Source organism: Acidisoma sp. L85 (assembly GCF_009765865.1).
Classification (GTDB): domain Bacteria; phylum Pseudomonadota; class Alphaproteobacteria; order Acetobacterales; family Acetobacteraceae; genus Acidisoma.
On record NZ_LMUQ01000076.1, the window covers coordinates 81,876 to 139,546 of the forward strand.

Here is a 57,671-nt window from a genome sequence, read left to right on the forward strand (position 1 = left end):
GCCCTGCACCAGATATGGCATGATGTAGACATCCGCCAAAACTGCGCGCAGATGCCCACTCAACCGAGATACCCGGATTTCATGATCGGATGACGGCGGCAAGGCGATGATAATGCCATGCAGCGTCGCCTCTCGGCTCAAGGCGATGAGGTCAGCAATCGAACCACGAACCTGTCTCTGGTCAGGCGCCCTTGGTCCATCATCAAAGACGCCAACCACTTCAAACGCCTTGCCAGACTCCTTCGTCAAACGCTCGGCAATGCGAAAGGCATGCGCGTCCCAGCCTACCACCGCGATCTTGCGCGTAAATCGCCGCTCAACCGCAGGGTGCCGCAGCACCAGAGTGCCAACACTGCGTGTCACAACGAGAGCAGCGGTGGCAGAGACGAACCACACCAGCGGCGTCTGCAGGAGGAGGGGCTTACTCCAGCCGAGAATCCAAAAGACTAATCCTTGCGCCAGAGCTGCCATAAATATAGGCGGCACAAAAGAACCGAGTTGCCGGAGGGTTAACGAAAACTCAGGAAGAGACGCAAGGCGACTTCGACTCGAGGTCAGAAAGAAGACCAATACGGCAACGAGATCGCCAACCGCCAACACCTCGTCTTGTCGGCCCGTTAACAAGCTGCGAGCAATCCACCCTGTGACTAATGTCGCAACCAGAACGACCGTGCCATCTAACCAACGGAGCACACTCCGCAGTGCGGGATGCGAAGAGAGAGGCACCGCTGGCTGTATAGACGCCGCGCGGGACGCATCTGTGGCCGCTCCAGAATCGCTTGGCGACGTCGTTTGATAATGCGCCTGATCTGAAGACTCATCTGGTGAGAGACCTTCCGGCTTCGGAAATTGAAGGATCGTCCCGCTCATACTGTTTCCTGTCGTATCAGGTACGATCTCGACCGGACCGGACGCACGTTTCACATCTACGTCCAGCGAATCGGACTGACGCAGTCCAGGATAAGAGATTATCTGAGATTGGCTACTGTAGTCAGAATACCTTCTTCAAACTGCGACGGTCAACTGCTTGATGCACCGCACCATGGTCAACTTTTCGAAGGCTACAGGCTTATTTATTTGAGATGGAGCGCTAGTGTCTGTCAGTGTTCTAACGCTTAGGTTGATTTGATTGTATGGCGTTCTCGCATCGCGAGTGCCGTCCCTAATACTTTAGATAGCTGACGAGGCTAAGTTGGTTACCTCTTTTGGCCGATGTATTACACTCTGGAGGAAATTTCTACTTCTCACTCAACTCGTCCGGGCATGGTTTTGTCACGCGAGGGCCGTTTGCCCAAGGACGCCTTGCCACTGTAACTCTAATTGCTCGGAGTTGTCGTTTCCGTCTTTGCTGCTTCGCACGAGGGAAACCCTTGTGACTAGTCTGAGCATACCATTGGCATAGAGGCATTCGGTCGCGATTTAGCCTAATCAATCACGTCTCGCGAAGGATACGATGTCGGCGAGTAAGGTGATTCGCCAAATGCCGAGAAGTGAATTTTGCCCCCCATGCAAAGCGTAGCAGTGGACCGAAGCTATTGGCCGCTGAAGGCCCTATGAAATAGAGTCCGCGTACTGATGACTCAAAATGAGGCGATAATATCGGTGTGTTATGCACATTCGCAATGTGGCTGCGCAATTCCGTATCCAAAAATACTAACCGATTGAGATCGACTTTGTAGCCCGTTCCAGCAATAACATGGTCGGCTACGACCTCCTCTGTCTCACCCGCAGCGTTTTCGAACACAAGATGGGCAACTTTTCCATTCGCCTTAGCATAACGGAGGCTCATATTGAGTCGAATATCCACTTTGCCTTCAACAAGCTGTCGACTAACCCAGCCTGCCGCCGGGCCAAGATGACCTTTTGTGACACGAAGCCTGAATCTTTCAGGCATACTATGAAACACGAGCGGCAGGTCTGAAGCCATTCGCGAGCGCCACCCAAGGCCTAGGCCCGACCTGGGTTTAAGAAGTCGCTTCGCAGCAAGGTTAACGCCGCGCCGACCATCTGGCGGATGGTGGAACCAGACCTTTGGTCTGCGGGTTAGAATCTGTGTATCGGCGCCTGCTTGATGTAGGAGGCCAGCCATATCGACAGCGGAGGAACCTGCACCGACGACCGCGACCCTTCGGCCAGAGTATTGCTCGACCGGTCGTTGTTGGGATGTATGAGAAAGTAGTTCGGGTGGAAGTCCCACTAGCTCGGCGGGAATATGTGCATAGTGGGTAATCCCGACAGCTGAGACCACCCGTCTTGCCCGAATGACTTCGCCGTCATCCAGGCGAAGCGTAAAACCACCATCTTCGACGGAGACGCGGGCCACAAGTCGTGTGTCAAGATCGGGAAGGAGCTGCCGCTGAAATTCGAGGCCATACGAATAAAATATATCAAGCGGGATCGGCACCCCGACATCAGCGTAGGAATGCCCATTGCGTTCACAAAACGCTCGCAAGGTTTGTTCGTGTTTTGGGTCGAATAGGTCCGATGCAAAGCCTTCAGACTTCAGATACATCCCGCGCGGCATATGGCTGCTCCACACGGCCATAGGATCACCAAAGATCCTAAAATCAACACCACGCGCTGCTAGGTAGGCTCCGAGTGACAGGCCGTAGGGACCCGCACCAATAATCACGACATCCGTAACTCGTCTCATTCTCTAGATTTTCCCAAGGCTACCGTCTTCGTCATCCGAAATCTAATCATCTTGCTTATTTTGACCGTCGTGTTAACGAAAGGCTAGTCACATTGCTGCGGCATCCGGTCCTCCTGACAACCCGTATGGCCTGCTCGACCAGATGACAAGGCAACCCCGCTCCTACACATGGCAAGACGTAGAATTCTCATCGCGACTACAACCTGGTGGCCATCTGCTGCACGTTTGGCGATGGCTTTTAGTGCAGCAGGTGCGGATGTCTTCGCTTTATGCCCTATTGGCAACCCTTTGTGCGTACTGCAAGACGTTAAAGCGACCTATACCTACTCGTCGGTGGCTCCGCTCCAAGCGTTGACCCGCGCGATCCGCCTAGTGGAGCCAGATCTTATCATACCGACGGACGACCGCACGGTTGCGAATATGCATGCACTGCACGCGGCCACATCCACCTTTCGCCCAGATGAACCTCAAATTCGCGATGTCATAGAGCTTTCTCTGGGTCATCCCGACGGCTTCGCGATAAGCGGAACGCGTCATCATCTGCTTGAGATAATGAGGCAGGAGCGCATCGAAGTCCCCCTTGGAGCGGCGCTTACATCCGTGGAAGATGTGCGGGCATGGTGTCGAACTTGTGAAGGGCCTTGGATTCTCAAAGCCGAAGGGAGCTGGGGAGGCTCCGGCGTCATGCTGGTGCATAGTGTTGCAGAAGCTGAGGCGGCCTTTGTCGAGATGTCGCATCCACTGGCTTTTCACAAAGCTCTACGGATATTACTAGTCGATCGAGATTCATTTCCGTTCGTACAGTTTCTGCGTCGTGAGCGACGGAATGTTATGGCTCAGGCGTATGTCGCTGGCGACCAGGCCACGATCATGGCAGCCTGTTGGGAAGGACGCATTCTGGGAGCTATCGGCGCCTCCGTTCTCTCCTCACAAGGTCGAGCCGGCGCCGCAACCATTCTCCGTTTAATCGATTCTCCGCGAATGCAGGCGGTAGCTGAGCTCGTGGCACATCGTCTTCGCTTGTCGGGGTTCTTCGGCTTAGATTTCATCATTGATCAATCTGACGGCCGGTTCTGCTTAATAGAATTAAATCCCAGAGCGACTCAATTAGGTCACATCCGTCGAGGAGGAAATGACCTGGCGTCGCTCTTGTTCGCTAAAATTTCTGGTGGTCCGACACCGTCTACAGCGACTCTCGATCACGGTCCAGTAGTCGCATTATTCCCGCAAGCGCTTCGCTTCAATTTCAGCGCAACTGAGAAGTATGCCGCTACCCTCGACGTTCCATGGAGTGAGCCAAAGCTAATTCGCGAGCTATTGCGGCTACCTTGGACAAAGCGCAGTCCATTAGCCCGCCTGGAAGCGCTGATGCGTAGAAATGACGCCTTTGGTGTCGCACCCGATCCGCATAAAGCTGCTGAGATCATCTCGGCAATTGAGAGTACGAACACAGGATTAGAGGTAGCTAATCCCAATTCAATGCTGAGAAGGCGCGGTCAAAGCATTACTTAGGCGTCGGGCGTGGCACAGGTTATTGTTCCGGTGTTGACCAACGTCAACCTGTGGCCACGATGCAGGTCGCACCCGAGGCTTATGAAAGCGATGCCGGGGATGGCGGAGGAGCTTGGTTTTGCCGGCGCTGCCGCTCAGCCACTAGGCTGGCAAGGTTCACGTTGGCAGACTTCAGGCTATCAGTTGGCATCACTGTTCAGGACCCGGTGACCGCGCCAATCCGCAGGCTGTAATTAGATGCTTCCAGCAGTCAAACCGCCAAATACGTGCTGCGAAAGTCGCCGATCGGAGACACGACCTTTGGTCAGCCCTGACGCGTTGCGCGGCGTGCCCCAGTCCTTATAGAACGTCCGTCTCTCCGTCTCTCCGCTGAGCCGGCGACGTGATGTGCCACGGTCTCACTGGCCTCTTGGATACGCTTACGCGCTGCCTCGCGGACACCACGAGTAGCTAGATCTCGCAATAGAGTCTCCAAGCCGATCCCTTGACTGTGCGCCTGGACTTCCAACTCGTCGCGTACGTCATCATCTAGACGAATGGAGATCGGGACGCCACAGCACGCCTCTCTTGAATGTCCGATCAAGCTTTCGATGCGGCCTTCGCCCGGAACACCGGTAGATTTATAAAGCCTCGCGGGCCAACCAAGTAAGGCATTAAGCCGTTACGAGCGGCGGCTGGCGATGTCCACAAACTCCGCCGGTCACGAGGCTCTTCGCTAGGTCAACAGCGTGGCCCTGCCGGTCCCAAGATCGTAAAAGGCCGCAGCGATACTTAACTTGCCCTCTTTAACCAGATCGGAGAGCACGGGCGAAGCGTCGCGCAGCAACCCGGCCTGGATCGTCGCATTGACCTTCTCGGCAACAGTCAGATCGCCATCGGCGCGATCAATCGCCGGCCGAATAAAGCGATAGAGCGTGCTGATCTGGCCGGGCACCGCTTTTCCTGCCATTGCGGCTTTCACAGCGCCACATCCGGAATGCGCCAGAACAAGGATGGTCCGTGTCCCTAACACGGCGGCACCATATTCAAGGCTAGCGATGATCTCGGCACTCGCGATATTGCCAGCGACGCGGGTGACAAAGACGTGGCCGATGCTCTGATCGAAGATCAACTCGACAGGTACGCGAGAGTCGGCGCAGGCAAGAACGGCGGCGAAGGGTTCCTGTTTGGCAACGGTGTTCTGCTGGAGGATGTCGAGATCTTCCTGGAACGAGGTAAGGTGCTTGGCGACAAATCGCTCGTTCCCATCCATCAGCATTTTCAGGGCAGCGGCGGGAGAGAGCTCGCTTTGTGCCCTCGCCGCAGAGGCGAAGGCAGTCGCTGCGAGCAGGCCCCCCGCCCCGAGCAAGGCGGCACGGCGGCCGATCTGTGTCGGGCCGACGCAGCATTGGCAGCTGGTTCCGGCGGCGTGTAGGGTCATGGTGATCCTCCCGAGCGAAGCCTAGCAGTGTGGCGGGGTTTCGTCATGCGCGATACGGCGGTCGCCTTGCCATGGTCTGAGGCTGGCGACAGGCTGGAATATCGGCAGCCAATATTTGCCGAGGGGACGAGATTTAGGCGATACGCGACAAGGCCACGCTGCAGCGGAACGTCCTTGAGGAGCGGAGACCCGATTTCCTGGTTATCGTGAAGCAGCAGTCTGCTGGCGATAAGCGTGTCAGCTCAGTTGCCGATATTTTCCTTGCGCTCGAAGGAGGGTGCCGCTTCCGAGTCACGCGTGCCGAAATCTTGCGCGTGCCGGATGTGCCACAACCGCTCATGCGCAGCGACGACCAGGTTCACGGATTTTCGAAAGTCGATTTCCCTCGATCGTGACGTGGCCGAGACCATCGTCTCGAGGATATGCAACAACTTCAGAGCGACTGGGAAATTATGCTGATCACAGGCTTGATGGAATGCCAGCAAAATCTTGTCGGAGAGCCGACGGTTGCCGCGGGGTATGGCTTCGTGACTGACGATCGGTGCAGGGTCGTACAAATCTTGCAATGTATTCCCTCCAAAGTAGGCAAAAGGCTCGGCGTTTTAGCGATCCCCTCGATCTAGCTTCGGGAATCAACGATTGGATTACGCTCAAAATCAGAGCCCATAATAATTATTAATTTTGTACCGACGGCGGAATTGCGCAAGCACTATTTACTTCGAACACACAAATCAACGCGTGTCAGCTGTCTAATAAAGCTTGGGGCAGGACAATAATCCAAAAGAAAATTATATTCCGAATTTTAGAGCGCTCCCGGAGTAAAATCTCTCTTTGAAGAGAAGCGGCAATTTTTATTCAAAAGTTGCCCAGGGCTATTGTGGAGCGTTCCAGAGCGGTTAGTCTACATCGCTCTTTTGATCGTGTGGTTTGTAGGCCCACTGAGGCCGGTGGCATGAGATGGCGGCTAGTGCGATCGTGACCCTTCAACCAACGCCGAGCATGAATCCGCCTTCGCAAAGACAGAGGAAAATAGAGCTCGCTAAATATTTTGGTTCGTAGGCATGGATGAGTGACACGCGAGCAGGTCATGTCGATACCGGTATTGCCTGCGATCGAGTCCGGCGGCCAAGAGGGAGCGTTCTGAAACATGATCGCCGCTCTGAAAGCGCGAGATGCCGAAAATTCCGTCTTGCGGAAGCGTATCATAGAGCTTGAAATCGAAAACCGCCGTTTGTGGGATGCCCTGCGGGCGACCGGAGAATTGCTACGGAACCTCGTCGCCGAAGATGATTGAGAGAGATTGTCCGCTGCGCTAGCTACCAACCAACCCAGCAACCTGCGCAGCTTTTGGCCATACCCGGCGTGCCACGCGATGCCCGGCGGCAAGGAGGGGGCGTTCCATCCAGAGATGGATGACAGCCGATCCTGTCAAGGTCGTGAGCAGGCTGCGGCGATTGCGGCATCGTTACCCACCAAGAGCCATAGCTTCAAAGACTGCGCGGCCGATAACGCCATGCACCAGATAGACCGCAAAGCTGCTCGCCGCCAGGAAACGCAGAACGGGCCCACTCCGCAGCCTTGGGTTGAAGTGGAAGAACAGCACGAAGACCATGCAGGCATAGGCGAAGCTGATCAGATAGGAGTGCTTGCGGGCAGGAAGGATTGGTGGATGGTCTCGATGCCATACAGGATGACGCCGAAACAGGCGGCCAACGACCCCGTCATGCCGCCCGGCCCCATTGAGGCGGAGAAGAGGAAGAAGTCGGCGCCATACCGCCGACAGAAGGCAGTCGTTGCCGCGGGCACGGCCAGATTGACCGCCAGGGCCAGCAGGGGCCAGCGTGCGGCCATGGGTCAAGGCGACCAGCAAGTAAAATTGCACCTCGATGACCAGCGTCCAGGCGACGCCGACGTAATTCACCTCAGGCGTGGAGAACCAGCTGACCAATGTCACGTTACGCAGCAGGCTCGCCCATCCGACGGTGTCCCACAGCGCCGGCCGTAATCCGATCGACAGCAGCACGAAGATCGCCAGCAGTGGGAAGATGCGGAAGAACCGCTTGACTAGGAATTCGGCCACGCCCTCACGCGCGGCGACATGGGTGATGACAAAGCCGCTGATGAGGAAGAACAGGCAGACCGCCAGCCAACCGCCGTGCTGGATGACGCCGAGCGGCGTCAACACATAGGCATCGACTGCCGCGACAAAACGCGGACGCGTGCCATGTTCGCTCCTCCACCCTGCTAAAATGTGATCCCAGACGACAGCCCAGGCCGCTATGGCCCTGAGATAGTCGAGAAAGATAAATCGCTGGCTAACGCTTTGGTTCAAGTCAGCACTAGCCCGAAGACGCGCACCCTCATCCTCCTCCCTTGCAGGAAGGGAAAAGTGAGGGCTGCGCGATTCGGGCCGGTGCCGAGTTAAATCAAGGGTCGGCCTTTCTCAAGCGCTCTCTAGACCCCGGTGTTAGTCTGGGCTAGGGCAGGCTTCAAGGCATACCTACCGCCCCATGAGGACAGTACCTAAGCCGCGATCGGAATATGAGCCCTTGCAACGCCCCGCCTCCTACTGTCTCGTGAACCAATACTGATGGCAAACGCGCAGGACCAATTACGGGATACCGCTTTTGACAGGAAGCCGTCAGAGGGTCTGGCGATCTTTACTATCTGCTCAAATAACTATGTTTCCATGGCGCGCATTTTTATTGCGACGGCCAAGAAATTTCATCCCGAAGCGACCGTATACCTCTGCCTCGCCGACACGCTTCTGCCGGAACCCGGCTTCTACCCGGAGGATTGCCGCGTTGTCCCGATCGATACGCTAGATATCTTCGACTTCTGCGCCTTCGCCTTCCGCTACGATGTCATGGAGCTCAATACGGCGGTCAAGCCGTTCATGTTCCAGCGCCTCTTCGCGCAGGGCCATGACACCGTTCTCTACTTTGATCCGGATATCGAGATCTTCTCCTGCCTTGACCAGATCCTGACTCCGCTGCGCAAGGGCGCGTCCTTCGTGCTGACGCCGCATCTCTGCGCACCTGCCGAAGGCGATGCCTATCCCGACGATATCGGGATCATGAAAGCCGGCATCTACAATCTCGGATTTCTCGGTGTGCGCACTTGCGACGAGGCGGAGACGATCATCGCTTGGTGGGCGCGGCGGCTGCAGTATCAATGCATTAACGACCAAGCCGGCGGAATTTTCGTCGACCAGAAATTCATCGACCTGGTGCCAGGCTTCGCCGAACATGCCCGCGTCTTGCGCGATCCGACCATCAATATCGCCTATTGGAATCTGGCGCAGCGCGATCTCGCCTTTGACGGCGAGATCTGGACCGTCGATGGCCGCCCGCTCGGCTTCTTCCATTTCAGCGGCTTCGATCCCGCCCGCATGGACCGCCTTTCGAAACATTCAGTGGCCTTTCGGGATGACGCGATCACGCTGCCGCTCGCCAGGCTGATGCGGCATTACGGCACGCAGCTGATCGCCAATGACCATGGCCGCATTCCTGCCGGCCTCTATGCCTATGGGCGCTTCGCCTCCGGTACGCGCATTCCACGCATCGCGCGCGAGATGTTCCGCAACCGCCATATCACCTGGGCCGCGGATCCCTTCGAGACCTACGAGGATTATCTGAATGCCCCGCTACCGGGACAATGGACCGGCTCGTCCTCCTTCATCGTCACCAATCTGATGGGCTATCTGCATAGCCTCAATCCCATGCTGCAACAGAAGTTCAATCTTTCGCAGCGCGATGGGGTAACCGGCTTTGTGAATTGGTTCATTCACCATGGTGAGCCGCATATCGAGCATAGCGGCCTCACCGAGCCGGTTGCCGCGCGCGCCGGGTTGCATTCCGATCTGACGCCACGCACGCCGCCGCCGCCGCGGTCCACGGCGGAGGCGGAGATCAATGTGATCGGTTATCTGCATTCCGCGCATGGCCTCGGCGAGGCGAGCCGGCAGATGCTGCGCTCCCTCAATTATGCTGCGCTGCGTGCGCGGGGGCTCGAGACTTCGCTCAACTCACTGTCGGATCGCACGGATACGAGCTGCGAAATGCTGATCGAGCCGCAAGCGCAAGGGCGGTTCCAGCTTTTCTGTATCAACTGTGATCAATTGCCGCAGGTGATCGATCACCTCACGCCGTTGTTACGGCCGGATGCCTATCGCATCCTGGCGCCGTTCTGGGAACTCTCAAATCTGCCAGATGCATGGCTGCCGGCGACCGAGATGGTCGATGAGATCTGGGCGCCGACGCGATTCATTCAGACGATGCTGGCTAAGTCCGTGCGAAAGCCAGTGCTGCGGATGCCCCTGATGCTAGATTTCCCAGTGCCGGCGGAGGTCGATCGCGGCCGGTTCAGCCTGCCGAAGGGCAGCTTCCTATTCTTCTTCGCCTTCGATTTCTTTTCCTTTATCGAACGCAAGAATCCCATGGCAATCATCGCTGCGTATAAGCGGGCGTTCCGGGAAAAGCGTTACGACCGGCCTGTCCAGCTTGTCCTGAAGACATTGCATGCCGACAAGCTTCCGGAATCGGGGCGGGCGTTACGCGCGGCGATCGAGAGTGATCCCGATATCATCTTGATTGAACAGAGCTTGAGCCGCGAGGAAACGCTTGCTTTGATAGCGGCTTGCGACGCTGTGGTGTCCTTGCATCGCAGCGAAGGTCTCGGGCTGTTGGTGGCTGAGGCGATGGTGCTCGGCAAGCCGGTGATTGCGACGGATTATTCGGCGACGACGGAGCTGGTGACGCCGCAGACCGGCTGGCCGGTCGATTACCGGCTCATCCCGGTGCAGGCCGGAACCTATCCTTTTCATGATGGCCAGGTCTGGGCCGATGCAGATATCGATCATGCCGCCTGGCAGATGCGCCGCGTCGTCGAGGATCGGCCAGAGGCCGAGCGGCGCTGCGCGGCCGCGCGCGCGCTTATCCATCGCGATTATGGCATGGCGCCGGTGTCGAACCGGCAGCTTGCCCGGCTAAGAAGCCTCGAAGGAAGGTAAGCGAAATGACACCCTCCCCGACCGAGGCCGCCCTTGTGCAGGCCACACCCGCCGGTGAACCCTTCACCTCCTACAGCGCCAATTTCGAGGATGTGATCCTGCATCGGCTTTTTCCCGACCGCCAGGATGGCTTCTATGTCGATATTGGCGCAGGGCATCCGAGGCTGGAAAACGACCTCTATGCCTTCTACGAGCGCGGCTGGCGCGGCATCAACGTCGAGCCGAATGAGGGTTTCTTCGCACTGCTGCGACAGCTGCGGTGCGACGACCAAAATCTCTGCATGTTGCTCTCGGACATCGCCGAAGACCCTCTCACCTACTACGAAGTCGCGGGTTCCGGCCTATCGACGTGCGACGAGGTTCAGGCTCGCGCGCATGCCGCGCATGGCCACGAATTGCGTGCCCGTATCCTGCCGGTTGGCACCCTCGCGGGGGTCCTGACCGATGCCCGGCCCCGCCATATCGATGTGCTGAAGATCGATGTCGAAGGTTTCGAGGAAAAGGTGCTGAGCGGCAACGATTGGGAGAGGTTTCGGCCCTCTGTTGTGCTGGTCGAGGCGACCTACCCGGAAAGCGCCGAGCGGCGCCCAACAAATATTCGCGGCTTCATGGAACAGCGCGGCTATCGTCACGTACATTTCGATGGCTTGAACGACTTCTATCTCGAGCGATCTTTTCCGTTGCCTGCAGGCCTGACTCTGCCGCCGAATGTCTTCGACCGTTTCGTCTCCCACCAGATCGCCGACTTGCGCGCCGAGGTGGGCTCGCTCCGCACGAGCTGCACGGCGGCCGAGGACTATAACCGGTCGCTGCTAGCAGAACTCAAAAAACAGGCAGCGGCTAATGCACTGCTTACCGGCGCCCATGAGAAGGCGTTCCAGGCAACGAGCGTGCTCTCCGCAGAGAACCGGCGTCTAGGGTTACGACTCGCTCAGCTCGAACCGGAGAACCGTCGCCTGCGCAATGCGACAGAGCAGATGCGTAGCGAAATACTGACCCTAAACCAACTCCTCGAACCGCTCCATGCCGCTACTGAAGAGCTTCATGACGCTACTAAAGAGATGGAGCGCCAACGCACGGAGCTGGACAAGCTTCGGGAGGAGATGCGCTTAGCCCACCTGGCGCTGTTGCAGCAGGAGAGCGAGACGCAACAGGTTCGCAACCGATTGCAGCACATCTATGCCTCGCGTTCTTGGTGGATGACAAAGCCCTGGCGCTTCATCGGCCGAGTGCTGAGGCGGTTTGAACAGTGAGGTAAACGGAAAGGATCGAATGGGACGGCTGGCAGCCCAGATACCGCAAATGCGCCGTTTTTGAAGAGGCATTCCGCTAACGTCACCGCGCCATAGTCGCAAAAGTCCGGGCTTTGATTAAAGGGGATCCCTCAAGCCTCAGCATGCCGCTTCAACTGGAGTTCCCAAAAGCAAACTTGATAGCGCGTGTTGCGGCCGAAGACTGTCTCTTCTAATGACAAGCACATGGTTTTATGGCCTAAACCCACATATCCGCATCTCCAGGTAACGATTGATTTAAGACAGGTGCTATTCTGACTCCTACATCCTCCATTCATAGCCCAAGATTGACATAATGGACTTAACACGCCTTCGGCGACTATTCGCCAGCGCTTCGGACTTGGTGTTGGCGATTCTGATCGTCATCACAAGCGCGGTGATCTTCGTACCCATCGCACCCCTATTCCCGCTCAACACGCTGGATAGCGGATGGGCCTTTGCTGTGAACGTCGCCGTCGCCAAGGGCTTGGTCTTCGGCCGCGACCTCATCTTCACATTTGGGCCTTATGCGTCGGTCTATACGACGCAATACCACCCCGCGACAGATGCGCAGATGCTGTGGAGCGGCGGCCTTCTGGCGATTTCCTTTGCTATGAGTCTAATATGTCTTACGCGGGGTGTTTATAGGCTAGCCGCACTTGGGCTGACGGTCTTTCTGGTTTTTACGCTCCGAGATACGCAGTTCTTTGCAATACCCTTCACGTCACTGCTTTTGATCTGTCGTGTCGCGGCACTCTCCGGCCACCCCATGCATATCACGCCAAGTGTTCGAGTTGGGCTGACGCTGGCGCTGCTGGTGGTCACTCTTAGTCTAATGCCGCTCGTGAAAGGGACCTTTGTCGTGTCTTCCGGCGCGGTCATGGCGCTGGGCTGTCTGTTGCTTATTGAACGTAGACACGGGCTGCTTGCGGCAGCCGCCGCTTTGCTTTTTGTCGTGTCGATGTCCATCTTGTGGACAATGGCGCGACAACCTCTGGTGGCTTTGCCTCGTTTCTTCCTTGATCAAGTACCGATCACCAGTGGCTATACGGCCGCCATGTCGGTTCCGGGTCAGGAGTGGCAAATCATCTTGTACGTCTTGTGCTGTCTGCTGCTCGGACTGCAGAATCTGCGGCTTCTCTACGCGCTCGGCACCGCTGGTCGCATTCTCTTGCTTGGCGTCGCCTTCTTGTTGTTCTTGGTCTTCAAGGAAGGCTTCGTACGCGACGATACGCATTCTCTTATCGCGGCTGGAATGCTGGGCGTAGCAGGCTGGACGATGTTGCTCAGCGGACAACGGGGATTCATCCCGTTCGTGGGTCTATTGGTCGGGGTGACGGGATGGGCTGTTATCGATCATTCGGAGACTGGCCTAACCGCCGCTACATTGGCATACCGCGTCGAGACGCCTTTTATCGTCGCGGCAGATGCCCTGACAACCCGCTGGCATTCTCCTGCTCAGTTGGAGCGACGTTATTCTGATAACGTGAAACAGATTCGAACCGCGCAGCCGCTTGCACACCTGGTTGGCACGACGGACATCTATTCCTTCGGCCAATCTGCTCTACTGGCTAATGATTTAAACTGGGCACCCAGACCAGTGCTGCAAAGTTACTCTGCCTATACTCCAAGCCTGGCTCGCAGAGATGCCGAGTATCTGGCCAGACCCAAGGCTCCCACGACCATCCTTTTTGCCGTGCAGCCGATCGACAATCGGCTGCCGTCTCTTGAGGATGGTGCCAGTTGGCCAGCGCTGCTGACCCGTTACAGCATCATTGGGTTCGACGGGGACCTTGCGGTCCTGAGAAAGCGCACGACCCCGACGACCATGAGTCCTTTGGCAAACACACCCGAACTCTTTGGGATCTTCCATCTCGGTGAGCCGATTATCTTGCCAAAGAACATCCCCGTGGTCTGGGCACGCGCCAACGTCAAGTTAACCTTGTGGGGCAGGGTCATGTCGTTGCTCTTCAAGCCGCCTCACCTCAATATTTCATACCTCTTCCCAGATGGGCACAAGCAGACCTTCCGCTATATCGCGGGAATGGGAGAGTCCGGTTTCGTGGCTGCGCCGGTCATTCAGAGCACAGCGGATTTCGTTGCCCTCGTCCTGCCTGAAGCCGCTGATCATTTTGCCGGGAGCCGACCCGTGTCCCTGTCTATCGCAGCGGACCATGGTACCGGATGGCTATGGCGGTCTTCCTTTACGGCGCAGTTCCTCGCGGCGCATATCCCCGCCCAGCCCGGCGTGACTGGTTTATTCTTTAGTCCCATGAAGACTACGCGGGCTCGAGTGGCGGACCTGCCGTCGACCTCCGACTGTTCTATTGATAGCATCAATCGGATGCCGGCCGCGCAACGTCCCATTACTGTGAGTGAGATCCTTCGCGTGGATGGCTGGGCGGTGATCTCTCCCAAGAATGGGACGGCGCCAGACTCGACTGTCATCACATTGACGGCGCCCGATGGAACAGTGGAGACCACTCAGGCCAGACAGATCCTGCGCGGGGATGTAAATCGCCATTACGCAAAACCCAATATGGGCCCCGTTGGGTTTGTAGCCTCGGCGGATGTGACTTCCTTGAAAGGCGACTATTTGCTGGGGCTGGAACAATCGCTTGGTAGCCAGACATGGGTATGCAGGACCCAAATTCCGCTTAACATTGCCGCCGTCTCGACCGGAGATTGATTGGATGTTTCGACATCTCGCGTCGACACAGGGTGTTACCCCAGGCATCCACGTTGCGGCAGTCATCTCGGCATGAGCGACACACCATGCCTAGTTGTCGATCTCGACCGCACCCTTCTTATGGGCGACTCGCTGCATGAGCAGCTCATCCAGGGGTTCTTCTCCAATCCGCTCCTTTTATTTATGTGCTTCTTTAGCCTGCTTCGCGGCCGTGCCGCCTTCAAGAAAGCGGTTGCCACGAACTTCGCGATTGATGCAAACACGGTTCCAATTCGTGAGCCGTTTTTGACATGGCTGCGCGAGAAGCGCGCGCATGGTTCGGAACTCCATCTTTGTACGGCGGCTCACCAGTCCATCGCCGGTTCGATCGCGGATCGGCTCGGTTTATTCGACTCTGTCATCGGGAGCATCGATATCAATCTCAAGGGCCAGTCCAAGGCTGACCATCTTGTTCGGATGTTTCCGGGCGGATTTGTTTATGCCGGCGACAGCCACGCGGATCTTGCGGTCTGGAAGCAATCGCAAGGCATTGTATTGGTCGGGACGACGGCTTCTGTCGAGCGAGCTGCTCGCGAGCTTGGCAAGCCGATCGAAGCGTCATTTCCAGCCGAGCGCTTTTGCATCCGTGATTGGCTTCGAGCGATCCGTATTCATCATTGGGCAAAGAACGCGCTCATCTTCATTCCCCTTTTGCTGGGCCACGATTGGAACAATCTTCGGGGAATTGTGACCACCCTGCTGGGTTTTCCCATATTGCTTCTCCTGGTTTCTTCAACCTATCTGATCAATGATCTCGCCGATCTGTCGAGTGATCGTGCGCATTGGTCGAAATGCCATAGACCGATTGCGAGCGGACGCATCTCTGTCTTCACTGCGTTTTGCGTCGGCATAGGGGGTATAATCACTGCGCTGTTACTGGGATTCTTCGTGGCCGTTCCCTTTGGCATCGCGCTCTCCAGCTACCTTGCGATCACGCTGGCCTATTCCTTCGGATTGAAGCAGGTACCCCTGCTGGACATATTCATCATCGCCTTTCTGTTCACCCTACGCGTCATCATGGGAACAGTCCTTGCCGGACAGCACTACTCAGAGTGGTTATTGGCGTTTTCAATGGTCTTCTTCTTCTCACTCGCGGCGGCAAAGAGACACACGGAATTACTTCGGACTTTAGCGAAGGGCGGCGTTGCGGCGCGCGGTTATCGCGCCGAGGATACGATTGTGACCGCGATATTCGGTATCGCGACAGGCGTAAGCTCAACCCTCATTTTAGCATTGTATTTTACCGAGGACAGTTTTCAGAGTGCAACCTACCATCGGCCGGCGGCCCTCTGGATCATGCCGCTTTTGGTCAGCATCCTGATCGGGCGCATATGGCTTCTTGCTCAGCGCGGCGAGATGCGAGACGATCCGGTAAGTTTTGTCTTGCGCGACCGCAGCATGCTGGGGCTCGGCTTGGTGGGCGCCGCGGCGTTTCTTCTCGCGCTATGAAACAGTGCGGGAACCGCACTTCCGCCCGACCGATGCGATCCAGTCCTGGGTCGTGTCTCGCCGCGTTTCGCATCACATACCGCGCCTCCCGCTTCGCGTGACGAGGCAGTAGATTTCGCTACAGGAAGAGTAGTCGCCGAAGAAATGGAGTTGGCCATAGGACTTGGCCGCTTCTATGATGATAGGGGCTCCAACCCGGATGGTGCCGCCGTGATGACGACGGCGCTCGTTCAGCTAGCTGCGTTTGCCGAACCCGCGTTGTTACGAGCGGAAACGGGAATATCCCTCGGAGCGTTGCTGCAATTTCTCATACCCCTTGGGTTCTTATTGCCGGTGGCCCTGGGCGCACGGCGCGTCACGCTTGGGCGCCCGGTCGCCAATGATGTACATCGCAAGATCCACTAAGGAGCGCGGAGTTCCGGCTACTGGGTTGCACGCTAGGCCTGGTGCGGCTAAGGACGGCCGCATGCCGCAGGATATGTTCAGGCGCAGATATCCGCACCTCTCCCCATTCGCGTCGTTCGTCGACCCTAAATCTTCCTCGGCTTTCTAGCGTAGATGCAGGCATGATGGCCAGACCAGAGAGTAAACGAGTCATCCTCCTGAGTGCGACCTCGGCCGTGGCGCCAGCGGCGGCACGGCTTTGTGCCGCCGCTGGCGCAAGCCGGCTCCTTGTCAGACGGTGGGGACAGGATGGAGGCCATTGCATCCGATCTGAAGCACGGGATGCTGCACATATTGAGTTTGCCGTCTGCGGCCTGCCTGCTCGCTCGGCGAGGTCGCCATAATGTTCGATAGTTTTGTGAGTCAACTCGGCAGGCTGGACCACGCGCTCAGTGCTTACGGCCTATTGGACGATTCGCATGTTGGGGCAGAGGGTGCCCACGCTGCCGAGTGCGTGATCCGGACGAACTTCACCTCCGCGGCCCTTGGATCCTTGAGGTGGCGAAGAGGCTGGAAGGGCAAACGTTAGGTGCGCTCGTCGAGCTTGACTCCATTACGGCTATGGGACGACAAAGGCGGCGCTCGCAACGCTTGTCGAAGGTGTGGGTCAACGGTTCGGCTCGCATGGATCATGCGCGGTCATCGTCAAACTCGAGCCGATCGACACACCCATGACGGCCGGGATGAAGAAGGGCGACGCGATATGGACGACCGTGGAAGCGGTCGCGGTGATCGTGCGACGCTCATCAACCGTAGCGGTTTGGTTGTCTACGCCCAGGAACGCCGGCAGATGATCGTGTTCATCATCCAGAATCTGCCGGCCGCGATCTTCAATTGGACAAAGCCGTAATGCGCCGGGTTGTTATTACGGGCGCCGCTGGTCTGGTAGGGCAGAACCTTGTCGCTCGATTGAACACTCAATCGAATCTCGCGATAATTGGCATCGACAAGCATCCCGCCAATACGGCCCTTCTGAGGAAAATGCATCCCGAGGTTGAAGTGATCGAGAGCGACCTAGCCCACTCCGGAAATTGGGCGGGGAAGTTTGCCGACGCCGACGCCGTCGTATTGAGCCAAGCGCAAATCGGCGGCTTACGCCGCGCAGAGTTTGTCGCTAACAACATCACCGCGACGGAACGCATTCTCGAAGCGGCCGCACTCCACAATGTGCCCTACATCATCCAATTGAGTTCCTCCGTCGTAAACTCCAAGGCGGACGATTTATACACTGAAAGCAAGCGAGCGCAGGAGCAACTGCTGGATGCCTGTTCGATCCCGCATGTCATTCTGCGCCCTACTTTGATGTTCGGTTGGTTCGATCGCAAGCATCTCGGTTGGCTGCGCCGCTTCATGGATCGGACGCCGATATTTCCGATTCCGGGCGACGGCCGTTATCTTCGTCAACCGCTTTATGCCGGTGACATGGTTTCGATCATCGAGGCCTGCCTCGAGCAGCGCCATACCGGAACCTACGACATTTCAGGACTCGAGCGCATTGAGTTCGGAGCTTTGATCCGTCTTATACAGGGGATCGTACAGCCGAGAGCTCACATCCTAAATATCCCGTACAGCCTCTTTTTCGCCTTGCTTTGGGCCTATGGGAGATTGGATCGCGATCCGCCTTTCACTATCGGCCAGCTTAGAGCTCTCGTCATTCCCGAAACCTTTCCTGTCATTGACTGGCCCGAAATCTTCTCCGTCAAACCCACGCCCTTGAGCGACGCTCTTCGAGAGACGTTCCTCGACCCGCGCTATTCCAAGATTACACTTTCATTTTGAGGGATGTGCATGGCTCGTGTCGTGATTTTAGGCGCTGGCATCATGGGATTAGCGGCGGCCCTTCGCGCGGCTCAACTTGGACATCACGTAGACGTTCTGGAGGTTGATAGCCGCGCCGGCGGGATGGCGGCCCATTTGGATTTCGCCGGTGTTTCCATCGAGCGATTTTACCACTTCGTATGCCGCTCCGACGCAATGACGTTTGCGATAATGGACGAGCTTGGAATTAGCGACCGGATGCGCTGGGTGCCGACCTCATTAGCGTATTATATTGACGGCCGCCTGCATGACTGGAGCACGCCGCTCTCTTTGCTGAAATTCCCGCATCTCGATCTCATCAGCAAGTTTCGCTATGGCCTCCAGATGTTTCTCGCTACGCGTCGAAGGAACTGGTCCGATCTAGATGCCTTGCCGGTCCGCACTTGGATCGAGCGCGGGTCCGGTCGTCGCGTCTATGAAACACTCTGGCGCCGTCTTTTGGAGCTCAAGTTTTTCGAATTCTCGGAAGACGTTTCGGCGGCATGGATCTGGACGCGATTGAAGCGCGTGGGCACGTCCCGCCGCTCCCTTTTTCAGGAAGAATTGGGCTATATCGAGGGCGGTTCAGAAACGCTGGTCACGGCACTATGCACGGCCGTCGAGCAGTTGGGAGGCCGTATTCACCTTTCGCGACCGGTGCAGCTGGTTGAGGCCAAGAACGGACGGGTCATAGCAGTCCATGCCGGCGACCGCATCTTTCCTGCCGATGCGGTGATCTCTACTGTTCCAGCGCCTCTATTGCCCGAGCTGGTGCCGGACCTGCCCGATGATACGAAGGCCGCCTACCGTGCCATCCGCAACATCGGTGTCGTCTGCGTGATGCTGCACCTAAGGCAAAGAGTCTCGCCATATTTTTGGGTTAACATCGTGGATCCCACAATTGAGATTCCTGGCTTCATTGAATTTACCAATCTACGGCCCGTGGGAGCCAATATCGTTTACGTTCCGTATTACATGCCAGTGACTCACGAGAAATGGCAATGGTCAAACGAGCGTTTCGTGCAGGAAGCTTTTGGCTACCTGAGACAGGTCAATTCCACGCTCAGAGAGACCGATTTGCTCGACTCTTCTATTGGCAGGCTGCGATATGCTCAGCCTGTTTGCGGTCCGCGGTTTCTGGAGACGCTTCCGAAGGTTCAGACGCCAATCGCCGGTTTGCAGGCTGCTGACACCTGTTATTATTATCCAGAGGATCGCGGAATTTCCGAGAGCGTCCGATTCGGACGCTTGATGGCGGAGGCGCTATGAGCGCAATCCAAGCATCTCGCTCACTGCCGCAGTTTGTCCGCTTCGTTATCGCGGGTGGCATTGCGGCATGCGTCAATATCGCAATCCGAATCCCGTTCGGTTGGATCATGCCCTATAGTGCTTCAATCGTCGCCGCCTATCTTGTGGGAATGACGACAGCCTTCCTGTTGGCCCGCCTGTTTGTGTTCGACGCCTCGCACCATTCCACGGCCAGCGAATATTTGCGTTTCACGCTGGTAAATCTTATATCACTCGCACAGGTTTGGCTGGTTAGCATCGGTCTGGACAGAGTGATATTCCCGTGGTTGGGAATGACGTGGCATTCCCCTACGGCGGCACATATCATCGGCGTGGCCAGCCCCGTCCTGACGAGCTATTATGGTCACAAGTGGTTTAGTTTCCGCGGCGCGTTGTCGATTTAGCTGACCGCAGAAACCGTCACACTTGGCAAGCGGTTCGAGGACCGGGCCGCTTGCCAGCTGCCCGCGTCAGGCTTTCTCGATAAGGGCGTAGCAACTGCCCAGGTCTTCCTCACGCGTGTTGCCTTCAAGGAGATTAAAGTGGCTATCTAAGACCTTCCAATTCTTTGAGGCGAGATGTCGTTCGAATGAGTTCCGGCTATACCTTGACCCCCAGGTCCATCCGGGAGCGGGAGTCTCAAAATAATCTGCATCGTTATTCGCAATCGAGACGACCGTCTGGACTATTAAAAATCGCCTAGCGAGCCTATAGGATTTTTCCAGGATCTCGTTGGGGTTACTGACATGATAAAGCCCCCCGACGTTGGCGACGATATCCACCTGTTCCAGCCGATCGATATCAGCAACGTCCATCTTCTTCAGGCTAACATCCAAACCCAATCTATCCGCGATTGCGGTCAGAACGCCGGATTGGCTATCACGGTCGGTATCGACACCGTAGCTGCTTGTGGCTCCAAGATGGATCGCGCTCATGGCGAAGAATCCATCGGCGCAGAACAGTTCAGCGAATGAGACCTGATCAGAAATGGTCTTTTTACATTTGGCAATGGCAAATTGGATGTAGGCAAGGATGATGGGCTGTTTACTCAGCTGATTGCGCGCATACATTCCAGGGATTTGCGTGTTCTCCACACCAAATAGTGCATAGGAGTGATAGACCGGCGGCAAATCATCCAATACTTTGAGTCTTACTGGTTTGCTGTCCGACATACGGATCTCCGGCTTCGAGTTATTGAGGTTGCCGCGTGAGGTAGCGGAGGAGGTGGGGTCACGCCACTCCACGGCATCTTCCCCGCGCAAAAGCGCTACGAGTGTTCCATCCAAGCCGATCTGACCCCTGGCAAGCATCTGCAATGGCGCCAGGCCAGCCGATTGCCCGTGAGCTAGAGCCGGAAACAGGGCGCCTCCGTAGGAGGATAGTGCGTCTTCGCAATAAGCTTCCGCCCCGGAGAAAATAGTTTGAAGGTGCGGAAAGTTCTTCTGTGCGACGTCGCTATCGAGAAAGACTGGCATCGGATAACCCATGGCATTAAGCGAGAAGTGCGATACCGCACCATGTGGTGCGGTGAATAGCGCCTCAAGGAGTTTACGCTCCGTCGAACCGAGCATGGGTTGGCTGCCGTTACTAAGGCCGGGATTATCCCGGAAGCAGCTAATGGCCAGTCCCTCGGCCAGCTGTGTGTCTCCGCCCGTCGCGTCGTGCGCAAGGTGGAGCCCCAACAATGGGCGTCCGACGATTTTCTGCAGGGCCGCCTGCGTTGCGGCTGAACCGCCGAGATCGACCAGTCCCAAAACGCCGTTGTCATCTAGAGCCAGGCTACGCCAATAAGCCATGAAACCCGCGTGGTTGGGCTCAGCCTGTCTGACTATCTCCCGTTCAAGTGTGTGGAGAATGTGCTCGACATAGCCGCTATCCTCGGGAAGCGTGACCTCGGTTGTGAGCGGCACGCTGGGTGGACCGCGAAAGCCGATGCGGGTGTCGAGTAATTCCGCGACCGTCGTCCGGGCACTGGCCTCCGCCAGGATATGGCTCGCATCGAAGTCGACCGCTTGTGATGCCGCGAGCACGAGCCTTGGCGAGACGTAGACGTATTCTCCCTCTGGGAGATGGGTCTGACGCAGCCTTAACCTTAGTCGGTTATAGGCATCGCGCAGAAAATATCCTTGGCGCGAGGCGAAGAACAGCCGGCTGCAATGTGATAGTGCCGCCACATTGAACAGCCACGCCATGAAGCCCAGCAACAAGGGACCGAAGACGACGTAGCCGAGCTCATGCTCGGCTACGATCGAGATCACTTGACTCTGCTGGGCGCAATAGGCGCGGCTTGCGATCCGCTTGGCGAATGGGGTCAGGATTAATTCGCTTCGCCAGTCGCGGCTGCCCTCGGAATTTGTGAAGACCAATCGCCGCCAATCGACCGAGGGGATCGCGGCGCCGTCCCAATCACGCGACCACGCCATATTGCCGGCCAGCCGGTCATCGGCGATCAACAGAATTGCCGCGGGCGTCACGGCTTCCTTCGCGGCCACGACGGTGCGAAATTCGGCCGGGTCCGCCTGGGGGGAACGCTCCGCGGACAGATACACGTAATCAAAATGCTGTAGTAGGTTCCAGATCTTCAGCGCGTTCGTCACATAGGTGCGTGGAAGCTGCGTGTTGCTGACGATGATCTTTCTCTTCATTCGATGCGCGGCATATTCGACCAAGGCTACGACATCGAGACGCGGCGCCTGAGCACCCATCTCCATCTCAAGTTCAAGCGCGCAAGCTTGCGCGACGACGCCGCTTGACCAGACATCATCCGTCACGAAACAGTCATAGATTAGGCTGCGATCGAGATCTTTTCCCTGCCCCAATGTCATTCGCGCCATGCGCTCCGCGTGCTTCCGGCGGTCAACGAAGCCCGTCAGTCTCTCATCCTGCTGCCGCAGCAGAAAGCCGACATAGCCCAGGATAGCATCGTCGCTTGTCACTTGCCGCGTTATCAAGGCATCGAAATCGAAGGCCACGATCGCGGCGGCGTCGATCAGGCGGGTGGCTTGATCCAGGGAACGAAGAGGATGCAGCACGCGTTCAAAGCTCCGCCGGCGACAAACCAGGTTTGCAGGGTTTGCGCCAGGCTTCCTCAAGGAGCCGATGCATCGGCCAGCCTGCGCACGTGAGAATTGAAGCGGCTCGTGGAGAAGTCGGCGGCCCTGCGGCCCGCGGCGCGTCCAATCGCTTCCCGCGAACACTCGCTTTCGGCAATCAGCTGCTGCGTCCGCTTTGCCAAGATCTCTATCGAAGAATAGAGAAAGCCGTCGACCCCATCGGTAATGATTTCGCACGGCCCACCCGAGCCATAAGCAAAAACGACGCAGGCGGCGGACATCGCCTCCACCAGGCTGATGCCGAAATGCTCCGCCTTTTCCGGTTCCTGCTCGAGGTCGGCGCCGAGACCAGTGCCGTGCCAGTAGATCTCGGCCTTCTGATACAGGCCGATCAGATCGTCAGGCGCCACATTGACATAGAAGAACACCGGCAAACCGTTCGCGAGACGCCGCAGCGTCGCGAGATAGTCGATATCCTCCGCCGTTGGCATCGAGGAGCCGGCCAGATGAAGCTCGGGCCGATCTTCTTTAGGAAGAGCCTCGACGACGGCCCGAAAGGCGGTGATCAGGAGATCCTGCCGCTTGCTATGACCGCCAACAAAGAACCGCCCCACGCTCAGGATCATGTTCCGCTGCTTTCGCCGCTCCGGATCGTTAGCCGAGCTACCGATGAAAGGCACCGGTGGGTAGAGTACCTCGACTGGAAGCGGCGCCAGGCAATTTGCGCTGAGAGCCGCTGTGATATGCGTCTTGGCATAATCCGAATAGGCGATGATGGAACTGTAGCCATCGAGTGACCCTTGCGCCACGTCATGGGGTGGGATCGCAAAGGGGAACTGGCAGAGATAGATCGAGTTCGGAGCGCGTGCGTCGATTGGCGGTAGGATGTGATTGCCCATCGTGAGCATGAAGCTCGGCGCCGGCTTGCGCAGAAAGTCGTCCAAGGTTTCGAGCCGGCACTGCGACAGGTCGATGTCGAATTCGCGCCCGAGATTGTCGAGGCGCAGATAGCTGTAGGGATGCGGTGTGACAATGGCCACGTCGGCGCTCGCGGACAAGGCGGCGGCGAAGCTGAGAAGATAGCGCTCCCCGCCGCCAGGCGTCAGGAGATAGGGCGTATAAAGAACAGCTTCTTTCCGCGAGCGGCCCGTATCAACAGCCGGTCGCGGTGCGATATCGGGCTGGATGATGGTTTTCGCGATCCGCCACAGATCGGCGGTGGACCGGCTCGCCAGGTAGGAGCCCCAGCGTGAGACGAATTTCGTGTGGCTGAGATCGTCCAGCGCCATTTGCCGGGCCTCCGCTTCACTCGATATCTCCACGCCTTCGTTATGGATGACGCGCGCCTCGGGGCAATAGAGGGTCTGTCGCCTCAAGGCGAGAATCTTGAGACAGAGATCGACGTCCTCGTAACGCGCAGGCTCGTAGGCGAGATCGAAGCCGCCCGCCTGCAGATAAAGTACCCGTGGCATGAGCATTGTAGCGGCGGAGATGGTGTCGACCATTCGGGGAGCCAGGAAAGCCGCGGTATTGCTGGCACGGCCCCGCCCAAGGCGGACGGGATAACCGAAGATATCGATCATTCTCCCCGCTTCCCTGATCGAGTCGTCGGCATTGAGAAAGAGCGGTCCGACCACGCCGGCGTCCGGTGCGTCCAAGAGAGTATTGCGCAAGGCGCGCAGCCATCCGGACTGCACGACGGCGTCATTATGCAGCAGGCAAAGAAGGCGACCGCTCGCCTGCTCGGCGGCAATGTTATTTGCTTCACCGAAGAAGCGGTTGCAGCCAAGGTCTAATATGCGTACACCCACGCCTAGACAACGCAGCAACGCGACATCACCGTTGCCGCTGCCATTGTCGACGATCAGGATCTCATAGCTTACACCTTCGGTATTAGCCCAGATAGAGCGTATGCATTCTACCGTGCGCGGGCCGGCGTGCCAGTTCACGATGATAATCGAGACCTCGGGATCGGTCTCCGTGCACCAGAGCCGCGCATGCGCAAAGGCGGTCATGAGTGCGACTGGCCGTTGATCTTCGAAAATGCGGCGGGCGAGGGGTCGGAAAGTGGGATCTTCCGACCGATCAAGCAGTAGTGCGGTTCGTATAGAGTCGTAAACGCCCGGCATAGGCGTCGAGCCGGAAGGCAGAAGGATAATCTCACCGGCGACAGACCATCCAGACAAGATCACAAACTTCTGTAACTCGTCTTGGATCGTCGTGTTCGGCACGAAGATGTGGCTCGCCAGGGACAGCACCATTCGCAGATCATCTAAGAATGCGTCTCGCTGGGTCGACGGAACGCTGTCCGGTCGCTCGATAGGAACGAGGTCGTGGAGCAGGATGCTGACCTGCACGCCCTTACTCGCCAGCACCCGAAAAAGACTGGCATTCTGCTCCCACACGACGCCAGTGAAAAGCACATGATCTTCGGCGATAGGCACTGACGGCTCGACCACTATCGCCGCTCGGGTCGCAGCGGCTGCAACGAATTCGGTGACGCTTCCGCCGTCGTGCAAGTCGAAATCGAGCGCCGCTTCGAGGGGGATGAATTCCCCCGCGAAGAGATAAAAGGCAGGCGGGGCCGGAGCCGAGTTTTCGGTCTGTGGAACAGCTGCCGCGACAGGCGAGAGGGGAAACGAAAGACCTCGTTCCCGCCGCCGCGACTGCAGCGCAGCCAGGCGCCGCGGGATCCTGTGCGGCGTCATCAGCCAATAGGACAGTTTCGCCATCCTTCGCAGAAAGCGCCCAAAACCCGCCGGTAGGCGGGAGGTAATCGCGCGGAGCGGAGCCGTGATGCGCCAACTGGCGGAGGCGAGAAGCGCGTTTCTCACCCTACGTATCGCAAGAACCTCGTCTGTAGCGAAGCTGGCCTCGCTCCTGGCTTGTTCGAGATCCCGCTGCAGAACCGTCTGCTCGGCGAGTTGACTCTGGAAATCGGCGGCCTGCGACGTAGTTTCTGCGAGCTTAACTTCCAACGCCTGACGACGCGATTCGCTTTCGGCCAGGAGTGCCGTGAGGCGCATCTCCTCGGCGCGCTGCGCGCGGAGTTGCGCATCCTGATGCGCGACGACGCCATCATCGGCGGTGAGCTCCGCAAGTTTCGCCCGCAGATAGTCGCGCTCCACCCGCAGGAGTGCCGCGGCCTGTTCCGCCGCGGCGTCGCGGCTGGGCCGGCCGATGCGAGGGAGGACCCGCTCGCCCATAGCTAGTCCGCGTAGGTCGCGGCGGCGGCATCCTTATGTCGGCAAGGCAACACGCTCCGCGTGGCAGCCTGCGACAGCCACATCGTCATCGGCTCACCCGCCCGCGATGGCGCGCGAGATCGGCTTCCACCATCTCGGCCGCCAGATCCTCGAGCGAGACCTCCGCCTGCCAGCCGAGCCGCTCGCGCGCCTTCGTGGCATCGCCGTGCAGCACATCAACTTCCGCCGGACGCATCAGCGCGGAGGAAGTGCGCACATGGCGTTCCGCCTCCAGCCCGGCACAGGCGAAAGCGATGCGGCAGAATTCCCGGATCGTCGTGGTGCGGCCCGTCGCGACGACGTAATCATCAGGCCGATCCTGCTGCAGCATGAGCCACATGGCGCGGACATAATCCCGCGCATGGCCCCAATCGCGGCGGGCTTCAAGATTGCCGAGCTGCAGCTCCTCGGCCAGTCCGAGCTTGATCCGCGCCACGCCATCCGTGATCTTCCGCGTCACGAATTCGATGCCGCGCAGCGGGCTCTCATGATTAAAGAGAATCCCGGAACTCGCGTGCAGGCCGAAGCTTTCGCGATAATTGACGGTCATCGTATGGGCGTAGAGCTTAGCGCAGGCATAGGGGCTGCGCGGATAGAAGGGCGTCAGCTCGTTCTGGATCTCCGACTGGATGAGGCCATACATCTCGGAGCTGGACGCCTGGTAGAAGCGCGCCTGCGGCCGGATGATGCGCACCGCTTCCAGCACATTGGCGGCGCCGAGGCCGGTGACGGCGCCGGTCAGCAGAGGCTGCTGCCAGGAGGCCGCCACGAAGCTCTGCGCCGCGAGGTTATAGACCTCGTCCGGGGCGACATCCTGGATGACCCGGATCAGGCTGGAGAGATCGGTAAGATTGCCGTCGATGAGTTCGACCTTGTCAAGAATCCCAAGCCAGCGCAGCCGCTCGCCAATCACGTCCGAGGAGGCGGAGCGCCGCAGGAGGCCGACCACCCGATAGCCTTTACCGAGGAGAAGCTGCGCGAGATACCCACCATCCTGGCCAGTAATTCCGGTGACGAGAGCCGTAGTCATATCGGCGTTATTCCTTACGTTACCGCATCTTGTTTGCTGGCTATGCCCGTGAAGCTCGCATAAAGATAGCAGTAATCACCCAATGCCGCGCGGGCATGGGGACCGCAACAGTATTTCGGGATCACGTCGCGTTGAACTCGGCGGCCATGCAGGCTTGGCCAAACCGCCTTGGCTCAAGCTGCATGGCCTTGGGTAAAGTCGATGCCGGCCCTGGCGCCCGCCCGGCCACTTTCAGGGGATTTGGGTAATAAAACCGCGGGTCTGTCATCTCGGCCACATCCGGACCTCGGGCACCGCCTTGGTCGCGAGCGCCCCCACCTTAGCCTGCCGCAGCAGGCGATCCCGCAGCGGCCTCTCCAGTCGGGCTAGTTCCCCCAGTAAGCGCTGGTTGCACCTCCGGCACCGCGGTGAGAAAACGCGGTGGCAAGGTGGGAATACGAAGTACCGCGCTGACCGCGACCTTGGACATGCCAAGTGTTGCCGCCGCCTAATCCCGCGACCAGCCCTTCCCGTCGATGAGCACGCGAAGACCCCGCGCCTCCTCGATCGGCGAAACTGGCCTTTGGGTCTACTCGAGGGCCTGGCTGGATCGCCCTGCGCACCATGCATTTGGTGTTCGGCAGTTGGGCATGGCTTAAGCGGGAGGTCGCTGCCCTGACTCGCCAGGACCGACGCCGGACCCCCATTCCTTCTCTGGCTTCAGGGTTTTAGGGCCCGGTAGATGGTGTTGCGGGAGACGCCCAGGCGTCTGGCCGTCGCGCTGAGATTGCCGCCGGTCTCACGATGTGCGGCCAGGATACGCGCCGTCATCTGGTCGCGCAGCCTATCCGAAGCCATTGCCGGTGCTCCCAGTAGGCGCTCAACATCGGCGAGGGCGATTGGGCGCTCGAAATCGATTAGCGTCAGCCGAGTCAGCGCATTGCGAAGTTCACGGATATTACCCGGCCAGGTATGCGCGGCTAGCCGCGCCGCCGCTTCCGGCTCGATCTCGGCCGAGGCGCCGAGCGCCGCCAGCAGATGGTGCAGAATTGCCGCAAAATCCGTCCGCTCGCGCAAGGGCGGCAGCAGCGCCTCGATGGTGTCGAGCCGGTAATAGAGATCGGCGCGGAAGCGGCTGGTGGCGACCGCCTCTTGCAGGTCGAGATTGGTCGCCGCCACCAGCAGCACATCGACCTCGCGGGCCGCGCCGCCGCCGATCGGCCGCACTATCCAGTCATCGAGCAGCCGCAACAGCACGGCCTGCAAGCCGAGCGGCATATCGCCGATCTCGTCGAGGAACAGCGTACCGCCGTGCGCCTGGGACACCAGCCCTGCCGCACCGCCGCGGCGGGCGCCGGTGAAGGCGCCTTCGGCATGACCAAAGAGCTCAGCTTCCACCAGGCTATCGGGCAGCGCCGCGCAATTGACCGGCACAAAGCGGCCGGCACGCCCGCTCGCCGCATGGGCATGGCGGGCGAGCTGCTCCTTGCCGGTCCCTGTCTCGCCGCGGATGAGGATCGGCAGGCGCCGGCGCGCCGCCGCCTCGACTTGCCGCATCGCCGTCGCCACCACAGGATCCGCCGCGACGAAGGTTTCGCGCAACGCGACGGGGATTGCGGTGCGTCGGGGTAGGTGCACGAGGAGGGGCTGCAGGTTCTCGATACTGGCGGTGAAGGTGCTGCCAACACGGTCCTGCAGGCTGAGCCGCGTATCTCGTCGTCCGGCATCAAGGAACGCCTCGAACCCAGTGCGAAACACGCCGTCGAAGCGGCGTCCAGGCGCAGCGGGCAGGCCGTGCAGGAAAAGTCGGGCCTGCGGATTGGCCCCTAAGATCAGCCCGGACGGATCGAAAGCCATGAGACCTGCACTCAAGGTATGTAAATATTCTGCACGATTGTGGAAGGCGACGACGATATCACCACGATGGTTTTCGCGGAACAGCCCATTCTCGATCTGCGTCGCCGCCATTGAAACCAGCGCCCGCGTATGCTGCTGCCGCGACTGGCAGTCGGAGGAGGCGTCGAGCACCCCAGCGAGCGAACCATCGGGGGCAAAAACCGGAGCGGCAGTGCAGGTCAGCTTGCCGTAGCGGCTGAAAAAATGCTCGCCGCCATGGATGGTGAGCGGGCGGCGTGTCGCGGCGACACTGCCTAAAGCATTGGTGCCGCAGCCGATCTCGGACCAGAAGCTGCCGGGCCGAATGCTGCTGCTGCGCGCCGTCGCATCAAAGCTCGGATCGGCCATGGTATCGAGCAGCAGGCCGTCCGGCAGGGCAAAGGCGATGATGAAGTTGCTGCCGGCGATTTGCTGATGGAGATTCTCCATCTCGGCAAGCACTAGTGGCCGCATTGCGCCAGCGGTCTCGCGAGCACGGCGCAGCGCCGGCTCGGCGATAGTGCGCAGGGGCGGCGGGTTTTCGGGATCGAGGCCATGCTCCAGACACCGCGTCCAGCTCGCCGAGATTTCCGGCGCGAGCAGGTCGGCGGGCGTCATATGGCGCCGTTCCAGCACCGTCCGGGCGCGGGCAAGCCGGTCCTCGGCCGAGATCAGCATCGTTTCCCCTTATCGCGTCATCTATCGCGGCCCTTGGGAGACAGCCTATCAAAGGATAAGCTCGCTGCACACAACCTTACTGCAGGGTTCTTCTGCGGACTTCGGCAGAGACCTGCTTCACTTCGGATCGACTGGATCGATTGCCCGGCAGTGGTTGGGTCGATCAAGGCTGCGCTGAACACATTACGCGGTTGCGACAAAATTGGAGAAGATGGTGAACCCTATCGCAACACCCGCAATTCTATTCGAGCCCGACGGGTACCTAACGTCCGGCCGCAAGCTAATGGGTCGTCAAGCGGCTGGACATGGATTTCTGCGCGCAGCCATCGCCAATCGCCAGGGGGCGACAATGTGGGCGTACACACCAAATCAAGCTTCGGCTCAAAGCTTCAGTGAGCTTGTCCATGAATACGATCCCGCTGCAGAGACACAATGGCTACGTCCAGACCGCCCTGACCTCTTGAGTCAAATAGGCACTCTCTATCTACCTGACCCCCTCTTAGAGGCCGCGGCAAGGCTGCGCCTACGGGCCAATCCAGCCGCCCACAGCCTGTGCGGCATCCTCCATGGAACAGTCACGCATGCGGCCATGGACGCCATAACCGGCTTGCTCACCGCTCCTGTGATGCCATGGGATGCACTAATCTGCCCGTCGTCCACAGTAGCTGAATCGGTCAAAGGGCTGGTCGACGCAGAGATCTCGTATCTGAAATGGCGCTTCGGCGCTTCGTTCTCAATAACGCTTCCTAGATTTTCGGTGATCCCACTGGGGGTGCACAGCGCTGATTACGCCATTACTCCATATGAGCGTGCCTCAGCGAGATCGGAACTCGAGCTAGCAGAAGATGAGGTCGTAGCGCTGTTTGTAGGGAGATTGAGTTCGCACGCTAAAGCGCATCCGCACGCAATGTATGCTGGCCTACAGGCAGCTGCTCAGAGGAGCGGGAAGAAGATTGTTCTTATTCAGTGTGGCTGGTTTCCAAATGACTCTGTCGAGCGTGGATTTAGGGACCTTGCGCTTTCCACCTGTCCCGATGTCCGGATGATATTTGCTGATGGGAGGAAGCCGGTCGAACTCCGGATGAGTTGGAACGCTGCAGATCTCTTCATATCACTTTCTGACAATATTCAGGAGACTTTTGGGCTTACACCCATTGAAGCTATGGCTGCAGGGTTACCTGCGGTTGTCTCCGACTGGAATGGATATAAGGACACGGTTCGCGACGGAGTTGACGGTTTCCGCATTCCAACATGGATGCCTCAATCCACATTAGGTAACATACTTGCCCATCGCTACGAGGCAGGGACGGCCACCTACGACTACTATTGTGGACTCTCTTCCCATACCGTTTCAATAGACATGCAGGTTCTCGTCGAGCGCTTGAGCGATCTAGTGACAGACCTAAATCTTCGAAAACAAATGGGGCAGGCAGGCCGTCGACGGACTCTAGAGCTATTCGACTGGAAGGTAGTCTATCGGAAATATCAAGAACTTTGGGCTGATCTTCGACGGGTCAGGCTTGAGGCAAGACAGGATTCTTTGCAATCCACATTGATTGCACAGGCGCCGAAAGCGTCGCCAGCCCGCATGAATCCGTTTCACGGCTGTGCTCACTACCCAACAGCCCTAATTCAATCTTCCACGCGCGTTATGTTAAATTCGGGAACAAGCAAGATCGCCTATTTGAAGTTGGCGCGTCAGCCATTGTTTAGATACGCAGATCTTGTGCTCCCACCAGCGACTTTAGTAGAAGAGTTGATAACTTCTCTGAGAGAAGAAGAGCTTGCCGTTCAGGAGCTTGCTGATCTAGTGAAGGTCGACATTGATCAGGTACTAATAGCAGTGTCAGTGTTGGCCAAAATGGGGCTACTGGGGCTGCGGTAGCCATGTGCTAGCTTATCAAAGAATCGGCGTTGCTATAGGACCTCTCCGCAAGCGGCGCCGCAACCTATCTTTGGAGCAGCTAAGGTCAAATGCCATCTAACCTTCATCGGAAAACGAATTTGTGTTTGCACTTGACGCCGGATAGATGCGACGGCTCGCTGCAGCGAGCACCTAGTCGGCTGGGGTATGAATCGATTGACATCAATATACAGGGGCTTCTGCAGGTTGCGATCAGCTGAAGAACGACGCTGAACGCATCCTCTTCCACGCAGGTCAATTTCCCGCCATCGTCATGTGGCTCAGGCAATTGTTCCTTCACGGAACAGTCTGCCCCGCATTAATGTTCACTTGTGGCACACTCGTTGGCCAAGATTGCCGCTTGCGCAAAGCAAGGAGGCGAGTTTGAGCGTCGACTCCGTCGGAGGCAAACCTTTGAAATCTTTTTCTAATTATCCAGGCTTGAGATAGTTTGGCCGTGTGGCGTTCCCAGACCCATAGTTTGGCACGCCCCATGCACTGAACCCCATGCCCAAAGAGGCGGGATAAACGGGGAGGGACTGCGCCATGAAGGCAGCCGTGCTGCACGCCTATGACGAGACTCTCTCGTCCAACACCTTCGTGCATTACGAGGATGTTCCAGACCCCAAGATCGAGAAACCCACCGATGTCATCGTGCGCATCGGTGGTGCCGGAGTTTGCAGAACCGATCTGCATGTCGTCGAAGGCATCTGGCGCGGCAAGGTTGATGTCGTGCTGCCCTATATCATGGGTCATGAGAATGCCGGCTGGGTCGAGGAGGTCGGTTCCGCGGTCGATACCTTCAAGCCTGGAGATGCGGTGATCTGTCATCCGCTGGTCACCAGCGGCCATTGCCTCGCCTGCCGCCGTGGCGACGACATGCATGCGACCGACAGCTCCTTTCCCGGCATCAACGCCAATGGCGGCTATGCGGAGTACCTCCTCACCGGTGAGCGCTCGCTGATCAAGCTACCAAAGGCGCTCGCGCCGAAGGATGTCGCGCCCTATACGGATGCTGGCCTCACCGCCTATCGCGCCGCCAAGAAGGCCTCACGTCACCTGCTGCCGGGGCAATATGTCGTGGTGATCGGTGCTGGCGGGCTCGGCCATATTGGCATCCAGGTCCTGGCCGCACTTTGCGCTGCCGAAATCATCGCGGTCGATCGTTCCGATACCGGCCTGGCGCTTGCGAAGGAATGCGGCGCGCATCATCAGATCCGCGCCGATGGAGACGAGGTCGATGGTGTCATGGCGCTGACCGGCGGGCGCGGCGCCGAGGCCGTGATCGATTTCGTGGGTGAGGGCGAGGCAGTTGCCAAGGGTCTCGCCATGACCGCCAATGGCGGTTTCTACTACATCGTCGGCTATGGCGGCCGGATCGAGATGCCTACGCTCGACATGATCACTTCCGAAAAGACCATCGTCGGCAATCTCGTTGGCACCTACCCGGAACTTGTCGAGCTAATGGCACTGGCCGATCGCGGGCTGGTGCATCTCGCAACGCGCGAATATCGGCTCAGCGACGCCAATCAGGCACTGCACGATCTGCATAACGGCCGCATCAAGGGCCGCGCGGTGCTGATACCCTGATGCGTCCGCAGCCCTTGCTTGATGTGCTGGGCGGCGGCTGGTCGCTTGGGGTCGCCGTGGTGGCGGCCGATTGGGATGCCGACGTCGCCGGCTTCGCCTTGCGGGACGGTTCGGTCGTGCTGGCACGGGCGGAATGGGAAGGCGGTCCGGTTCTGGCGGCGCGTCCGGCTGGTGGGCTCGAATTGCGACCTGGCGAGCCACCGCCGCCTTTGGCGCGTGAGGCGGCCCGGCCGGATGGCTGCCTGACGCTGCGCGCTTCCCAAGGCCACGGTTTCCTTTGCGGCGGCGGCAGCGGGATCGTGGCGCAAGTCGGCACCGACTTGAACCAAACCACCGCCGAGACTCCGCCTGCCAAGGCGGAGCATTTCGCAATTGCCGCGGGCGAGCATCATGCGACGGCGCTCGGCCGCCGCGTCGAGATTTCCGATGCTCCCAGCTTTGATGTGCCGGCCCCTGTGGTCGCCCTGCTCTTCGATCCGGCCGGAAAGCGGCTTGCCGTGGCCGATGAAGCCGGGGTGACGCTGTGGTCGACTGAGGACAGCTGCCGGCTCGAAACCCTTGCCAGCCCCTGCGCCTTGGCCTGGGCACCCGATGGTAGTCAGTTGGCCTGCGGGCTGGAAAGCGGCGCCGTACGGTTGTGGCGTTTCGGTACAGGCAGCCCGGCCGGCGTGACGCTCGAAGGTGGCGATGCGGCGGTACGGTCGCTGAGTTTTTCGCCCGATGGCCGCCGTCTCGCGGCGTCAGGCGGCGCACGGGTGCTGTGCTGGGACCTCGATGCGCCCGCCGCGCCCTCGACCCCTTGCGGCATCACCGCGCGGGTGCCGATCGCTGTGGTCGCCTGGCATCCAAACCGCGCCATGATCGCCGCCGGCACCGGCAATGGCGCGGTCATGCTGACGGAACCCGCCGGTCATGACGCGCTGCATGTGCGTGGCGAGGGTGGGGGCGCCGTCAGTGTTCTCGCCTGGTCGGCCGATGGCGCTCGCCTCGCCATCGGCACTGATGGCGGCGACCTCGGCGTGCTGCCGCTACCCGATGCGTTGTTCCGGCCAAGGACTCAGGAGATGCCGCGATGACGGAAGAGGAAACTTCCAAGGACGCGTTCTTCAAGCGGCTCGGCGTTCTCGCCCAGGAGATGATCGATGCCCATGGCAAGGATTTCACCATGGGCACGCTGGTTCTCGCGGCCCGCTTCATCGCCGATGGAAAGCCCATCGGCCGGCCCGAAAGCAAGAAGGAGTGATTGTGGTGTTCGAGACCTGTGGCGCAGCCTACCGAAGTAACCGTCTCATTATGGGACAGTGTTTAGGACACTTCGTCGCGAAATAGGACATGCTGCAACGCAGTAATCGCAAAGTTACGTGAACTAAATGACGCCTTCCCTCTATGGACAGAATGAATTTGGACTTGGCACAGCTCTTGCTACTAAAACAAGGCCTAGGCTAGCGGCCTCGAATTGTTGCGCTGCACAAGACCGCCGGCCGTGAGCCGCAAGAAACCGCGTTGATCGAAGGAGGATCCGAAATGCCTGATGGGATTTCATTAACCAAGATCACAGCCCAGAAAGGAATCAGCATCGGCGAAGCCGCCAAGCGGGTCGCCGATCTGGGTTGGACGCCGAGTTACGTTCAGGAAGCGATGACCTTCCCGACCGACTACAAGATCAAGAAGGCGCCGCGAGACCCGATGAAACAGGTCCTGCGCTCCTACTTCCCGATGCAGGAAGAGAAGGACAACCGCGTCTACGGCGCGCTCGATGCCGCTCTCCGCGGTGACATGTTCCGCAATGTCGAGCCCCGCTGGGTCGAATGGATGAAGCTGTTCCTGGCGATCATCCCCTTCCCCGAGATTTCCGCCGCCCGTTCGATGGCGATGGTCGCGCGCCTCGCCCCGGGTGAGGAACTCCGCACTGGGTTCACGATGCAGATGGTCGACGAGTTCCGTCACTCGACGATTCAGATGAATCTGAAGAAGTGGTATATGGAAAACTATATCGACCCAGCCGGGTTCGATATCACGGAAGCCGCGTTCGGCCGCTGCTACGCGACCACTATCGGCCGCCAATTCGCCGAGGGCTTCGTCACCGGTGACGCTATCACCTCGGCCAATATCTACCTGACGGTCGTCGCCGAAACCGCCTTCACGAACACGCTGTTCGTGGCCATGCCGTCCGAAGCTGCCCGCAACGGCGATTATGCGCTGCCGACCGTCTTCCTTTCGGTGCAATCCGATGAAAGCCGCCATATCGGCAACGGCCATTCGATGCTGATGTCGCTCATCAACGACCCCGACAATCATCAGCTCATTGAGCGCGACCTGCGTTATGCCTTCTGGCAGAATCATGCGATCGTCGATGCCGCGATCGGCGTGCTGATCGAATATGCCACGACGGATCGCGACAAGAACAAGGAAAGCTATGCCGAGCTATGGCATCGCTGGATCTACGAGGATTACTACCGGACCTATATGCTGCCGCTCGAGAAATACGGCATCAAGATCCATCATGATGACGTGAGCGCAGCCTGGGACCGCATGGTCAAGAAGAACTACGTCCACAAGACCGCGCAATTCTTCTCGGTTGGCTGGCCGCTGAACTTCTGGCGCATCGAGGCCCAGACGGATAAGGACTTCGAGTGGTTCGAGCATAAATATCCCGGCTGGTATGCCGAGTTTGGCGATTACTGGAAGTGGTACGCCAAGCTCAGCAAGCCCGGCGAGACCATCATGACCTTCAACACCGAGACGGGCTATATCTATCCGCATCGCTGCTGGAGCTGCATGGTGCCTTGCCTCATCCGCGAGGAAATCGTCTGCGACGAGGTCGACGGCAAGATCTACACCTACTGTTCGGAACTCTGTCATTGGACCCACAAGACTGCCTTCTCGGCGGAATATGAGGGCCGCTCCACCCCCGCGATGGGCCGTTTCAGCGGCCGGCGCGAATGGGAGGATTGCTACCACGGCTGGGATCTCGCCGATGCCATCACCGATCTCGGCTTCGTGCGCGACGACGGCAAGACCTTGGTGCCGCAGCCGCATCTGCGCTTCGACGACAAGGAGATGTGGACGCTCGACCACGTGCGCGGCCATACGCTCGGCAGTCCGCTCCGGACCATCCGCGCGATGACGCCCGAGGCGCGGGAAACCCACCTCGCCGAATATCGCAAGGGCTTCAAGATCAACCCGCTCAACTAGCCTCGCCAAGCGTCGCGGGGTCCGGCAGGTGCCGGACCCCGTAACGACTCTACAAATACCGCATCCCGATTAGGGGCCGCCATGAGTGACGCCGCTGTCCATACCGTCCGCTTCGAACCCATGGGGATCGAGATGGATGTCCAAGAAGGGGAAACGGTGCTCGACGCCGCCTTTCGCCAGGGCATCTCCGTCATGCATGGCTGCAAGGAAGGCCAATGCGCCAGCTGCAAATCCAAGCTGGTCGAGGGCGATATCGAGCTGCTAAAATACTCGACCTTCGCGCTGCCGGAATCTGAGCGCGACACTGATCATATCCTGCTCTGCCGCACCCTCGCTTTCAGCGACATCACGGTCGAGCTGCTCAATTACGACGAGGATCTGCTCAGCCGCTCGATCGCGGTGAAGGAGCTTCCGGCGCATCTCGTCTCGATCATTTCGCTCACCCGCGATATCCGGATGCTGACGCTCGAGCTTTCCTCGCCCATGCGTTTCTGGGCCGGCCAATATGTCGATATCACCATCCCCGGCAGCGGCATCACCCGCGCCTTTTCGATGGCGAATGCGCCGGCCGATCACGCCGCCGGCGGCGGCACCACGATGCAGTTCATCATCAAGATGTATCCCAACGGCGCCTTCTCCTCGAGGCTCGACCCGCAGGCCGATATCGGGTTGAAGTCCGGCGATGAGCTGATGGTCAAAGGTCCTTACGGTACCTGTTTCCATCGCGAGGGACGGCCGGGACCGCTGGTGCTGGTCGGCGGCGGCTCCGGCATGTCGCCGCTGTGGTCGATCCTGCAGGATCATGTGCAGCGCGGCTCGCATCGCCCGGTGCGGTTCTTCTACGGTGCCCGCACCAAGGCCGATCTCTTCCATATCGAGGAATTCGCGGCGTTCGGCGCGCAGCTTCCCGATTTCCGTTTCATCCCGGCTTTGTCCCATGCCGAGCCCGGCGATGACTGGACCGGCGAGACCGGCTTCGTCCATGACGTCGTCGCCCGCGTGCTGCGCGAGGAAGGGCTGGAGGGCGAGATCGACGCCTATTCCTGCGGCCCGCCGCCGATGATCGATGCCGTGCTGCCGGTACTGCAGATGGCCGGGGTCGAACCCGAGCACATCTATTTCGACAAGTTCACCACGGCGATTAGATAATGTTTGCAGTCGGCACCAGCCCTCACCCCCACCCGGCCACCCACCACAGTATGCTGATGGGTGGCCGGGTGGGGGTGAGGGCTGGTGCCGACTGCAAACAAAAACAAACCCCTAGGGAGACACAGTCATGAGTGCAGTGCAACAGCCGACCGTTCCCGTGAAGTCCGGCGCCGCGGGTTCCGCGAAATTCGCGGGTTCCGACAGCCGAAAATACAACTACTTCGATCCCAAGGGCCGCCGTGCGACGCATTATGAAGACATGACCGTCGATGTGCAGCCCGATCCCAAGCGGTACCTGTTGCAGGACTGGATCATCTCCTTCGCCGACGGCACGCCGACCTATTCCGAGAATTGGACCGAAGCGAAAAGCAGCGACTGGCACAAATACCGCAGCGTCGACCAGGAATGGGAGCGCACGCATTACCAGCGCCAGTCCACCATCTGCGGCATGATCCAGAATGTGGTCGAGAATGGCCGCCGCTCAGGCGCGCCGAAGCGTTTCGACCCGGCCTGGGTGAAGATCCTGCAGGATCATCTCGGCGCCTATAAGCATGCGGAATTCGGCCTCGGCACCTCGACCATGCAGGCGCAGCGCTACGGCTATACGCAGATGATCAACAACGCGATCCTGACGAATTCCTCCTACAAGATTCGCTTCGCCCAGGATCTCACGCTCTATCTCAGCGAAATCGGCCTGGATATCGGCGGTTTCGACGAAAATGCGGGCAAGGCGCATTGGCTCCAGGATCCGATCTGGCAGGGCACGCGGCGGGCGATCGAGACGATCGGCGGTGCGACCGACTTCCTCGAACAGTATTTCGCGGTGAATTTCGTCTTCGAGCCGCTGGTCGGCGAGCTCTTCCGCAGCGGCTTCGTGATGCAGGCGGCGGCGTCGCAGAACGACTTCATCACCCCATCGGTCGTCTCGGCCGCCGAAGGTGATTACGAGCGCAACCTCGCCAATGCCGTCGAACTCTTCCGCATGCTCGTGCTGGATGAAGCGCATGGCAATCACAACCGCATGCTGTTCAAGAGCTGGGTCGAGAAGCATGGCAGCCTGGCGCTCGAGGCCGCGCATAACCTGCAGCCGATCTGGTCGCAGCCGCGGGTGAAGGTCGCGCATTTCACCGAGGCCCTGGAACTGGCCAAGAACCGGGTCCGCGCCATCGCCGCCGAGACCGACATAGACGTACGCCACGTTCTCGAGGCCTAATCCCGCCACGCCCGCCCATAGAAGCAGGAGCCATACAGATGTCGCATTCCGACAACATCTTTAAGTCCATGAAGGACATGCGTTTCGAGGACACGGTCTCCGTCCAGTGCGGAGTGACGATGAATGACAGCGTGGAAGCCCGCGTCATCGCCGAGGTCATGAGCGAGAAGCCCGGCGTCACGGTCACCTATATGCCGGCGATGATCCGCATCGACGGCGAGGGCCGGATGGAATTCAAGATGGACGAGATCAGCGAGCGGCTCGGCCGCGAGATGACCCCGCCGACCTTCGAAATCTCCACCTCGACCCATTACGGCCGCATGGTGATGGTCGACGACAATACCGTCGTTCTGTTTGGCGATATGAACGACATGATGGAATATATCTAAGTCGGTGAAAGTCGACACCGGCCCGCACCCCCACCCGGCCACCCACGACAGTATGCTGATGGGCGGCCGGGTGGGGGTGCGGGCCGGTGTCGACTTTGTCTCCGGATCAAGAAAACGCCACGCCAAGCCGAGCATTACGGGAGACAAGAAAAATGTACACCACGAAAGACGGCGAAGAGATCTTCATCATTGACGGTCATGTCCATCTCTGGGACGCGAGCCCCGCCAATCAGCGCAATGTGCATGGCGCCGAGTTCATCAACTGCTTCTTTGGCTACCACACCGCGCTAAGCCCCAAAGAGGAAGTCTGGCCGCGAGAGAAGTTCGAGAAATACGGCGCGGAGACGATGTATGAGGACCTGTTCGTCAAAGGCTATGACGACATGGCGATCTTCCAGCCGACCTACCTCAAGGAATTCTACACCAACGGCTTCAATACGCTGGAGCAGAATGCCAGCCTCGGCACGCGCTATCCGGAGCGCTTCATCATCAACGGCGCCTTCGATCCGCGGGACGGCGAAGCCGGTCTCGAGCAGCTCGAGGCGGATTGCGAGAAATACAAGCTCAAGGGCGTGAAGCTCTATACCGCCGAATGGAAAGGCGACAGCAAGGGCTACAAGCTCTCGGATGATCACGCCAAGCGCTATCTCGAACGCGCCGAGAAGCTCGGTATCAAGAACATCCATGTCCATAAGGGCCCGACCATCCTGCCGCTCAACCGCGATGCCTTCGATGTCGCGGATATCGATGATGCCGCCACGAGCTTCCCGAATCTCAACTTCATCGTCGAGCATTGCGGCCTGCCGCGCCTCGATGATTTCTGCTGGATCGCGGTGCAGGAGCCCAATGTCTATGGCGGTCTCGCCGTCGCCCTGCCCTTCATCCACAGCCGTCCGGGCTATTTCGCCCATATCATTTCCGAACTGCTGTTCTGGCTCGGCGAGGACCGGCTGCTCTTCGGCAGCGATTACGGCATCTGGACGCCGAAATGGCTGGTCGATGCCTTCATGGCCTTCGAATTACCGGATGATGTGCGGAAGGAAACCAAGGTCGAGCTGACCCTCACCGCCAAGAAGAAAATCCTCGGGCTCAATGCCGCGCGGATCTACAACATCGACATCGAGGCCAAGAAGGCCGCGCTGCGCTCCAGCCAGCGCGTCGCCGCTGAGTGAGCGCGCAGCTTTACACTACGCCGGAGAACCGGGTTGGCGAGGTGCTGGCCCGGCTCGCCACTGTCAGCGATCCGGAACTCGATGAATCGGTGACGGAGCTTGGCTTCGTTACCGATGTCGAGGTCGCGGCGGGTGGCGCGGTACGCATCGGCTTTCGCCTGCCGACCTATTGGTGCGCCGCCAATTTCGCTTTCCTCATGGCGGAGGATATGCGGTTGGCGGCGGCGGCGCTGCCCTGGGTCACCAGCGTCGATGTGACGCTCGGCGAGCATATGTATGCCGAGACGATCAATCGCGGCATGCATGAGAAGCTCTCCTTTCAGACCGCTTTCGGCGAAGAGGCGAATGGCGATCTGGAGCAGGTGCGGCGGATCTTCCTGGTCAAGGCTTTCCAGCGCCGCCAGGTGGCGCTGGGCGATTTCCTGCTCGCGGCCGGGCATGGGCCGGAGGTGCTGGCGCCGCTCACCATCGCCGGGCTGCGCGACCTCGTGACGGATGAGGAAGGGAGCGGGCTGCGCGCGCGCTACCTGGAACGCCGCTGGGTCGTGGGACCGGCCGCGGCGGAGGATGCGGCTTTCGTCGATGAGGTGGGGCTCGCCGTCTCGGCCGAGTGTTTCCGCCCGCATCTGCGGGCGCTGCGCCGCGTCGCCGTCAATGTCGAGTTCAACGGCGCGCTCTGCCGCGGCCTATTGGCGGCACGTTTCAACGAGACGGAAGATACAACCAGGGAACCAACCCTGCACGACTTCATCCGCGCTCTGCCGTCGGAGAAGCGAGAGAGTCTCTGATCCAAGCCTGCACAGCCCTCTCCCCCACCCGGCCACCCACGGACAGTATGCTGATGGGTGGCCGGGTGGGGGAGAGGGCTGGTGCAGGCTTGTGCGCGAGCCACGCAAACTAACCCAGGGAATGAAGCTATGGCCAAGATGATGCTGCATGATGACGAGGCTCGGCGCGCCCTTGGCCGTGGGGTGGGCAAGCTTGCCCGCGCGGTGCGTGGCACGCTGGGGCCCAAGGGCATGAATGCGATCATCGACCGACCGATCGGCACGCCCATGATCTCTCGGGACGGCGTCAGCATCGCACAGGAAATCGAGCTCCCCTGCCCCTTCGAGAATATGGGCGCCCAGGTGCTGCGCGAGGTCTCCAAACAGACCAACGACATCGCCGGCGACGGCACCACGACCGCCACGGTGCTGGCCGATGCCATGGTGCAGCAAGGGCTCGACTATCTGGCGCAAGGTGCCAATCCAGTCGATCTCGTGGCCGGTCTCGAACTCGCGGTGGTCGAGGCGCTGGCCGCCCTCCATCGCAGCGCCCGGCCGCTCAGCGGACCGGAGGAGACGCTGGCCGTGGCCACCATCGCCGCCAATGACGCGGCGCTCGGCGCCATGGTCGCGGAAGCCGTCGAGCGAGTCGGCGCCGAGGGGCTGGTGACGGTCGAATTCGGCAGCACGGTCGAGACGCTGCTCGAGGTGGTGGACGGCATGTCCTTCGACCGCGGCTATCTCTCGCATCACATGGTGACCGATATCGAGCGCATGCAGGTGGTGCTCGAGGAGCCGCTCATCCTGATGACCGATCTCAAGCTCACCGGGCCCGAGGATGCCGCCGCCATCGAGGCGCTGATCGAAGGGAGCGGCCGGCCGCTGCTGATCCTGGCCGAGGAGGTAGCGCCGAGCTGCGTGGTGCATCTGCTGGCCAGGCGTGATCGCGGGCAGTCCCCGGTCGCGGCGATTCATCCGCCGGAATACGGCCATTGGCGCAAGGCGATGCTCGAGGATATCGCCATCGTCACCGGCGGCCGGGTGATCGCCCGCGAGCTGGGCGGCAAGCTTGCCGATGTCACGCGGCGGGATCTCGGCAGCGCGCGGCAGGTGCGGATTTCGGCCAATCACACCATCATCAGCGCCGGCGCGGGCGACCCCGCCACGATCGCCGCGCGGCGCGTGCAGGTCGCCCGGCAATATGACGCGGCACCGCAGAATATCGAGCGCGACAAGCTGCAGGAGCGGCTGGCGAAGCTGTCGGGCGGCTCGGCCATCATCCTGGCGGGTGGTGCTACCCCGGTCGAGCAGAAGCGCCGCGTGCAGATGATCGAGGACGCCATCAACGCGACCCGGGCGGCGGTGCAGGATGGCGTAGTGGCGGGCGGCGGCACGGCGCTGCTGCAGATCGCGCCGGAGCTCGGGCCGATGATGGAGAAGCTCACCGGCGGCAAGCGGCTGGGGGCGAGTTTGCTGCAGGGGGCTTTGGGCCAGCCGCTCGCCTGCATCGTGACCAATTGCGGCGGCAATGCCGCCGAGGTTCTGGCGCGGGTCTCCCAGGCGCCGCGCGGTTTCGGCTTCGATGCCCGCAGCGGCGAGATCGTGGCACTGCTGGAGGCGGGCGTGCTCGATCCGGTGAAGGTGAGTGTCACGGCGGTGCGCAACGCGGCTTCGGTCGCCGGCCTCATCCTGACGACGCAGACGCTGGTCGCCCAGTTGCCGGACGGCATCGACCCCACGGCAGGTCCCGCGCTAGGCGGCGGCGCGGAGCGTTTGGGGAGAGCGTAACGGAAGCGGGTCTGAATGCGGGTCTGGGGCCTCCAGGCCCCAGCGGGTTCAGGGTAGCCCTGACCTTCCGTTCTAGCTTTGCTGCCCTAGTCTAATAGTGCGCTGCGGGCGATTGTGTCGTGAGACTGCCGGTCTTGTTGACCGCACCCTCAAATGACATCTCGTCATTTTCGAGCTTCGCTTCGAGCATGACGACGAACTCTTCCATAGACTTCCGCCGTATGTCCCCTACACAACAAAAACATCGCATATGCAGTGCTAGAATAAACCAACACTCACATAATTGGTTGCTCGGCGCATCAGCCAGATGTCAAGGTAGGTCGCGGTCGCTCGCAGCTTCGTCGCAAAATCGAGTCTATCGGCGACATTGTTTCTAGGAAAAAGAGACTGTCCTGCAAAGACTTTCGGAGAAACATTAAGCAACCCCAAGTTTGCCTTACGAAACGATACGAGTGCTTCAAAAGCACAATGCAGAAGGTCACTGAGTAAGGCTGGGAAGGCGGTGGTTGCCAATACGTAAGCTCGTTCCTCTATGCAGCGATTTTGCTCCAGCTAAGCAAAGATATCAGCTGCCCTGTTCAAGCGAACTTCGCATTCCTCGTCGACGGATAGTTCGGACTTAAAAATGGAACTTCGCTTCCCGGTCACGAGCAAAGTTACCATCGCATCGTGGACAAAGAAGCAGAAGTCATGCCCAGGCCAATAAGGAGGAAGCAGTGCCGTGTTCTTTCGCCCGTGCAGAGATGAGGAGGCGGGGTGGCGATGTTGGAGACGATGAAAGAGCCTGCGCATTCAGAATGCCTGCTGGTGCCGTTATTGCGCCCCGCGCGATAAAGACGGCGAAGCAGCTCATCGCATTAAAAGGGGAAGCGTCCATTAACCAACGTCTCCATGGCGCAGGATGGTTTCGTAATCTTGCCCACCCTAGAATACGCAGTGATTTGGACGGTATCGGCTTCCACACGGTAGGCGACAATGACCCGGCCACGAATGGGGTAAACCCGGACGCCGATCCCTAGATCGTCGCGAGCTGGGCCGAGGTGGGTGTGATCGCACCGCGTCCGACAACGCGACCGAATTGCGTCCACGAAGCTCAGGGCGCGGCGGGGCTGTCCGGCTCGATAACGTCGTAAATCGCATCAAGGTCAGCAAGGGCGGCGGATCGATAGACAAGCTTAGTCACGCTCTCCGTGCGCCATCAGTGATTTTTTTAACCGGGCCTCAAAATGGCGGTCCACTTCCTCCTCGGTGAGGGAGGGGCGGGGGTCTGCATCCGTCTCCGCAATTTTGGCGCGGATAGCCTCATAGCGTTCAGCCCGTCGCAGTTCCTGCTCCTGCCAAGCGCGCATAGCCTCGCGAATCACTTCACTGTTTGAGGCGTAGCCGCCTTGCTCAACCTTGGTGCGGATCAGTCGCGCCATCTCGGTCGGCAGGGTGATGCTCAAGCGCTCGACATTCTGCATGAGAACCTCCGTAACTTTTATGCCACTTAGTACTACTAAATGCCACATTTTTGAATTGCTGGGGAAAGTCGCTTTTGGCTGGCCCAGCCCGCGGTCCAGACCCAATCCACGAACTTCCCAACTCTTCCGCCGCCAAGCGCGTAATCACCGACGAAATCAGGCTGCCTTCGGCCGGCTCTCCGATGATGACCGTCGCTTTATCGACGCCCTTGTCGAGCGCACGTTGTCACGGCCCGAGGTGCTGGCCGCAGTGCGCGAACGTTTTCCGAAGGGCCGCAAGGGAGGCATCGTATCATGCTGACGGAGGTGATCCGCCACTACGGCCTGCCCGGCCGCCGATCAATGTCGGCTTCGTCGAGACGAGCACCTGTTTAGGTGTCGCGTAATCCGGGCCGCCCCCCGAGAACTTGCGGATCCCAATGATGTCGGACAGCGATTTCGATCGATCCGGACAGGGTCGTCATCGACGTGGCTATCTCGTCAGCCGATCGCCTCGACGTCAAGCGTCAGCGCCTTCTGCACTGGCCCGCAGGTTTTACCCAAGTTTCAGCCTAGGAGAACACCCTCGGTCGGCGCTATTCTCCGTTCTGCAAAGAGGCGCCGTTCAGGGGCCCGGCCGCGTGCGGTTCTGCCACTCCAAGGGCGGTCGATAGGGAAGGAAGAGGCCATGCCGGGCCTAGCACCTGAGAAGGTGGATGCCTGAGACGCGGCGCATGGGCCCGGCCGGACCCCCGGCGCGGCCGCCGGAGACTCGCGCCAATACGCCCAGCTTGAGCGAGCGCGGTTCGCACGCGCCCGGCGCCTGGCCCTTCAACATCCAGCAGCGCAGCGCGGCCAGCAATACCATGCGGGCCTGGGAGCGCTTCCTCACCGGGGATCCGCTTGCCCTCGCGCCGGAGGGCAATTTCGTCGTCGCCTCCTGGCTGCGCAGCCAGCAGCTCGGCATCAATCCGCGCGGCCGCGCCGCCCCCCTCGCCGCCCGTGGCGATGCCATGGCCCATCTCCGCCATCGCCATGCCGACCTGCTCGGTGCCGCCTCGGATGTCTTCGCCAATACCGCCGAACTCTTCGGCGGCTCCCGCTCGCTCATGCTGCTGACCAATGCCGAGGGCATCGTGCTCAATGCCGTCGGTGACCATCAGACGCTCGATGACGGGCAGGACATCCACCTCATGCAAGGCGGCGACTGGCGGGAGGATACCGTTGGCACCAATGGCATCGGCACGGCGCTTGCGACCGGCCGCCCCGCCCAGGTCCATGCCTCGGAGCATTTCTGCGAGGGCATCAAGGCCTGGACCTGCGCCGCCGCTCCGATCTTCGAATTCGGCACCGGCCAAGTGCTCGGCGTGGTCGATATTTCCGGCCCCTCCACGACCTATCAGCGCAATAATCTCAGCCTCGCGGTCGCGATCGCCCGGCAGATCGAGATGGTGCTCAACGAACGCGCCAGCCAGGAGCGTATGCGCCTGCTGGAGGCCTGCCTGGAGCGCACCTCGGCCGCCGATGTCGCGGGTCTCGTGGCGATCGACCGCGCCGGGCGCCTCGTGCATCGCAGCGGGCGGGTGCCGCCCATGGGGTTGCTCGGCCATCGTCTGCCGGGCCTCGACAACCGCACCCCTGTCGAGGATTGGGCGGCCCTGCTGCCGGAACCGCTGCGCGCCGACTGGTTCAATGTGATCCGTATCGACGGCCGCACCATCGGCGCGCTGCTGGTGATCCCCAGCCTGTCACATTCCACCCTGGCCCGCGGCAGCGGGCTCGCGGCGGACCCGGAGCCTCGTTCCGAAGCAACGGAACCCTTCGCCCGTATCATCGGTCATAGTACCAGCATGCAGCGCGCCCTGGCCCGGGTGCGGCAGCTCGCCGGCAAGCGAGTGCCCGTGCTCATCGAGGGCGAAACCGGCGTCGGCAAGGAGCTTTTCGCCCGCGCCGTCCATGGCGACCCCGCCGAGGGCCGCCCCTTCGTGGTCTTCAACTGCGGCGCCGTGGTGAAGGATCTACTGGCGAGCGAGCTTTTTGGCCATGTCCGCGGCGCCTTCACCGGCGCGAATGCCGGCGGCGCTCTGGGGCGGTTCGAACAGGCCAATGGTGGCACACTCTGCCTCGACGAAATCGGTGAGATGCCGCTCGACCTGCAATCCTTCCTGCTGCGGGTGCTGGAGGAAGGCGTGATCTACCGCCTCGGCAGCGGCCAGCCTCGGCAGGTCGATGTGCGGCTGGTGGCGATGACCAATCGCTGCCTACTCGACGAGGTGAATGCCGGCCGCTTCCGCCGCGACCTCTATCACCGGCTGAGCGTGACCCGCTTGCCGCCGCCGCCGCTGCGCGAGCGGGAGGGCGATGTCGACCTACTGGTCGATCACTTCAACCGCCAGCTCGCTTTGCGCCACGAGGTACCGCCCCGGATCTTTGGCGAGGCGGTCATGGCGATGCTGCGCATCTATGCCTGGCCCGGCAATGTGCGCGAGCTGCGCAATATGGTTGAAAGCCTACTGCTGATGTCCGAACGCGAGGCGGTGACCGAGGAGGAGGCGGCGGCCCTGCTCGAGGCAGCCCCGGCGCGGCGCGCGCCTGTCTTGGCGGCGCCGGAAAGCGCCCCGGGCGCCAGCCTGGAACAGGCGGAACGCGCGGCCATCGCGCAGGCGGTGCGCCACTGCCACGGCAACCTCGCCGAGGCGGCGCGTGCCCTACGCATTTCCCGCAGCACGCTCTATCGTAAGATGGAGCGCTACGACCTGACTCTGTAAGTCAGGCGAGGGCTCCGCCCTCGACCCGCCGGGGCCGGCGGCCGGACCGACCATTGCTAGAAGCATTTTCCTTGAGCCGCGACACCATCCGTGGGTCGCCGCAAGCTAATGGCTGACCATAAAAGCACCGAAGCTTGGAAAGCCGCGATGACGCGGTCTTTGAGCACTTTGCTGAGGTTAAGAGTTTTTGCTGAAGTCGAGCATTAACTAAGAACTCGGGTAGGTCCGCCGATCTGGCGCAAGTCTCCGTGGATGCCAATACGGCGACTTGCCCTAACTCTGCAAGATTACAAGAACATTACCAAAACGGAGCAAATATACTTAGGGATTATATATTATGGCAACCTGACATTCATCATTATCTCCCCCACCATAAATCTGGCGAAATCTATGTTCCGCCATCTAATAGGAAGTACTTAGTCTTGCGCGCTAACCAATTTGGTTCGGATTAACCAGCCGGATTTTGCCTCAGCGCGGCGGTTTCCACCTCCTCCGAAGCTTGGTTTCGTACGCTTCGTCCATCCTGTGAATTTTGGCCTCGTGCAATTTCAATGGTTTGCAAGGGGGCGCCTGACCTCGGCGACAGCGCATTCATCGCCAAGCCTTTCCTTTTTTGATCTAGCACCGTTTTCTTGCCTGGATTAAGCTAACTAACAATGAGCTGGGAGGACGTTTCGGTCGACCATGTAGAAGTCAGGCATAGCACTCGCGAATTCTCTCGAGGGCTTACGTTTGAGCGGCATCCTCCCATGCCGTCGCGAACCGTGCCCGCAGTTCAAACCACTCAACCGACAGCCGCTCAATCTACTAACCGTCTGCATAGGAATCTGCCCCATGGCTAATTTTGTCTTCGACGGCACCAAGAACGTCACTTTAACTTCGGGCAACGGATTTGATCCCGCGACCGATACGGTCAGTATTGCCAATAAAGTCCTGGTCGGCGCCACTTACACGCCATCGCCTGGTCTCACCACCGGCACGGTCGTCTTTACCGCGGCAGATGGCGCGACATTGACCCTGAATAATGTCACCCCGGACATCCTCCAAGGTGATGGAACTCTGACGTCCCCCCTGGGCACCGTCACTCTGGGTCTCACCACGGGCGCAACCACCCTGACCGGAAACCTGTCGGTCGGGTTTGGCCAGGGTGATACCATCGCACAAACTGGCGCTGGGGGCACCGCCTTCGGCGGTGACGGCGCCAATCCCATCAATGACTCAGCAACCACGGCCGGGCAGCTTATCTATGGCGGAACCGGGATAAACGATTCCATCGACCTGGCTGATTCCATCGCCGGCAGCAATTTCGCCGATACGATCTACGGTAACGGCGGCGATGACATCATCGCCGGCGGCGCTGGTGGAGACCAGATCAACGGCGGCGGCGGCGACGATACCATCAGCGGCCCCGACAACCTCAACGCTCCGCCCCTGCTCACAGCTTCCTTCACGACTGGCGCGGTCCTCTGGGGAGCCACTGGCGACGACAGCATCGATGCCACCGGCTCGACCGCTGGCATCACCATCTTCGGTGGTAGCGGCATCAACGACAGCGCTGATCTGGCCGATACCCTCGTCGGCGGCAGCGGCGCTGATACTATCTATGGCAATGGTGGCGACGATTCCATCGCCGGTGGCGGCGGCGCCGACTCGATCAATGGCGGCGTCGGCAACGACACAATTTCCGGCAACTTCGACGCCACAGGTGCCAGCGGCACCTCCTCGACCGCGATGATCCTCGGCGGCTCCGGCGCCGACAGCATCACCTCGACCGGGCTGCAGGGTGCCACGATCTTCGGCGGTAACGGCATCAACGACAGCACCGATGGGGCCGATACCATCACCGGCGGCGTCGGCGCCGATACCATTTACGGCAATGGTGGCGACGACTCCATTGCTGGCGGCGGCGGGGCTGACTCCATCAACGGCGGCGCTGGCAACGACACAATCTCTGGTGACTTCGACAACGTCGTCTCCTCCGTTTCAGGCGCGATGATCTTTGGGGCTACCGGCAGCGACGTCATCGATGCCAGCACAACAACCCAGGCCATCACGATCTTCGGCGGTAGTGGTGTCACCGACAGCGCGGACGGAGCCGATACCATTCTCGGTGGTGTGGGCTCGGTGACAGGTGCCGGCGCCACGCTTGCCAATACCGTTGCGGATACTATCTACGGCAACGGTGGTGACGATGCCATTCTCACCAATGGTGGCGCAGATGTTGTCAATGGCGGTGCCGGCAATGACATCATCTTCGACAGTGGCGTCGGTGCGGCTCAATTGACCGGAGCGGGCGGCAACAACGTTTTCGCCTTCGAAAATTCGGCTGGCGCTCTCCCCTATGTTGGAACCGTGGCATCACATGCCACGGTAACCGACTTCACACAGGGTTCTGATCTCCTTGATGTGGGAGAGACGGTGTCTTCGGTTCTGGCTTCCACCAGTGTGGCTGCCCTTTTGGGGACCTCACTTGGTGCTGGGCAGGTCGCCTACACGGCCGATGGCAGTGGCAATGAACTGATTGGCTATAACAACACTGGCGCCGCCGGGGCAGCGGCAAACACGTTTGTTGCCCTCGGTAACTCCACTGTCGCCCTGACGACTTCGGACTTCACGCATGGCACAGCGATTCCGACAGCGTAACTAGGCTAAGGGCGGCTTAGGCCGCCCTTATTTCCATCGCGCCCACGTGGATTGATTCCAAAGGCGCGGTTGGTTGAGGAAAACGCAATAAAGGCTTCATCCTTACAAGGATGAAGCCTTTATTCATTATCGTAAGAGCCAGCCCTTCCTCACGGCGGACGGGCCGTCGATTTCCCTGTCTTCCTCGGCTCGGCAAATCCCGCGGCGAGGCTGATGGCCGCCATAGGTGCCAGCTTGAATATTCTATTTCTTCACCCGAATATCCCCGGGCAGTTCAAACACTTGGCGCCCGCCTTGGCGCGCGACCCAGCGAATCGCGTGGTCTTCGTCACAAAGCGGGACGGCATCGATATCCGCGGCGTGAGGCGCGTCACCTACAAGCCGCCGCGTGAGGTGCATCCCACCACCCATTCCTATTTGCAGCGCTACGAGAATGCAGTCTTGCATGGCCAGCAGGTCGTCCGCGTTGGGCTAACGCTGCAACAAAAACAGGGGTTTGTCCCGGATCTTGTTGTAGCTCATTCCGGATGGGGCGATTCGCTTTTCGTTAAAGATGTTTTCCCCGCCGCAAAGCTAGTGAACTACGCGGAATTCTACTATTCCGCCGATGGTGCGGATGCAGGTTTTGGCGAAACCACGCCGCTCGATATTGACAAGATTTGCCGTATTCGCGTGCGGAACTCGCATCTGCTTATGGCCTTGCAAAGCTGTGATCGCGCCATCACACCGACGCAATGGCAAAAGGACCGTCATCCGTCCGATTTTCATCGCAAGCTCTCAGTCATCTTCGACGGCATCGACACTGAGACGATGTGCCCAGACCCGGCGGCACAGTTTACGCTCCCGGATGGTCGTCGGTTGACGCGAGAAGACGAGGTCATCACCTACGTCTCCAGGAATCTCGAACCCTATCGGGGCTTTCCCACCTTCATACGTGCGCTTCCGGAAATCTTACATCGCCGGCCCTCTGCGCAGGTCATCATCGTCGGCGGCGACGAGGTCTCCTATAGCCCCCCGGCACCGGATGGAAAGACTTGGAAGGACACCATGCTGGCGGAGGTCGATCCGGATCTCAGCCGCGTGCATTTCATGGGGCGCGTGACCTACCAGTCCTTCCGGGCGCTCATGCAAATCTCATCGGTGCATATCTATCTCACGGTGCCCTTCATCCTGTCTTGGTCTTGCGTCGAGGCAATGGCGGCGGGATGTATCATCGTGGGCTCACGCACACCGCCTGTGCAGGAATTTATCGAGGACGGACGAAACGGTTTTCTAGTGGATTTCTTCGATCCGGAGGCGCTTGCCAAACAGGTCGATCATGTTTTGACCCATCGGGATAGTCTCGGAAACATTCGCGCGCGTGCGCGGGAAACGGTGTTGGCTCAATATAGCTTGGCCGAGTGCTTACCTAGACAACTACGGCTATTTCAGGAAGTCACGGGCAAGAATCTAGGCGCTAAGCCGTGATAAAAAGCGTTTCCAGATGAGCAACTTCGTCGACAAGCTGGCCGCACCCTTCTCCAAAGGGGGCAGCATCGGCTATGCCGATCGCCTGATCAAAACCGGTAAGACCCAGCGCGCTTTCAGGGTGCTCGCGCGCCGTGCAAGGGCCGGAGAACAGGAAGCTCTCTACCGTGTTGGTTGCGCCTATGCGGATGGCATGGGCGTGCCGGTCAATCACGCGAATGCCGCTCATTGGCTCAAGCTTGCCGCCGAAGCCGGCCACCTTGGCGCGAAAGTCAAACTTGCCGGCCTCTATCTTCATGGCGCGATTCCGATGCAGGGCGATGAGGCACCCATCGCCGATCTCTTCGCGACCCGTATCAAGCTGCAGCCGGATTATGCCAGGGCGCAATATTGGGCGCAGCTCGCGGCGCAGGAAGGCCAGCCCGATGCGCAGGCCTTGCTCGGCACTGTGCTTTCCCTCGGTCCCGAAGAAATGCGTGACCAGACCGCGGCCGAGGAATGGTATCGCCGTGCCGCGGCGGGCGGCAGTCCCCAAGGCCATCTCGGCTACGGCCGTGCGCTCATGAGCGGCGAACGCAGCGAGGCGCGGTTACGCGAAGCCGCCATTCACATGGCCAAGGCCGCCGATGCGGATCTGCCCGTCGCGATCTATCTACTGGGTGTGATGCTTCATCACGGGATTGGCACGGCGCCCGACCTGCCTCGCGGTGTGCAGCTCTATAAGCGCGCTGCGGAGCTTAATCTTCGCGTGGCCCAAGCGAGCTGGGGTTTGGCGCTCATGCAAGGTCGCGGCATCAAGCAGGATTTGCTCGCCGGTGAATCCTGGCTGCGCCGTGCAGCTTTGGCGGGGGATGCCGATGCCGCCGCGCGCCTGGGCGATCTCTACGTCAAGCCTGGTGATCTGCCACCCAATTACGGTGAGGCCGCGATCTGGTTCTCACGTGCGGCAGAAGGCGGCCATGCGGGGGCGGCACGTATGCTTGGACATCTCTATCTGACGGGTTCCGGCGTGGCCCAGGATGCCGAGGTGGCGAAGCAGTGGTTCCGCTACGCCGCCGAGCGCGGCGACCAAGCGGCCCAGGTCGAATTCGCGAAGCTCGCGATGAACGACACTGCCTCGCCCGAGGAAAAACTCACCGTACGCGCCTGGTTCGAACAAAGGGCCAAGCAGGGCGATGCTTTGGCAGCCTATAATTTTGGTGTTTGTCTGGCCCGCGGCGTCGGCGGCGAGCGTGACGATGCCGCGGCTGTTCTCTGGCTGCGTCAGGCCGCTGAGACCGTGCCGCGGGCGCAATATTGGTACGGGCTCATGCTCGCCCAGGGGCGCGGCGTCGCGGCCGATTTTGTCGAGGCTCGCGCTTGGCATGGCCGGGCAGCTGCGGCCGGCATTGCAGAGGCCCGCGTCGCCCTGGCGGAGCTTCACCTCGATGGCCGCGGTGGAACCCGCGACCATCCTGCGGCGCTGGAATTATACAAACTCGCCGCGCAGCAAGGCCATGTCGGCGCGATCTTCGCGCTTGGCGCCATGTATGGTGGCGGACATGAAGTTCCCGCCGATCGCACGATTGCCCAGTCATGGTACCTGAAGGCGGCCGAGAAGGGCCATCCGCATGCACAACTCATGCTAGGCCGCTACTTCGCACGCGGCCTAGCGGGACCCACCGATCCGGAAAAAGCCCGGTTCTGGTTGGAAAAGGCCGCAGCCAATGGCCTTCCGCAAGCCGGACAGGACCTCGCCCAGCTCATGGAGACGTATTCAAGATAGATGCGAAGCTATATCCTCGAAAGCTTTCAGCTTGGCCGTGGAAATGACGCCGAGCTCCTCCGATAATTTGTCCAATCCCAGGCTCTCCAGGCTCAACTGGGAGAATTCATCGACGACCGCGCGATAGCCGTTCTCCAAAACCCTGGAGGCCGGATCGAGATTGGTGACGAGGATGAGGCCCGTGGGTGGTGCATCCAACGCGATGATATGCAGATCCGGCCGCATCCTGCGCAGGATGACCGGCACCTTCCAGACATCCCCCGCCCACCAATGCGGATGGCTGGCGTCTTTGCGAATGTCGCTGTCTCTTTCGTAACGGCTGGTATAGCGCACATCCGGCGGCAGGCAGTCATGCAGCGCGATGATGGAATGCTTTCCGCAGAGTTTCTCCGTATTATAAAAATCCCGCAGAAGAAACTCGAAGAGATGCATACCGTCGAGAAAGGCGAAGTCGATCTCGCCGCCGATGATCGGCGCTATATCGACTGACTTGAAAAACCTGTCGCTCGTCATCTGGTAGAAGAAGCAGGCTGGCTTCGCGCCGATGATATTCGAGGTAATGTGGAATTTGGGATCGACTGCGACCGAAACACATTTCGACAGGATCAGTGAGCCGCCGGTGCGGGTGCCGATCTCCAGATAGGAGCGCGGGTCGATGGTCTCATGGATCCGCTTCATCACGTCGTAGTAGTGATCACCTTTGTGATCCTCGATTTGCGTCACCGCGCCGGGCATTGCCTGTCGTCCTGCTGCCTATCGCTCGGAGGTTTGGCACAATCGCCGCGCGGGTCAAGCGCGCGGGAAAAAATCTCACCCTCTGTGTTCGGTGTTGGATCGGGCCGCTTCAGCCTCCGTCCGTATCCCGTTGGGGTCGCCACCCGCCGAATGCCCCAGACTCTCCATCCGCGATCGCACCAGGATATCGCGACGACGGCGAAGTTTTCGGGGCAGCTGCAGCGTGAGACTCCACCAGACGAGCTTGACGCCGCCCACCAGCCCACGCCTGAAGATGCGCGGCGTCAACTTGCCGATGCCTCTCATCGGCGCGGTGATCCGCCAGCTCGTCGAGGAGAGATATTTCGCGCGTTCCTGTTGCAACTGCGCTATGCGCACTTCGGCATTTGACAGCCGAGTCAGCAGAATTACCCCCCTGCTATCCGATTCCGCTTTGGCCTGCTGCAACTCCGCTGCCCAGATCGCATCCTTTTCTCGGGTCTCTTGGATTTCCTTTTCACGATTCACCAAGCGGTCGGTCAGTGCCCGCGCGCGCCCCTGTTCTTCCGTTAGCTCCGCCTGCCAGGCCGCCAGCTCGGCCTGTCCCGCGGCGATCACGCTTTGCGCATGCGACACCGCCTGTTCGGCCGCGCTCGCGCGCCGCGCAGCCTCGCCGACATCCCGCTCCAGGTGCTGCACCACGGTCTCGAGATAGTCGCCGCGTTTTTCCGCATCGCGGCGTTTATCGGCTTCATGCTGCCGCTCGCCCTCCGCCTGACGGCGAGCTTCCACCGCTTTGGCGCGCCAATGGCTGGCGACCGGCGCGGCACCACGCTCAATATAGGAAAACTCCTTCCTGATATCATCGCAGGCGGCGGCGGGTGAGACACCCTCACGACGCCATGCGAGCATGGCCTCGTAAAGCTTCTCGGCCAAGGCGCTTTGCGGTGCGCGCAGATTGGGCACCGCGGCGTCGCGATGATGGCGCAGGTCGCTGTCGAGAAAGTCGTTAACGTCATCGATGATGCGCGTGGAAAAGGCGGAGAGTTCGATGTCTAGTTCGTCGCGCAGGCGGCGCATTTCAAAAACCCAGTCCTGCAACAGGTCCTGGTAGAAGATCACGCTTCGCGCCATGCTCCGGCTATGAAGTTCCGCATCCAGCACATGCGACGACCACAGCATGAGACCCTGCTCGACGGACATCCTGTCGCGCTTGAGAAGGGAGAGTGCAACCTCGATCGGCGGCCGCATCACGAAGATGGCTTTGCCCGTCGCGCCGACCTCGGCAAGCACCTGATGCCACAGCGGCAGAAGGCGACAGACTCTGGGATCCTTCAGCCCCCAAAGCGGCTTGCCGGTGAATTCCTCCCGCACCACCTGGATGATCCGCTCGCGGAATGGCGCGATGCGAGGGTCGCGGTCCCAGTCCTGCGGCAGAGAGCAGGGGTCGCTCCAATCCGAATCCAACAGGGCGATAATTTCATTATGAATCGGGGCAATCCCGAAATGCTCGTAGAACCCTTTCGGATTCTCCTTCATGGCCGGCATGAGATTCACGCCGAGATCAACGCCCAGGCGATACAGCACGCCGGTCGTCGCCGAGGTTCCGCTGCGATGCGATCCGAGCACAAGAATCGCGGTATCGCCAACCTGTCCGTTATTCATCGAAATCCCATGCGCGATCGATGCCTCTCCATTTTCCGGATCTTGCGCGCGATGGGCCGGTGAGGCTCCGTCAGGATTCGGCGTTTTCCAGCTCCTCCCACAAAGCGCCGGGATGTTCAAGAGTTGCACTTCGGATGCGATGTCACGCGTGCGGCTGATTCATCACGCGATGCGGTCAAGTTCGCGCCGGGTACGCTCGTTTTCGACATTGCCGGTGTTCAAAGTCGTGCTCGGCTCCAGCAGCATGACGTGGCACTCCTCGGTGAGCGCCTCCGGCAGGTGTTCGACCCCTCGCGGCACGATGATGAACTCGCCCGGCCCGAGATCCACGGTTCGGTCGCGGAACCCCATGCGCAGGCGCCCCTCGATGACCAGGAATAGCTCATCCTCGCGCTCATGATGGTGCCATTGGAAGCGACCCTTGAGCTTGGCGAGCTTGACCTGGAAATCCCCGAGTTCGCCGGCGATCCTGGGGTTCCAGTGGTCCGAGAAACTGGCGAAAGCTTGGGCGAGATTGACCTTGTCTATGATGGGTTTCCTTGCGGCCGGGATCATTGCGGCAACCGCGGCGGCCCGAATCGCGGCGATCTGCACGGCAAGCGCCGGTGAGGCTGCCGGAAAGACGCCGTCTAGGGCGGCGGTGCCGATCGTGAAGGCGGCGGCACCTCCCTGCAGCGCCGCCGCGATGCGAGAAGGGCAATCGATCGATCCGGCCACGATCACCGGCTTATCGACCCCGGCGCAAACCGCCTCGATCAGCCCCGGCACATCCCCAGCGGAGCGATAGGCCAGCAGGTCAATGCCGTGCACCCCGTCGCGGTCGCAGAGCCGCTGGGCGCTCTCCAGGATGTCGCCGGGGCTGCCCTCCAGCCGGCTCGGATGGCCGGCAATGCGGCCCGCGAAAGGATAGTAGCGAATGCCGCTGCCCCGCAGGATGGGCAGCACGAGATCGGGCCGGGTGCCGCCGAGCAGGAAATCCACGCCCAGTTCGGCGGCGGCGCGCGCCGAGGCGGCTTCGCTGGCTGCATCGAGGCTGACGACCTCCAAATAGAGCGTGCCGCCGCCCCCCCTGACTGCTGAGGCCAGACGGTGCAGATCGGCGAGCGGCAAGCCCAAGTCCTTGAAGCCGATATGCCGTAGGCCGCAGGCGAGACCTTCCGCCAGCCGGTCCATCGCATCGGGAACGGTGCGATCTGCCCGCGTCAGCATGAAGATGAACTCCGGGCCAGTCATGCCGGCACGCCTTCACCCGCCGCAGGGGCCGCCGTCATGGCGAGGGCCTGCCGCAGCGCATAGCGCAGGCTGGCCTGGTCGGCTTTGCCCGTCCCGGCAATGTCGAAGGCCGTGCCGTGGTCGACGCTGGTCCGCACGAAGGGCAGACCCAGAGTGATGTTCACGCCGTGATCGAGGCCGAGATATTTCACGGGGATCAGGCCTTGGTCATGATACTGCGCCACCACGACGTCGAATTCGCCGCGCCGTGCGCGCATGAAGATAGTATCGCCCGGCCAGGGTCCAGAGGCGTCAATGCCCTCAGCCCGTGCCTGGGCGATCGCGGGCGCGATCACCGCCGCCTCCTCGCTGCCGAACAACCCGCCCTCGCCAGCATGGGGATTGAGCCCGGCGACTGCGACCCGGGGCCGCGCGATGCCGAACCGGAGCATCGCCGCCTCGGCGAGGCGGATTGCCCGGAGTTCTGCAGCCGGCGTGATGCCGCTTATGACCTCGCGCAGTGCGACATGGATCGTAACGAGCACCACCCGCAGCTCATCATTGGCCAGCATCATCGCGACATCGGCCGTGCCGGCCCGCTCGGCCAGAATCTCAGTATGGCCGGGGTGGCGGATGCCGGCGGCGCGCAGCGACTCCTTGTGAATGGGCGCTGTGACGATCGCGCGCAGGCTGCCATCCAGCACCCCGTCGATCGCGCGCTGGATGGCGGCATGGGCCGCCGCCCCCGCGCGCCCATCCACCACGCCATAGGGCACAGCCCCGGGCGGCATGCCGGCGCCGAGCACATCCATCACGCCGGGAAGACAGGCGGCCTCCGAAACGCGCGTAATGGCCCGGATCGTCAAATCTGCGCCCACGGCGGCCATGGCGCGCCCCATTATGGCCGCGTCACCGACCACGATGCAGGGGGCGGGAAGCCCCTCGGCGAAGAGCTTGGCGACGATCTCCGGGCCGATACCGGCGGGATCGCCCATCGTAATGCCGACCGGCAGGGAATTCATGGCGAGGCCTTTCGTCTTGGATGCGCCGCCGGACTGTGCGGTGTTTTCACGCAGGCGCCGGCTTGCCGCTTTGGGAAAATGCAATACACGGCGCGGAGGGCGGAGAATAACGATGAGTTCTGACAGTGATGGTGAGCCAGGCGCACCGATACACTCGCCGCGCCTGCCGCCGCTGGGCGCGCTCCGCTGCTTCGAGGCCGCGGCGCGGTTTGAGAGCTTTACCCGCGCCGCCGAGGAACTGCATCTCACCCATGGCGCCATCAGCCGGGCGGTGCGTGGCCTGGAGGAAGATCTGGGAACGCCGCTGTTCGAACGGCGCAGCCGCCGCGTCTTCCTAACGCCGGCGGGCGGACGCCTCCGCGATGCTACGGCTGC

Annotated in this window: 42 protein-coding genes and 1 pseudogene (1 of these 43 only partly in view); 27 read left to right on the forward strand and 16 right to left on the reverse strand. The window is 60.1% G+C overall.

Features of this window, described 5'->3' with window-relative positions; translation table 11 throughout:
• On the reverse strand, positions 1–870 hold an 870-nt coding region (locus GSQ83_RS26235; RefSeq protein WP_216850593.1), incomplete at its 3' end, for a nucleoside-diphosphate sugar epimerase/dehydratase.
• Between the two features lie 562 nt (positions 871–1,432).
• Entirely contained in the window at positions 1,433–2,632 is a 1,200-nt protein-coding gene (locus GSQ83_RS26240; RefSeq protein ID WP_254065920.1) for an NAD(P)-binding domain-containing protein, read from the reverse strand.
• 252 nt (positions 2,633–2,884) lie between these two features.
• Here GSQ83_RS26240 and GSQ83_RS26245 point away from each other — a divergent pair, with 252 nt between their 5' ends.
• On the forward strand, positions 2,885–4,165 hold the full coding sequence (locus GSQ83_RS26245) for an ATP-grasp domain-containing protein (protein WP_158805821.1): 1,281 nt from the start codon (positions 2,885–2,887) through the stop codon (positions 4,163–4,165).
• Between the two features lie 715 nt (positions 4,166–4,880).
• On the opposite strand, the gene GSQ83_RS26250 is transcribed toward GSQ83_RS26245, so the two are convergent.
• Entirely contained in the window at positions 4,881–5,585 is a 705-nt protein-coding gene (locus GSQ83_RS26250; RefSeq protein WP_158805822.1) for a carbonic anhydrase, read from the reverse strand.
• Positions 5,586–5,827: 242 nt separating this feature from the next.
• The gene (locus GSQ83_RS26255) at positions 5,828–6,151 is read right to left on the reverse strand and encodes a hypothetical protein (protein ID WP_158805823.1); all 324 of its coding nucleotides are present in this window, start codon (positions 6,149–6,151) and stop codon (positions 5,828–5,830) included.
• A 581-nt stretch (positions 6,152–6,732) separates the two neighbouring features.
• Between GSQ83_RS26255 and GSQ83_RS26260 the strand changes: the two genes are divergently transcribed.
• A complete protein-coding gene (locus tag GSQ83_RS26260) occupies positions 6,733–6,879 on the forward strand; it encodes a hypothetical protein (protein ID WP_158805824.1) in 147 nt (48 codons plus the stop codon).
• Between the two features lie 171 nt (positions 6,880–7,050).
• Here GSQ83_RS26260 and GSQ83_RS26270 read toward each other — a convergent pair whose 3' ends face one another.
• Complete coding sequence (locus GSQ83_RS26270) at positions 7,051–7,917, reverse strand: acyltransferase (protein WP_158805825.1); 867 nt, start codon at positions 7,915–7,917, stop codon at positions 7,051–7,053.
• Between the two features lie 357 nt (positions 7,918–8,274).
• On the opposite strand from GSQ83_RS26270, the gene GSQ83_RS26275 reads away from it, so the two are divergent.
• The 8 genes from GSQ83_RS26275 (at position 8,275) to GSQ83_RS26310 (ending at position 19,976) form a co-directional block, all read left to right on the forward strand.
• Positions 8,275–10,596: a glycosyltransferase gene (locus tag GSQ83_RS26275; protein ID WP_158805826.1), complete on the forward strand. Its 2,322-nt coding sequence runs from the start codon at positions 8,275–8,277 to the stop codon at positions 10,594–10,596.
• A 5-nt stretch (positions 10,597–10,601) separates the two neighbouring features.
• Complete coding sequence (locus GSQ83_RS26280; protein WP_158805827.1) at positions 10,602–11,849, forward strand: FkbM family methyltransferase; 1,248 nt, start codon at positions 10,602–10,604, stop codon at positions 11,847–11,849.
• Positions 11,850–12,234: 385 nt separating this feature from the next.
• Entirely contained in the window at positions 12,235–14,556 is a 2,322-nt protein-coding gene (locus GSQ83_RS26285; protein WP_158805828.1) for a hypothetical protein, read from the forward strand.
• A 72-nt stretch (positions 14,557–14,628) separates the two neighbouring features.
• Entirely contained in the window at positions 14,629–16,044 is a 1,416-nt protein-coding gene (locus tag GSQ83_RS26290) for a UbiA family prenyltransferase (protein ID WP_158805829.1), read from the forward strand.
• Positions 16,045–17,191: 1,147 nt separating this feature from the next.
• Positions 17,192–17,338, forward strand: a complete 147-nt coding sequence (locus tag GSQ83_RS26295; protein ID WP_158805830.1) for a hypothetical protein — start codon at positions 17,192–17,194, stop codon at positions 17,336–17,338.
• Positions 17,323–18,267 (forward strand): NAD(P)-dependent oxidoreductase, encoded by a 945-nt coding sequence (locus tag GSQ83_RS26300; protein ID WP_254065921.1) that lies wholly within the window; start codon positions 17,323–17,325, stop codon positions 18,265–18,267. Before GSQ83_RS26295 ends, GSQ83_RS26300 begins: the two co-directional genes overlap by 16 nt.
• Before the next feature lie 9 nt (positions 18,268–18,276).
• Positions 18,277–19,554 carry an NAD(P)/FAD-dependent oxidoreductase gene (locus tag GSQ83_RS26305; RefSeq protein WP_158805831.1) on the forward strand — a complete coding sequence of 426 codons (1,278 nt, stop codon included), beginning with the start codon at positions 18,277–18,279 and terminating at the stop codon, positions 19,552–19,554.
• Positions 19,551–19,976 (forward strand): GtrA family protein, encoded by a 426-nt coding sequence (locus GSQ83_RS26310; protein WP_158805832.1) that lies wholly within the window; start codon positions 19,551–19,553, stop codon positions 19,974–19,976. Before GSQ83_RS26305 ends, GSQ83_RS26310 begins: the two co-directional genes overlap by 4 nt.
• Positions 19,977–20,042: 66 nt before the next feature.
• Here GSQ83_RS26310 and GSQ83_RS26315 read toward each other — a convergent pair whose 3' ends face one another.
• Positions 20,043–22,397, reverse strand: coding sequence for a hypothetical protein (locus GSQ83_RS26315; protein WP_158805833.1), 2,355 nt, complete (start codon positions 22,395–22,397; stop codon positions 20,043–20,045).
• A gap of 18 nt (positions 22,398–22,415) precedes the next feature.
• On the opposite strand from GSQ83_RS26315, the gene GSQ83_RS26320 reads away from it, so the two are divergent.
• Positions 22,416–22,697, forward strand: a complete 282-nt coding sequence (locus GSQ83_RS26320; RefSeq protein ID WP_158805834.1) for a hypothetical protein — start codon at positions 22,416–22,418, stop codon at positions 22,695–22,697.
• On the opposite strand, the gene GSQ83_RS26325 is transcribed toward GSQ83_RS26320, so the two are convergent.
• From GSQ83_RS26325 to GSQ83_RS26335, 3 genes are all read right to left on the reverse strand, one after another.
• Positions 22,661–25,831 carry a glycosyltransferase gene (locus tag GSQ83_RS26325; RefSeq protein ID WP_158805835.1) on the reverse strand — a complete coding sequence of 1,057 codons (3,171 nt, stop codon included), beginning with the start codon at positions 25,829–25,831 and terminating at the stop codon, positions 22,661–22,663. The two genes, GSQ83_RS26320 and GSQ83_RS26325, sit on opposite strands and share 37 nt — an antisense overlap.
• A gap of 85 nt (positions 25,832–25,916) precedes the next feature.
• Positions 25,917–26,900, reverse strand: coding sequence for a GDP-mannose 4,6-dehydratase (locus tag GSQ83_RS26330; RefSeq protein WP_158805836.1), 984 nt, complete (start codon positions 26,898–26,900; stop codon positions 25,917–25,919).
• A gap of 699 nt (positions 26,901–27,599) precedes the next feature.
• Positions 27,600–29,432: a sigma-54-dependent Fis family transcriptional regulator gene (locus tag GSQ83_RS26335; protein WP_158805837.1), complete on the reverse strand. Its 1,833-nt coding sequence runs from the start codon at positions 29,430–29,432 to the stop codon at positions 27,600–27,602.
• Positions 29,433–30,021: 589 nt separating this feature from the next.
• On the opposite strand from GSQ83_RS26335, the gene GSQ83_RS26340 reads away from it, so the two are divergent.
• The 11 genes from GSQ83_RS26340 (at position 30,022) to GSQ83_RS26385 (ending at position 42,598) form a co-directional block, all read left to right on the forward strand.
• Positions 30,022–31,317 carry a glycosyltransferase family 4 protein gene (locus tag GSQ83_RS26340; protein ID WP_158805838.1) on the forward strand — a complete coding sequence of 432 codons (1,296 nt, stop codon included), beginning with the start codon at positions 30,022–30,024 and terminating at the stop codon, positions 31,315–31,317.
• Positions 31,318–31,881: 564 nt separating this feature from the next.
• A complete protein-coding gene (locus GSQ83_RS26345; RefSeq protein WP_158805839.1) occupies positions 31,882–32,925 on the forward strand; it encodes an NAD(P)-dependent alcohol dehydrogenase in 1,044 nt (347 codons plus the stop codon).
• Positions 32,925–34,001, forward strand: a complete 1,077-nt coding sequence (locus GSQ83_RS26350; RefSeq protein WP_158805840.1) for a WD40 repeat domain-containing protein — start codon at positions 32,925–32,927, stop codon at positions 33,999–34,001. The genes GSQ83_RS26345 and GSQ83_RS26350 overlap by 1 nt, the downstream gene beginning before the upstream one ends.
• Positions 33,998–34,168, forward strand: coding sequence for a hypothetical protein (locus GSQ83_RS29690; RefSeq protein WP_174246738.1), 171 nt, complete (start codon positions 33,998–34,000; stop codon positions 34,166–34,168). Before GSQ83_RS26350 ends, GSQ83_RS29690 begins: the two co-directional genes overlap by 4 nt.
• A 281-nt stretch (positions 34,169–34,449) precedes the next feature.
• Positions 34,450–36,120, forward strand: a complete 1,671-nt coding sequence (locus tag GSQ83_RS26355) for an aromatic/alkene/methane monooxygenase hydroxylase/oxygenase subunit alpha (protein ID WP_158805841.1) — start codon at positions 34,450–34,452, stop codon at positions 36,118–36,120.
• An 81-nt stretch (positions 36,121–36,201) separates the two neighbouring features.
• Positions 36,202–37,269: an NADH:ubiquinone reductase (Na(+)-transporting) subunit F gene (locus GSQ83_RS26360; protein ID WP_216850594.1), complete on the forward strand. Its 1,068-nt coding sequence runs from the start codon at positions 36,202–36,204 to the stop codon at positions 37,267–37,269.
• A 127-nt stretch (positions 37,270–37,396) separates the two neighbouring features.
• Positions 37,397–38,482 (forward strand): aromatic/alkene monooxygenase hydroxylase subunit beta, encoded by a 1,086-nt coding sequence (locus GSQ83_RS26365; protein WP_158805842.1) that lies wholly within the window; start codon positions 37,397–37,399, stop codon positions 38,480–38,482.
• Positions 38,483–38,520: 38 nt separating this feature from the next.
• Entirely contained in the window at positions 38,521–38,871 is a 351-nt protein-coding gene (locus GSQ83_RS26370) for an MmoB/DmpM family protein (RefSeq protein WP_158805843.1), read from the forward strand.
• Positions 38,872–39,023: 152 nt separating this feature from the next.
• Entirely contained in the window at positions 39,024–40,043 is a 1,020-nt protein-coding gene (locus tag GSQ83_RS26375) for an amidohydrolase family protein (RefSeq protein ID WP_158805844.1), read from the forward strand.
• Positions 40,040–40,831, forward strand: coding sequence for a metal-sulfur cluster assembly factor (locus GSQ83_RS26380; protein WP_158805845.1), 792 nt, complete (start codon positions 40,040–40,042; stop codon positions 40,829–40,831). Before GSQ83_RS26375 ends, GSQ83_RS26380 begins: the two co-directional genes overlap by 4 nt.
• Before the next feature lie 129 nt (positions 40,832–40,960).
• Complete coding sequence (locus tag GSQ83_RS26385; RefSeq protein WP_158805846.1) at positions 40,961–42,598, forward strand: molecular chaperone GroEL; 1,638 nt, start codon at positions 40,961–40,963, stop codon at positions 42,596–42,598.
• Positions 42,599–42,856: 258 nt separating this feature from the next.
• On the opposite strand, the gene GSQ83_RS26390 is transcribed toward GSQ83_RS26385, so the two are convergent.
• The 3 genes and pseudogenes from GSQ83_RS26390 to GSQ83_RS26400 all read right to left on the reverse strand — a co-directional run bounded on the left by GSQ83_RS26390 (position 42,857) and on the right by GSQ83_RS26400 (position 44,061).
• A complete protein-coding gene (locus GSQ83_RS26390; protein ID WP_158805847.1) occupies positions 42,857–43,111 on the reverse strand; it encodes a hypothetical protein in 255 nt (84 codons plus the stop codon).
• A gap of 344 nt (positions 43,112–43,455) precedes the next feature.
• A pseudogene (locus GSQ83_RS31540) lies at positions 43,456–43,707 on the reverse strand (type II toxin-antitoxin system RelE/ParE family toxin); the annotation flags it as partial.
• 66 nt (positions 43,708–43,773) lie between these two features.
• Complete coding sequence (locus tag GSQ83_RS26400; protein ID WP_158805849.1) at positions 43,774–44,061, reverse strand: type II toxin-antitoxin system ParD family antitoxin; 288 nt, start codon at positions 44,059–44,061, stop codon at positions 43,774–43,776.
• A gap of 695 nt (positions 44,062–44,756) precedes the next feature.
• On the opposite strand from GSQ83_RS26400, the gene GSQ83_RS26405 reads away from it, so the two are divergent.
• From GSQ83_RS26405 to GSQ83_RS26420, 4 genes are all read left to right on the forward strand, one after another.
• Complete coding sequence (locus tag GSQ83_RS26405; protein WP_216850595.1) at positions 44,757–46,808, forward strand: sigma-54-dependent Fis family transcriptional regulator; 2,052 nt, start codon at positions 44,757–44,759, stop codon at positions 46,806–46,808.
• A gap of 834 nt (positions 46,809–47,642) precedes the next feature.
• The gene (locus GSQ83_RS26410; protein ID WP_158805850.1) at positions 47,643–49,451 is read left to right on the forward strand and encodes a calcium-binding protein; all 1,809 of its coding nucleotides are present in this window, start codon (positions 47,643–47,645) and stop codon (positions 49,449–49,451) included.
• A 213-nt stretch (positions 49,452–49,664) separates the two neighbouring features.
• Entirely contained in the window at positions 49,665–50,918 is a 1,254-nt protein-coding gene (locus tag GSQ83_RS26415; protein ID WP_254065922.1) for a glycosyltransferase family 4 protein, read from the forward strand.
• Between the two features lie 16 nt (positions 50,919–50,934).
• The gene (locus GSQ83_RS26420) at positions 50,935–52,683 is read left to right on the forward strand and encodes a tetratricopeptide repeat protein (RefSeq protein ID WP_158805851.1); all 1,749 of its coding nucleotides are present in this window, start codon (positions 50,935–50,937) and stop codon (positions 52,681–52,683) included.
• On the opposite strand, the gene GSQ83_RS26425 is transcribed toward GSQ83_RS26420, so the two are convergent.
• The 4 genes from GSQ83_RS26425 to pdxA form a co-directional block, all read right to left on the reverse strand.
• Positions 52,675–53,418: a class I SAM-dependent methyltransferase gene (locus GSQ83_RS26425; protein WP_158805852.1), complete on the reverse strand. Its 744-nt coding sequence runs from the start codon at positions 53,416–53,418 to the stop codon at positions 52,675–52,677. The genes GSQ83_RS26420 and GSQ83_RS26425 overlap by 9 nt on opposite strands.
• Before the next feature lie 75 nt (positions 53,419–53,493).
• Positions 53,494–54,690: a hypothetical protein gene (locus tag GSQ83_RS26430; RefSeq protein ID WP_216850596.1), complete on the reverse strand. Its 1,197-nt coding sequence runs from the start codon at positions 54,688–54,690 to the stop codon at positions 53,494–53,496.
• Positions 54,691–55,224: 534 nt separating this feature from the next.
• Positions 55,225–56,295: a cupin domain-containing protein gene (locus GSQ83_RS30770; RefSeq protein WP_254065923.1), complete on the reverse strand. Its 1,071-nt coding sequence runs from the start codon at positions 56,293–56,295 to the stop codon at positions 55,225–55,227.
• On the reverse strand, positions 56,292–57,296 hold the full coding sequence (gene pdxA / locus GSQ83_RS26440) for a 4-hydroxythreonine-4-phosphate dehydrogenase PdxA (protein WP_158805854.1): 1,005 nt from the start codon (positions 57,294–57,296) through the stop codon (positions 56,292–56,294). The genes GSQ83_RS30770 and pdxA overlap by 4 nt, the downstream gene beginning before the upstream one ends.
• A gap of 112 nt (positions 57,297–57,408) precedes the next feature.
• Between pdxA and GSQ83_RS26445 the strand changes: the two genes are divergently transcribed.
• Positions 57,409–57,671 carry the beginning of a LysR substrate-binding domain-containing protein gene (locus GSQ83_RS26445; protein ID WP_158805855.1) on the forward strand. Its footprint extends 676 nt past the window's final position, so 263 of the gene's 939 nt are visible here — the first part of the coding sequence; it begins with the start codon at positions 57,409–57,411; its stop codon lies beyond the right edge, outside the window.

What these genes read in the sequence shown, in the direction of transcription:
- GSQ83_RS26290 (WP_158805829.1), top strand. Translation starts at nt 14,629, where the DNA reads ATGAGCGACACACCATGCCTAGTTGTCGATCTCGACCGCACCCTTCTT.
- GSQ83_RS26330 (WP_158805836.1), bottom strand. Translation starts at nt 26,900, where the DNA reads ATGACTACGGCTCTCGTCACCGGAATTACTGGCCAGGATGGTGGGTAT.
- GSQ83_RS26350 (WP_158805840.1), top strand. Translation starts at nt 32,925, where the DNA reads ATGCGTCCGCAGCCCTTGCTTGATGTGCTGGGCGGCGGCTGGTCGCTT.
- GSQ83_RS26295 (WP_158805830.1), top strand. Translation starts at nt 17,192, where the DNA reads ATGGACGACCGTGGAAGCGGTCGCGGTGATCGTGCGACGCTCATCAAC.
- GSQ83_RS26385 (WP_158805846.1), top strand. Translation starts at nt 40,961, where the DNA reads ATGGCCAAGATGATGCTGCATGATGACGAGGCTCGGCGCGCCCTTGGC.
- GSQ83_RS26275 (WP_158805826.1), top strand. Translation starts at nt 8,275, where the DNA reads ATGGCGCGCATTTTTATTGCGACGGCCAAGAAATTTCATCCCGAAGCG.
- GSQ83_RS26245 (WP_158805821.1), top strand. Translation starts at nt 2,885, where the DNA reads ATGGCTTTTAGTGCAGCAGGTGCGGATGTCTTCGCTTTATGCCCTATT.
- pdxA (WP_158805854.1), bottom strand. Translation starts at nt 57,296, where the DNA reads ATGAATTCCCTGCCGGTCGGCATTACGATGGGCGATCCCGCCGGTATC.
- GSQ83_RS26425 (WP_158805852.1), bottom strand. Translation starts at nt 53,418, where the DNA reads ATGCCCGGCGCGGTGACGCAAATCGAGGATCACAAAGGTGATCACTAC.
- GSQ83_RS26400 (WP_158805849.1), bottom strand. Translation starts at nt 44,061, where the DNA reads ATGCAGAATGTCGAGCGCTTGAGCATCACCCTGCCGACCGAGATGGCG.
- GSQ83_RS26415 (WP_254065922.1), top strand. Translation starts at nt 49,665, where the DNA reads ATGGCCGCCATAGGTGCCAGCTTGAATATTCTATTTCTTCACCCGAAT.
- GSQ83_RS26280 (WP_158805827.1), top strand. Translation starts at nt 10,602, where the DNA reads ATGACACCCTCCCCGACCGAGGCCGCCCTTGTGCAGGCCACACCCGCC.
- GSQ83_RS26325 (WP_158805835.1), bottom strand. Translation starts at nt 25,831, where the DNA reads ATGGGCGAGCGGGTCCTCCCTCGCATCGGCCGGCCCAGCCGCGACGCC.
- GSQ83_RS30770 (WP_254065923.1), bottom strand. Translation starts at nt 56,295, where the DNA reads ATGACTGGCCCGGAGTTCATCTTCATGCTGACGCGGGCAGATCGCACC.
- GSQ83_RS26250 (WP_158805822.1), bottom strand. Translation starts at nt 5,585, where the DNA reads ATGACCCTACACGCCGCCGGAACCAGCTGCCAATGCTGCGTCGGCCCG.
- GSQ83_RS26305 (WP_158805831.1), top strand. Translation starts at nt 18,277, where the DNA reads ATGGCTCGTGTCGTGATTTTAGGCGCTGGCATCATGGGATTAGCGGCG.
- GSQ83_RS26355 (WP_158805841.1), top strand. Translation starts at nt 34,450, where the DNA reads ATGCCTGATGGGATTTCATTAACCAAGATCACAGCCCAGAAAGGAATC.
- GSQ83_RS26365 (WP_158805842.1), top strand. Translation starts at nt 37,397, where the DNA reads ATGAGTGCAGTGCAACAGCCGACCGTTCCCGTGAAGTCCGGCGCCGCG.
- GSQ83_RS26375 (WP_158805844.1), top strand. Translation starts at nt 39,024, where the DNA reads ATGTACACCACGAAAGACGGCGAAGAGATCTTCATCATTGACGGTCAT.
- GSQ83_RS26310 (WP_158805832.1), top strand. Translation starts at nt 19,551, where the DNA reads ATGAGCGCAATCCAAGCATCTCGCTCACTGCCGCAGTTTGTCCGCTTC.
- GSQ83_RS26315 (WP_158805833.1), bottom strand. Translation starts at nt 22,397, where the DNA reads ATGACATTGGGGCAGGGAAAAGATCTCGATCGCAGCCTAATCTATGAC.
- GSQ83_RS26405 (WP_216850595.1), top strand. Translation starts at nt 44,757, where the DNA reads ATGCCTGAGACGCGGCGCATGGGCCCGGCCGGACCCCCGGCGCGGCCG.
- GSQ83_RS26335 (WP_158805837.1), bottom strand. Translation starts at nt 29,432, where the DNA reads ATGCTGATCTCGGCCGAGGACCGGCTTGCCCGCGCCCGGACGGTGCTG.
- GSQ83_RS26370 (WP_158805843.1), top strand. Translation starts at nt 38,521, where the DNA reads ATGTCGCATTCCGACAACATCTTTAAGTCCATGAAGGACATGCGTTTC.
- GSQ83_RS26260 (WP_158805824.1), top strand. Translation starts at nt 6,733, where the DNA reads ATGATCGCCGCTCTGAAAGCGCGAGATGCCGAAAATTCCGTCTTGCGG.
- GSQ83_RS26345 (WP_158805839.1), top strand. Translation starts at nt 31,882, where the DNA reads ATGAAGGCAGCCGTGCTGCACGCCTATGACGAGACTCTCTCGTCCAAC.
- GSQ83_RS26360 (WP_216850594.1), top strand. Translation starts at nt 36,202, where the DNA reads ATGAGTGACGCCGCTGTCCATACCGTCCGCTTCGAACCCATGGGGATC.
- GSQ83_RS26420 (WP_158805851.1), top strand. Translation starts at nt 50,935, where the DNA reads ATGAGCAACTTCGTCGACAAGCTGGCCGCACCCTTCTCCAAAGGGGGC.
- GSQ83_RS29690 (WP_174246738.1), top strand. Translation starts at nt 33,998, where the DNA reads ATGACGGAAGAGGAAACTTCCAAGGACGCGTTCTTCAAGCGGCTCGGC.
- GSQ83_RS26340 (WP_158805838.1), top strand. Translation starts at nt 30,022, where the DNA reads ATGGACGCCATAACCGGCTTGCTCACCGCTCCTGTGATGCCATGGGAT.
- GSQ83_RS26410 (WP_158805850.1), top strand. Translation starts at nt 47,643, where the DNA reads ATGGCTAATTTTGTCTTCGACGGCACCAAGAACGTCACTTTAACTTCG.